Here is a 57671-nt window from a genome sequence, read left to right on the forward strand (position 1 = left end):
ATTTTCGTTTCTTCTGCAGAGAACAGTTTTACAATTTAACTAATTAGGGAAGAGATAATGTAGAAAGATTGTATAGGAATTATTTTGTGCTGTCTGGATTTTACCGTGCAGAGCAGTATTCGCGGAACGATAGAAAAAATAACTAATGAAAGGATGAGTCATTGTGGACGAAAGTACACTGAAGAAAACAAAGCTGTTCACGATTTTGAATTTGGTTCTATACTTTTTGACGCTCGGTGTCAATTACCTCGGATCTTCCGGGTTTTTCAATGGGCAGAGCCAAGGGGACATCTCCGACCAATACTTGACGCTGATTTCCCCGGCGCCTTTTACGTTTTCGATTTGGGGTGTCATTTATAGTCTGTTGCTGATTACGCTGATCTATTTGTTTATCAAACGGAAAGATGCGAGAGTCAGCAAGCTGGTCTTGTTGATCACACCATGGTTTATCGTTCTCTCGCTGTGCAATATGGGCTGGATCGTTGCATTCTCTTATGAGCGATTGGGTATTTCCACGATTTTAATAATAGGCATGTTGTTCTCCTTGCTCGTCATCATCGGGAAAATCTATACACATCGCTTTGAAGTTCCATCGACGCTGGCAGGACTCAGCTTCACCCTCTACTGTGCATGGGTGACCATCGCAACCGTCGTCAACGTCTCGTTGCTTTTGGTACAGCTGGAGTGGAACGGTTTCGGCATTTCCTATTCGGTCTGGACGTTGATTATATTGGCGGTCGCCATCGCATTTGTCCTCATTTACTTGACGCAGTACAAGAATGCTGCCTACCCGCTGCCTTTAGCATGGGCATTCTTCGGAATCTACGGTTCGTATGCGAGCGGTCGGGTCAATCCGGAATTAGCGACAGCCATCCAAGGATTCTTGATTGCCGGTATCGTGATCTTCCTGATTGCGGCGATCTGGAGATTTATCAAAAATGGAAATTCTCTTTTCCTGAAACATTCGGAGTAAGAAAGTTCTCCAAGTAAAAACAGACACAAAAGCTCTTTTAAAGAGTTTTGTGTCTGTTTTTTTGTTTCTGACAATCAATGGATATCCCGTTTCTTGAAACTCCCGCCCCTTACTTCGGCTACATCGTAGACAGCGACGAACGCGTTGCTGTCAATTTCGAAGATGATTTCCTTCATTTTGCTGTCTTCGAGCCGGTTGATGATGCATGTGATTTCTTTGTATTGTTCATTTGTATAGGCACCGTTGACGATATTGTAGGTGGCGTTGCGTCCGAGCCGGTCGTAGATGGTCTGGACGAGCAGCTCCGGCTCACGCGAAATGATTTTGTAGGTTTTGGAGCCGCTGAATCCTTCTTCGACCAAGTGGATCACTTTGGATGCGATGAAGTAAGCAATTCCCGATAGGAAAGCGCCCTGCAGGCCGAAAACGAAGGAAACGATGATAAAGACAAATACGTTAAGGAATAAAATCATATCACTCGTCCCGAAAGGCAGTTTGCGTGAAAGCAGAACGGCCAGCATGTCGATGCCATCGAGCGCACCGCCGTTGCGGAGTGCAAGACCCATGCCGAAACCGATGATGATACCCCCAATAACGGTGACCAATAAGGTATCGCCTTCAATGATGGTCGGGATATGGTGCATAATTGTTGTTGCGTAAGCTAGGGAAGCGATACCGATGATGGAGTAGATGGCAAAGCTTCTGCCGATTTGCTTATAGCCTAAATAGACGAATGGAATGTTGAGGACAGCGATCAGCAAGCCAAGCGGCAAGCCGAATAATTGGGAGCCGACGATGCTGATGCCCGTAACCCCGCCGTCTGATACATTATTTGGAATCAGGACCGCTTCAAGGCCGTATGCGGTGATAAAGGCACCGATGATAATAGGCAGTGCCCGCAACATCAATTTACCTTTATTGGCTTTTCGTTTTGTGTTTGGTGCAGTCATTCTATTCCTCTTCTCTGTCGTTTCATGGTGGTATTTTTCACTCTAACTATTAAATATAATCCTTTTATTGCTATTTTAGTAGAGTAAATTTTTAAGAGGATTGAACATGAGAGATTTTACTCCATATTCGAGGCATAAGGTTTCAAATTCGCCGTATTGACAATAATTTGACATTGTTCTATTATGACCTTGAATTTAATAAATGCTTGCTCCTTTTGTAACGCTAAACAGTCCGTGGCCAGTCCAAAATTCCAAACGTCAATTTCTTAGGAGGGATCTACCATGAAACCGTTGGTCGTCTATTACTCCCATTCAGGAAACAACGAAAAATTGGCTCTCGAACTCCGTGATAGAATCGGCTGTAACATGTACGAAATCAAGGAGAAAAAGAAACGCAAAGACATTTCCATTCTTTTCGATGTTTTGACGAAACGCAATTCGCGCCTGGCTCCGCTTGAGTTTGATGTAAGTGGCTACGGGCCGATTATTCTGTTGGCACCTATCTGGGCAGGAAAGATTGCCGCGCCGATGCGGACGTTCATCAAGATGGAAAAGGATAAACTAACGAATTATTCCTTTATCACCTTATGCAGCGGCCGGACCGGGCAAGGTGAAAAAATATTGGCCGAACTGTCCTCTCTGACACCAAAGCAGCCAACGACAGTATCAGAGCTGTGGATCAACAATCTGCTTCCTGAAGAGCAGCGCAATAAGATAAAATACGCCACCAACTTCCGGGTTGAAAAGCAGCATATGCAGCAATTCGATGAACAGATTCAATTCTTCATTGAAATGGCTTTGCATACCGAAAAAGAAGAGGCACTTCTTTGAAACAATAGACTGTAGACCATTTTCGTTCAATCGAGTGGGGCTGCAGTCTTTTTTTAAAGGTTAAACAGAGCAGCAGCGAGCTGATATATTATTATTCATTGTCTGAAATAGGAGGAGGGGATTGATGGTGGGCAGATTAAACGGCAAAGTGGCGATTATAACAGGAGGCGCAAGAGGAATGGGAGCAGCGCATGCAAAACGATTTTTGGAAGAAGGGGCGAAAGTCGTGATTACGGACATCCTGACAGAAGAAGGCGAAGCGGTGGCAAGAGATCTCAGAAACGACATCAAATTCATGGAGCATGACGTCACAAAAGCTTCGGAATGGGAAAGGGTGATCATGGAGACAGAATCCGTATTCGGGCCGGTCAATGTGTTGGTCAATAATGCGGGGATTGCTTTGCTCAAAACCATCGGCAAAATGACAGAAGCCCAGTACCGGAAAGTCATTGACGTCAATCAGGTCTCGGTATTTCTGGGGATGAAGTACGTGCATCCCTCAATGAGCAAAGCGGAGAGTGGGTCCATCATCAATATTTCTTCTATTAGCGGGCTAAGCGGAAATACCGACTCCATAGCTTACAGTGCTTCAAAATTCGCGGTAAGAGGCATGACGAAAAGTGCCGCAATCGAGTTTGGAGGAGAGGGAATCCGTGTCAATTCCGTTCATCCGGGGATTACTGAAACGCCGATGGTCAGAAAAAGCCGAGTCAGTAAGATGGCGAAAGCAATTCCGTTGCAGCGCACAGCCCAGCCGGAAGAAGTGAGCGATTTGCTTGTCTACTTAGCTTCAGATGAATCGGCCTATGTCACCGGGGCTGAATTTGTCATTGATGGGGGTTTGACTGCGGGATTCAGTTGATATACTAATGGTTTATAAGGAAAATGCCGTCTTCACTGATTTTGAAGATGGCATTTTCCCATTTAAGGGTATAGATAAGTATGAATCGTTCTAAAGAACAGAATAGAGTGGAAAGCTGTCACCCACTTACGTAAGGAGGCCAATCATGAACATCGGAATTATCGGGACAGGGAATATCGCCACGTATTTATTGGAACAGGTGAACGGCAAACAGAAAGCTCATGGAAGAATACTTGCGGTTTTTGGACGCAACCAGGAAATGGGCCACCAATTGAGTGAGCAGTTCAGCGCCGATTTCTACACGGATCTTCAAGCGTTTTTGAAGTTGCCGCTCGATATCGTCGTAGAAGCCACGACTGTGGAAGCGGCCCAGCTCTATGTGAAAGACGTCGTCACCCATAAAAAAGATCTCGTCGTCAGCAGCATAGGCGTCTTTAAAGATGCCGGCTTCCTGAATGAACTTAAAACCTTGGCTGAGTCTTCGGGGACACAAATCTACCTGCCGTCCGGTGCGATCGGCGGACTCGACGTCCTTCAATCGGCGAAAGCAGCCGGCGGATTGAAACGGGTCCAGCTTACGACAAGGAAATCACCGGCGTCGCTCGGAATGGATGCGGACAAAGAAAAGGTGATATTCGAAGGCTCTGCACGTGATGCCGTCGAGCAATTCCCGAAGAACGTCAATGTGGCGATGACGCTCGCATTGGCAGGGATCGGCATCGAAGAAACTTCGGTGCGCATCATCGTCGATCCGGCCATTGAACAGAATACCCACACCATCGAAGCGGAAGGGGATTTCGGCAAGCTGCAGCTGCAGGTTGAAAACCATCCGATGCGGAGCAATCCGAAGACGAGCCTGCTGGCTGCATTGAGTATTTTAGCTGTCCTGCAGAATAAGGATGGAGCGTTGAAAATCGGAAATTGAGACCGGCTTTTAGTTGTGAATAATAAATTTCCCGCTGTGAAAGTGGTAGTGCGTTGAAAGTTCCAGTTTTATATTTATAAGTTCACTCTAAATGACTAACCAGATTGAATGTTATTCCTGCAAAACGTCTTCCGCAGAGCCACGGCATTAGCTTTATAGGAGACGTTTTTTCTTTTGTCTTTCTTTATTTGGACTTATAATTCGATCATTCCATCATCAGTGAAATATCGGCAGCGGCTTCTTTCAGACGATGAATATAAGTATCAATTTTATCTCCATTTATTCTGAAATCAGGTCCGGCGATGGACAGGCCGCCCATTATATATTTTCCTCCCCGAAGAATTGGAGCAGAGATGCCGATAGCACTTTCGTCCACTTCGGAATTTGTCAGGGAGTATCCTTTGTTTCTGATTTCTGTAAGTTCCTGCTCTAATTTCTCACCCTCCTCTGGAGATAAAGAAGAATTGAGGAGAAATTGCCGGTGTTCTTCGGTTAAATAGGCGAGCAGGATTTTCGATGAAGCCCCTTTGAAAATATCCAGTACTTGCCCTTCCTCATAGGAATATCTTAAATTATGCTTGCTCTCCAAGTGAGCCAGAACCATGACCTTAGAGCCTTTGACAGCAGTCAAATTGATGGATTCACCTAAATCATCACTAAGTTCCTGCATGATCGATAAGGCATTTTCAACCAGGAAGTCGAAGGAATTTTCCTTGACGCGGGAAATCTCATCCACTAGCCAGCCGGGCGCATAGAGACCTTTCCCGGCTGTTTCAAGCAATCCAGCTTGAGTCAGTGCTTTGATTTGTCGGTAAAGGGAGCTTCTTGGAACGTTCGTTTCCTGTAATATCTTCTCAATATGGAGCGGCGAACCGTAGGAATGGAATAGTTGTAAAATAGTAAAGTTCATAAAACGACTCCTTAATGTCTTATTATTTGGGATATTTGATTTGTCTTAATATTCTTCATAATATAGGATTCCAAGTACTACATCAATACACAAAGGGGTTTTTCTATGAATACAAATGTAATTTTGTTTGTGACGATTGCGGTTGTTCTATTGGCTATCGTTATTTTTTCTTACTTTTTGGGACGTAAGAAGCAAGGGATAGAAAACTGGTACGTAGGGGGCAGATCACTTCCTCTGTACGTACAAATCGGTACGCAGTTTGCGACGGTGATGGGTGGAGCGGTGATTGTGGGCCTTGTCGGTACTGCTTATTCGAGCGGCTGGTCGACATTGACTTATGGTTTATTGACGATGGTTGGGTTTATTCCATTTCTGTTCATGGCAAAGTGGCTGAGAAACAGTGAGTTCGAGACACTGCCGGATATTATCAAAAAGATTTACGGGAACCATCCGGTATTATCTGTCTTAACGATTCTGAGTACCTTAATTGTTCCATTCGGTTGGATGATTACACAGCTTGTCGGTTTTGGGAAGATATTTTCGACAATCACTGGAGTCGATGCATCGCTTATGGTAACGATTTTTGCGGTCATCAGTTTAGCGTTTGTTCTGCCGGCAGGGATGACTTCTGTTGCATGGACAGATTTTATCTTTGGTTGTGCTATGGCAGTCGGAGCTGTTATCGCTTTCTTCATGGCTTTGGATATGGGTGGTGGTTTCCAGACGATCATGTCCAGTACACCAAGTGAAATTTCAGATTTCCCAAGCGGACTTGTAGGTGTAGGGATGGGAACAGTGCTGTTTTGGGTATTCGGTGTGATGCCGGGGAACTTGACCAACCAGCAGCTGTACCAGCGCATCTTCTCTGCGAATAATTCAAGGAATGCGACGATTTCCATTGGCGTGACTGCTGTGCTTTTTGCAGTAGCAACATTCTGGTCATCGACAATCGGTTTGACTGTCCGTTCACTTAATCCGTCACTGGGAAGTCCGGAGAATGCAACTGGGTGGTTTTTGACGCAGACACCGAGCTGGTTTTTGATTATGTTTGCGGTGTTTATCGTAGCGACAATCATGTCTACGCTAAGCAGTGCAGTTCAATCAGTTGTTGTGACCATTACAAAAGATATCTATACGAATTACGTTAATCCCGATGTTAAAGAAAAGAAATTGGTTTCTATATCCCGCATTGTATCGGTTGGCGTTTTGGCGTTGGCTGTGGCGTTGGCGAACTTTTATCCGCAGGCACTCGGCTGGATTATCGCATCATTCGCCTACTCGGTGTCAGCGTTACTCGTCCCGATTCTAGGCGGATTTATCCTAAGAGATAAAGAAGTCTTGGATTACCGTGCAGGAATTGCCAGTATTGTGATGGGGGTGGCTGGTTCTGCAATCGCTCATTCTCTTGGCTCAGATTTATATGTCCTGTTTGGCTTGATTGCGTCAGTAGTCGGCTTAACGGTGTCCTATTTTATCCTGGCTGCTGGGGTAGCATCCACAAAAGCGAAGGAGAGTTGAAATGAAATTTGATAAAGTGATCATTGGGAATATCGTTTTGCCTGACTTGAATTTTTTAGGCGAAATCGGAGTGAATGACGGAAAAATCGTGGAAATATCCAAAACTACAGGGGTTCTCGAAGGGCAGGATGTCTATCATTATGGAAAAGACTTTGTCTTTCCTGGTTTCATCGATGCGCATGTCCATTGCTACAGTAATCCGAATGAAGGCATTAAACGAGCTTCTTACGCGGCAGCGAAGGGCGGCATTACGACTTTCCTGGATATGCCGTATGATCTGCCGGTACCCGTGGCAAGTGTTGAAGTGCTGAAAAAGAAAATTGAAACGATCAATAGGGAAGCTATCGTGGATATCGCTTTATGGGGAACCATCCCGAAAGAAGACGGCGCAAAAGTGATCGATGAATTGGCGGATGCTGGAGTGGCAGGTTTCAAGCTCTCGACATTTGAAACGGATCCCTACCGGTTCCCGAGAATAGCGGATGCGGACATATTGGAGGCTATGAAGAAGACGGGGAATCGAGATTTGGTTATCGCTTTTCATGCTGAAAACGATGAGTTGTTGACGAGATATATTAAAGATGCGCAAGCAGAAAATCACTTGGAGCCGATTTACCACAATCTAACAAGGCCTCCGGTAACGGAAACGACTGCAGTCATTAAGCTGTTGGATATGGCTTCCTGGGCAGATGCGAAATTGCATATTGTGCACGTCAGCCATGCGAAAAGTCTTGATTATATCAATTGGTTCAAGCAACAAGGAACGAACGTCACAGCTGAAACCTGCTACAATTACCTGTTATTAACGACCGAGGATTTGAAGGAGCAGGGTCCGAAAGCAAAAATCAATCCCCCTCTCAGACAACCACAGGAAGTGAGAGAACTGGAAGCGCAATTACTGGATGACAGCATCGACTTCATCACTTCGGATCATGCGCCGTGGCAAAAAGCGGACAAATCGATTGGAGATGCAGATATCTTCAAAGCGAAGTCAGGGACTCCCGGTCTGGAAATTATGATTCCGTTATTGTTTGACCATTTAGTAGGGAATAGAGAAGTAACTGTCAGCCATTTTGCCGACTTGCTGGCGTTTGCTCCTGCTAAACGCTTCAACCTTATTAATAAAGGATCGATAGAAACAGGGAAAGACGCGGATTTTGCGATCATTAAAAATAGTGAGCCCTGGAAAGTGGATGAAAACAGTTTTCTTTCCGTTTCTGATGTTTCGCCGTATCATGGTCAGCAAGTAGACAATCGTATTGAAGCTACATTTGTCAGGGGGCAATTGGTTTATTCACACAGCACGGGTGTAAAAGAGCAGGCCACTGGCCGATTTGTAAAACCAAATGAATGAGTGGGGAGGTAATTCAAGGTGGAAGTGAACAATCAACGGTTACTGGCAATGCTGGAGGAAGTGAACCAAATCACTTCAGAAGGTGAAGGGATCACACGCCTGGCTTATACGGAGCAGGAACAAGCGGCATTGGACTGGTTCATCGAAAAATGTCAGCAGCATTCGATTCGAACGCACCGCGATGCCATCGGCAATGTATTCGGAACTGTGGGTCCCGAAAGTGAAAACGGCATTCTGATCGGATCGCATCTTGATACGGTCAAACACGGCGGGAAATACGACGGGGCACTTGGTGTCGTCGCGGGATTGGACCTGTTGATTACGCTTGCTGAAAACGGCACGCCATTAACGAGACCTGTGACGGCCGCTTCATTCCGCGGTGAAGAATCGAATATTTTGGGTGGTACATTCGGCAGCCGCGCGTTTTGCGGAACTATCCAGATTGATGATAATTTAAAAGAACGGTTGAAAAGTACGCCTTTCAGCGTTCAGCAAATCGAAGAGTCATACGGGGCAGGACGCTACAGCGATTATTTGGAACTCCACATCGAGCAGGGGAGAAATTTGGAGGCTGAAGATGCGCCTATCGGAATTGTCCATGCGATTGCCGGCATCAAGCGGCTGGACGTCACGGTCCACGGAGAAGCTGCGCATGCCGGGACCACAGGGATGAGAGATCGAAAAGACGCATTGATCAGCACAGCGAAAATCCTGCTGGAATTTGAGCATATCGTCAAGTCGTTTGATGAACCGAATGTCGGGACTGTCGGTGAACTGTATGTCCATCCGAATTTAGCGAACGTCGTACCGGGACGAGTGGACTTCACCCTTGAAGTCAGAGGGACGAACATCAACATCATGCGCGAAATAGCGGACCGGTTTACGGCTTATGCAACGACTCACCACAGAGTGAGCATCAAGCCGAATATCGAAAAGCACCCGTCCGATTTATCGGAAAAAATAGTTGCGACTGTGAAGCGGGTTTGTAAAGAAAATGGACTGGAATACCGAGTGATGATGAGCGGCGCCAACCACGACGCCAATTCACTGGCTTCTGTCATGGATTCCGGGCTTATCTTCATTCCGTGCCTGCATGGTGTCAGCCACAATCCGAAAGAATTCGCTGAACCAGCTGACATCGAGACTGGTGCGAATGTGTTATTAGCGAGTGTTTTGAAGTTGGCTGAACTGGACTAAGAAGATCTTCAGAATAAAAAAACTGCCATTCCAAAAAGGAATAGCAGTTTTTTTCGTTAAAAGAAATTCAAGTATCTGCTATCACTTCGCAATCCCAGGCGTTAAAAATACTCACATCATCGAAACGAAAATTAGAAAAGCTACACTGATTTAAAATTAAAAATAAGCTTTTTTGTAGGAAATAGGCCACATGCAGAGAACATATATATATATATAAAGAATGTGCTTTTGCTGATTTTTAAAAAAAGTGAAAGGGTGTCATTTATGAAACCGGGAACTCGCACAGAGGTGATGGAACGGCTTGGCTTTTTCATCGGCACGTGGACAGTGGAAGTGACCCATCCGCATCTTCAGCCTAATCCGATTGTCGGTGAAACAAAATTTGAATGGATGGATGAAATGTATATCATTCAGCGTACACATATAGATAAAGCAGAATTTCCGAGCAGTACGGTCATCTATGACTGGGATTCGGCTTCGGGCAATTACGTGCAGCATTATTTTGACACACGTGGCGTAACGCGTTTGTATCAGATGAGTTTTGAGGGAGGCATTTGGAATCTGTGGAGAGATGTCGCTGACTTTTCGCCACTCGATTTCTTTCAGCGTTTTACCGGAGAAATTGGTGAAAGCGGAAATGTGATAGAAAGTGTGTGGGAACAGTCAGAAGAAGGCATCGAATGGAAACATGATTTCAAGCTTCTGTTCAAAAGAAAAGAGCGAGCGCTGTAGACCGAGAACGGTCAACTATTGTAAAAGCCTTTCCACTAAAAGAAGCCAGCCGCCACACCTTTTTGGAATGGCAGCTGGCTTCATATATGTTCTTTCTAAAAAGATCAATCAATTATGATTGCCTTTCCTTGTTCACGCAAAGACTTTAGAGATGTGAGCATATGATTGATTTCTTCTTCGGAATGTCTTTCCCAGGCACCTAATTCGGCGATAACTTTGAGAGGCGATTTAGACCTGTAGGACCGTGTTGGGTTTCCGGGAAATCTTTTGTCGGTCAAGTTCGGATCATTTTCAAAATCACCTAATGGCTCTACAAGATAAATTCTTTCTTTGGAAGTGGAAGCTGCCAATTCTGCTCCCCATTTAGCAGCCTCCAATGTGGCCGTGAAATAGATGTAATTGGATTTCCTGTCCTGGTAATTGGATGCGTGCTGCGCTTCCAACAGCTCCCCAATCTGCAATTCCGCTTTCGTTCCGTGAAAGAAAGGGCCACGGTCTAAGATATCTTTTTTTTCATCCATACGGATCTGCCTCCTGTTCTGTAGCTTTTTCTACTAGTATAGGGGAGAGATTAGAGCAAGAATAGTCTGTAAATAATGTATTGGTAGCGGTATAATAGAAGTAGAGAGACGGATGCTCCACCTCATGGTGGCATCTTTTGCATAAAGATATTTTCTTCATAGCTTGTGTGGGATTGTCCGGAACAATTAAGAAGTAAATAAACCAAGCACAAACCGCCACTCCTGTTCAGGAATGGCGGTTGTTTTCATTTTGGGAGAAGTTTATCTTACTGTTGATTGATGAAGGGGGGAGAAAGCATTTGAAAATAAAGGAAGATGGTTTTATTTATATAAAGTATTTAGTGGGTCGAAATATATAGGTCGATATATGTCTATTGGTATAAGAAATTCTAATGAAACTAAGAACGCCTATTACTAAAGAATTGAATATTCTAAATATATTTACTATTTTTTATTTTATTGCTAAGCTGTTTTTGAGTAAAGTAAAAGACTTGAAAAAAGGAGGCTCGAAAGGCCCTCAAAAGAACGTATTAGCTGCAAATGATAAAAACAGAAGGAGTGGGGATTTTTGAAAAGAAAATGGGCGGGTACAGTTGGGGTATTAAGTTTGTGTACAGCATTGGCAATGCCGGTATATGCGGTGGAAAATGAAACGAAACCAGCGCAGCATCATCATGATAATGGCATTTCCGGATTTATCGATTACCAGGAACTGCAAAAAAGCCTGAAGCAAATTGCATCGATCAGTAAAGGGACGGTTCAATTGGATGTGGCCGGGCAGTCTCATGAAGGCTTGGATATCTATACTGCACGGGTCGGTACCGGAGACAAGGTGCTTCTTGTCCAAAGTGAAATCCATGGCAACGAAAAAACAGGAACGGTCGCGATTCTTAACCTATTGAAAACTTTATCCAATAATTCAAAGGAATCACGTGCTATCCGTGAAGAAGTGACAGTCGTTTTCATGCCGATGATGAATCCGGACGCTTCGGAAGCGGATAAGCGCCGCAACAGCCTAACATGGAGTGAGACGCTGGAAAGCTTCCCTCAATTGGCAGGCGCAACGCCTTCATGGAACTACTTGGACCGCGGCATCAGCCAAAACTATGATTACGGAGCCAATCCTGGGTTTGACGTGAACCGCGATTTCAATCCGGATCTTGAATATGTGCCGCAAGCACAGGACTTCCCGGGAGCTTCAAACCAACCGGGATGGTTCATCACACCGGAAGCGCAGACTTCCCGTGACGTCTACACCTCTCTGCAGGAAGAGTTCGGCAATGTGGACGTCTTCGTCGACTTGCACCACCAGGGCCTTTACTATGTCGATGGCACAGCTGATCCTGTAACGCTTTCCCTGTCGGCCCAATTTGTCCCGGATCCATCCACTCCTGAAGGCGCGAAGTATGCCGAGTACGCCGACAACTACGATTACGATTTCTCGAGACAATTGAACTTGTTGGCATACAACGAACTTCAGTCCTACGGCGAGTCGAAATTCACCAACATCTCCCTCTATTCGCAAGGGCTTGACCTTCCCGGAACAGCACTCGGAAGCTACGCTTTGAATGGCAGCGGCACCGTCTTGTTTGAAGTAAGAGGGCAGACACAGAGCCTGGGGCAAAAAGAAAAAGGACAATTGGTCAAATCGGTTGAACGCGGCCTTTCCGGAATTATTGAAGGTGTCGCAGACGGTTCCGTTGAACAGTTGGACCCGGAAGCTTACGAAGAGATTCCGCTTACGGCTTATCGTCCAGCATTTTAATCGGGTATGCTGCAGTTATCCATCACTCCAATAAATCCAAGCACTATCGGCACACTTCTAGGTGGAAGTTGACTGCAGCAGCACAACCAAATACACAGACAACCGCCACTCCTGTTCAGGAATGGCGGTTGTTTTCATTCTCCGTATTGGGTTTTTACCAGCTCCAACAAATCGGTTTTCTTCAAATACTGCTCAGGCGCCAGGAAAGTCACGGTGACGACACCTGGGTGGCGGCCGATTTCAATGGCGCCGGTGATGGTCGAGCGGTTCATGATTTCAGGTACGGTCACACCGAAGAAATCTGCAGCGCGTTCCAGACCGTTTTCTGTGGCATCGTTCAAATTCGGTCCGGAGCCGATAAACGACACGGGGTAGGAATTCTCGATTTTCGGGACGTTCCAGGCGTCGGCGATTTGCTGTGCGGATTGTTTTTCTTCCGCAGTGAAAGGTTTCGCTGTATAAGGCAGGTCATCCACATTCGGCAACAGGATCGGCCCTTGGATATTCAAGCCTTTCAAAACATGGACCTGAAGATGGGCGATGCCGGAAACGTCGGCTGTGTGTCCGGCGATTTCCCCGTCGCCTTGCATGGCGTGCATGTCGCCGAGGTAAACGCCGCCCCCGGCAACTTTCACCGGACAAATCAACACAGCACCGGCACGCACCCGGTTGACGTCCAGATGTCCGTCTGTCCGGTGGGTCTCCAATTCTTCCTGCGTGCTCTTGAAATCATGGGGGGCACCGACCAGGAACGAACCAAAGTCACCGGCATTATGGGAATCCGGTGTCGGACGTGATGGCGTCGTCCCCAATTGGCCGAGGAACGGACGCATGCGGGCCATTGTGCCGACCAGGTCGTGCGGCGCAAATGTGACCACAGGATTCTGTACAGAAGCTTCTGGTGTTTTCATAAATGTACGTCCGTCACGAGCGATGGTTTCGGCAGATTCCTGCGGCAAGGTCAAGCCGACATCGCCTTTTTCTCCAAAGAAGATGGTATAGCCGTTGGTGAAGACAAACGGAGTAGCGTCCGCTCCGCAATTCGCACAGCGTATGGCTTCCATGCCGATGCCTTTGATGACAGTTTCGGGATTCTTTGTACCGCATTCGGGACATTTGGCTGCTACGTAGCCGTCACCGTCTGCGCGGTCTTCAATCATTTTATCGTTGCCGGAAGCGGTGGCCTGTGAAGTCACCGTAACGGATTGGATCCGGATGGCGATCGCATCTCCGGGTTCCGCCCCTTCCACATAAACCGGTTTCGTCACTTCATGGCCGCCTTTGATGCTTGGGGTGATCATGGGTCCCCAGCAACCCGGAGCCGTATTGGCGATAATCGTTCCGCCGTCTTTCACGGGTCCCAGCATTTCTTTTCCGGGATCTAAAATGCCATCTACAAAATGATTTACGAATAATGTCTCAACCGCTGTTTTGTCCACAAATATCCTCCTCATTTTCTGTAATTGTCTGACTACTTGAATTATAGTCCGTTGAAAACATCTTTAATAGTTTTTAGCTCCAGGTGGATGAATCGGTATGAGGGAAGTTCTGTGATCACAACTTTTCAAAATATCCGGAAATAATAATTTTTTATAATGATTTATTTGGTTCGGTGAGTAAGGAACGAAAACCCAAAGGTACAAAGGGTTTAACCTTCTTTTTTTGTCAGAACCATTCGGTGCATGAAGATGCATTTTTCTATTTCAGCTGAAATTTTGATGAAAATCGTGTATAATTGATTGTTGACTCAGTAAAAAAAGTGACACGGAAGCGGAAAAGGACGGTTTTGGCTGACAAAATACCGCTCGTTCCCAGAATGACAAAGCTTAGGAATAGGCTGGTTCGACAAGGTTTTAACACAACTAGTTAAGTGGAAAACGGTACAGGTCAGTTAGCAGACCTGAACAGTTTAATGGGTTAAATGCGATTGCTTCATAAAAAATAAGTTGTATTGGTTTTGCATGATACATATATGTTGTCCAATAGAAGTAAACCCGCCGCAAATAATTTTAGACGGGAGCTATACATTAAGATGAAAAAAGTTTCAGGAGTATTTTTTAGTTCAGTGGCTATCATGTTGGTGCTTGTCTTGTTCGGCATCACCATGCCAGATACGCTGGAAAAAATGACCGGCAATATGCAGGCGTTCATCACCACGCATTTTGGCTGGTATTATTTATTGGTTGTTACGTTTTTTGTAGCAGTTTGTGCGTATTTCTTATTCAGTCCAGTTGGCAAGATCAGACTGGGAAAACAGGATGAAAAGCCTGAGTTTTCACGCCCAACTTGGGTTGCGATGATTTTCAGTGCCGGTGTCGGCATTGGATTGATTTTTTACGGAACAGCTGAACCACTCAGTCACTTTGCAATCAGTTCACCAACTGGCATCACCGGAACCGAAGAAGCAGCAAAAGACGCCATGCGTTACACGTTTTTCCATTGGGGTATCCACGCATGGGCCATTTATGGGATTGTCGGACTGACCGTCGCTTACTTTACGTTCAGAAAAGGGGAGCTCGGATTAATCAGCAAGACATTGCGTCCGCTATTGGGCGACCGCGTTGACGGATTCATCGGAAAAGCGATCGATGTCATAGCGGTTGTTTCAACTGTTATTGGAGTAGCGACTACACTTGGATTCGGTACGGCCCAAATCAACGGCGGCTTGACCTACCTGTTCGGCGTTCCAGCAAGTTTCTTGATGCAGCTTGTCATCGTTCTTGTGCTGACGGTTTTGTTTTTAGTTTCAGCATCAACCGGCCTAAGCAAAGGGATCAAGATTTTAAGCAACGCCAATATGGGATTGACGGCTGTCCTGTTCATTTGTGTACTGATCTTCGGACCCACTTTGTTGATCATGAATTTGTTCACGGACACTCTTGGCGCTTATGTCCAGACATTCGTCAATATGAGTTTTCGCTTGGCTCCATTTAATGAGGAAGGCCGCGAGTGGATCAATGGCTGGACCATCTTTTACTGGTCTTGGTGGATTGCCTGGTCGCCGTTTGTCGGCATTTTCATTGCCCGGGTTTCAAGAGGCAGAACCATCCGGGAATTTGTCGTTTACGTCTTGTTGATTCCTTCGCTTATCGGATTCATTTGGTTCTCGACATTCGGGACTGCGGCGATTTCAGGAGAAAACACAGGTGCTGTGGCACTTTCCTCATTACCGACAGAAGCTTCACTCTTCGGATTGCTGGAGCAGTATCCATTCAGTCTGGCTTTGTCGATTTTGACTATTATGATCATCGTCACTTTCTTCGTTACATCTGCTGATTCAGGTACGTATGTTCTTGGAATGATGACATCGAATGGTTCACTTTTCCCGAGCGTTCGGATTAAAATGATCTGGGGCTTTTTCCTTTCTACTACAGCGCTCGTCCTTCTCTATTCAGGTGGTCTGCAGGCATTGCAGAATACTATGATTATCGTGGCATTTCCGTTTTCCATGGTTATTGTTTTGATGACTTTCAGTTTGATCAAAGCGGTCAACCTGGAAGCGAGAGAAATGGGAATGGGCCTGATTAAAAAGAAAGAAACCAAAAAAGAAGTAAGAGTTCGATAAGGGAGAGGAGGGATTGAAATACTTGATCTCCCAACAGGCAAGTGTTCGAGTTAAACGGCTTGTCTGTTGTCTCTTTTCGGCCATTAATTCTTCAGTAATAAATAGAAAAGGCGGTGCCAGCGACTCAGTGAGTTGTTGGTGCCGCCTTTTTTGTGGAGAGCGTCAACTTAAGCCCCGTCCTCTTTTCCTTATGACTTGTCCTGATAGATTGCCCTTGTACCGGATGGAAGCGTGAGCAGTTCGATCAATTGGTCCAGCACTCTTTTCCTCGTTTCAAAGTCGAACGGTTCACCGCACGGACGGCCCATTTTGAAAGGCACCTGAAGTGTTCGCGGAGCGCCGACTTTGTCCGTGATTTCCGGAAACAAAGTGATCATGGCTGTTGGGATATGTGAAGCTTCTAAAGCCCGGGCATACAGCCCAAGCACGTTATGGCAGGATCCTCAGCCAGGCACCAGGAGCGCTGCGTCAATGCCTTCGTTATCGAAGAGTTCAACGACTTTCGGGATAAAGTCTTTTTCCGCTATAGCCGTGTCGAGGATTCCGCCGTTCAGTCCGACATTGATTTCGGAAACCCTTCCAATCTTCCCGTCTGCTGCTGCCTCTTTCAGCTGATGGAGCGGGAAGACGATGGACGGATCGGTTTTGGCGAACTTGGTATCGAAATAGATATGTGTGACTGTCAGCTCCTGTTCTGTAATATCTGATGGGATTATCCGAAACGAAGGATCTCCGGCAGGATTGTCCACATCAAACGGTTTGTCCGATTTCAAGTGAACACCGGCTGTCGAAACCAGGGCTACTTTACATTTGGACAAGGGATTTTGCAAAATGGCCTCGGGCAAATTTTTGTTTTCTTGCATATGGCTCATGGTGAATTTCTGGTAGGCATTCGTGAAATTGCTGGAAAACGTCCGCGACAGTTTCGATTTCAGCTTTGTCTTCATTTTCATGATCCGCCATTCCTCCAGTTCGATTAGTCTACTGGATAGTATTCGCTGGCAGATTGAAAATTCCTGTATGGAATTTTTCTTTAGGCTTACTTATTGAAATGTATGCTGATTGCCGGAATGGTGGTTTTTATTTTAAAAAGTACTAGTAGCATCGTCTAATCAAGTCTTTCAATGTGGACATTCAGACAATTCTGCTTCTATAATAAAGTATGTATAAAAATTATACAAAAACTATATAAAAAAAGTTTTTAAAGCGGTTGACCAGGGAATTATAAATGGTATGCAGATTTTTTGGTACTTTTTGAATACATGATGAAAAATTACTTTGGAGAAGAAAGGCGGTACATGCATGGTGAATCCTAAAAAATCCGTAATCGTGATCGGGGGAGGACTCGGTGGGTTATCCGCGGCTATTTCCCTTGCGCAAAAAGGGTACGCTGTTTCTTTATATGAAAAGAATGGCCATATCGGCGGGAAAGTGAATCGCCTCGAGCAGGATGGGTTCGGTTTTGACTTGGGCCCGTCGATTTTAACGATGCCGCATATTTTCGATAAATTGTTCCAGGGAAGCGGCAAGCGGATGGCGGATTACATTTCGCTTAAGCGGCTCGATCTGGAATGGCGTTCGTTCTTTCCAGACGGTACGGTGTTGGATCTGTACCATGACCTTCATTTGATGGAGCGGGCGAACCCTGCGTTGTCCCACGGGGATATGAAAGAGTATCATGCCTTATTGAAATATGCGCAGCGGATTTACAAGACGACTGAACGAAGCTATTTGAAAGAAGGTTTTGAGTCGCCGAAAGAAGCAGTTGCGCAAAACGGGATCCTTGCGACCTTGATTGGATTCGATTTGACTTCGACGATGTACAGTGCGATCTCAAAACGCATCAGCAATCCGCATCTGCGGGATATGCTGTCTTATTACGTCAAATACGTCGGTTCTTCTCCTTACAGCGCACCTGCAGTCCTCAATATGATGATCTACATGCAGCATGCGCAAGGCTGTTGGTACGTGCAGGGCGGGACGCATAAATTGGCGGAAGGCTTGGAGAAGCTGGCGCGAGAAGAAGGTGTTCAAATCCATACAGGTATGGGCGTGGTGCGGGCGCATACCAATCAGGACAAGCAGATCGCGGGCATTGAACTGGAAGATGGATCGTTCAAGAACGCCGACTATTATGTATCGAATATGGAAGTTATCCCGTTCTACAAGAAAATGGTGGAAGCGGATGAGAAGTTTGTCACGAAACTCGTGGAGAAATATGAGCCTTCAAGTTCTGGTCTCGTCCTCCATCTGGGCGTCAAGAAAACCTATCCCTTGCTGAATCACCATAACTTCTTCTTTTCGGAGAACTTGCATGAACAGATGGACAAAGTGTTTGAAAAGCACGAGCTGCCGGACGATCCGACGATTTATCTGGTCAATGTCAATAAAACCGATCCGACGCAGGCACCGCCTGGGCATGAAAATATCAAGATATTGCCGCATATTCCTTATATACAGGACAAGCCGTTTACACCCGAAGAATACCGGGAGTTTGAAGAAGTCGTGCTCGACAAGCTGGAACGCATGGGCTTGCATGGATTGCGCGAAAATATCGTGACACGGGATGTCTGGACACCGCACGATATTGAACGCACTTATGGCTCGGATCGTGGAGCCATCTACGGAACCGTTTCCGATAAAAAGAGGAACGGCGGCTTCAAACATAAAAAACAAAGCGAACTCTACGACAATCTTTATTTTGTCGGGGGCACCGTCAATCCTGGCGGCGGCATGCCGATGGTGACACTTAGTGGCCAGCAGGTGAGCGATAAGATCGTGAAACGCGATCAGGCAAAGAAGAAGTAAGACGGTACAGTTCTTCCCTAATACGCAACTCATAGTGCTGCTTTTTTTGCAAAGGAATTATATCTAGTCAGCCTTTAATTTAGTATCTAAAGTTGAAATAAAAAAACGCTACCTTTGAAATCAACCGATTTCAAAGGTAGCGTTTTTCTATTTAATAACAGAATAAGAAAACATAAATAGTAGTTTCATATCGAATTCGAAGCTAGAAAAATATGTAATTTTTAAAGATGCACATAGAACTTCAACTGTACAACATATTTTTGCCGACAGCGTAACTGGACACGGCAATAGAATGTGCTGCCAATTCCAGCAAACCTATTCTCGCCATATGGGAGGGACATGGTTGTTATCAAGTATGTAAATAGAAGGGTTAGTAAAGTGGGTTTTCAGTTAAAATATTTAAAATTTTCAATATAATTAATTTTTTTGGTGATATAATTATTACATCTTTTTTAACGGTGTGGAGGTGAAAAGCTAATTTATACATTCAAAAATTCATAAAAGGAGGTGTGAAAGATTAATCAGCAGTACACAAAAAATATGATACTTAATTAAAATAATAGATTGGGGGAAGAAAAATGAAATTCGGTCTAATTCCTAAACTAATGCTTGGGCTCGGTATCGGTATTTTAATTGGTTTGTTCGGTCCAGATTGGATGATACGTATTACCGAGACTGGAAATATGTTATTAGGCAACTTGATAAAATTCTTTATCCCATTAATTATTTTTGCATTTGTAGCGGCAAGTATTGCAGAATTTTCTTCTAAAGCGGGGAGACTATTAAGCTTTACAATTGGAATTTCTTATTTAGATACAGTTATTGCTTGTGCATTAGGAGCGGTGGCAGCCTATCTAATTATACCTAGTTTTGCTTTAAATACTTACCAAGCCGTAGAAGCTGTTGAAATCGGTGCACCGTTTGTTGTATTAGATATTCCACCAATTATGGGAATCATTTCAGCACTTGTACTAGCAATTGTAGTTGGAATGGCTTCTTCATGGGGAGAAGCGAAAGTTCTTTCTGCAGGTGTAATAGAGTTTAGAAACTTAGTGGAACGTGTCATTAGAGGATTCATTGTTCCAGTTATTCCGATTTTTATTGCATGTATATTTGCAGGTTTGGCGGCAAAAGGCGAGCTTTTTGGCACAATGGCAGTATTCGGAAAAATGCTAGTTTTAATTCTAATCATGCAAGTAATTTGGCTAGTTATAGAATATACAGCAGCAGGAGTCATTTCGAAACAAAATCCATTAACTATGTTTAAGGCAATGCTTCCAGCGTATTTCACTGCTATGGGAACTATGTCCAGCGCTGTTACTATGCCTATTTCTCTTAAACAAGCAAGAACGGTTCCATTTATCAATAAGAGAATTGCGGACTTTGTGATGCCACTTTGTGCGAATGTTCATCTTTCTGGAGCAGCCATGACATTAACCATTAGTGCAATTACAGTTTCTTTATTAACACAAGGAAGCCTTCCGGCAATCGGGCTAATTATATCGTTTATTCTTATATTAGGTGTAATCGAAGTTGGTGCAGTTGGAGTACCAGGAGGCTCTGCTTTAGCTGCTATCGGGATTTTACAGTCTACGCTTGGATTTAATGAAGCAGCTATTGGACTTATGCTTGCTTTGTTTATGATTCAAGACAGTTTTGGGACTGCAACCAATATTGCAGGAGACGGAGCTATTGCAATGATTGTGAATCGCTTCTTTGGCAAAGATGAAGAACAGATAGAGATAGCTGATGAAACTGATGTCGTTAATAATTTGGAGGAAGTAAGATCATGATAAATGGATTTTTGGATTTGAGGAGTGATACAGTAACATTGCCGAAAGTTGAAATGATGGAAGCCATTTCTAGTGCAACTCTTGGTGACGATATTATGGGAGAGGATGCTACTGTAAATCATTTACAGAAGAAAGCAGCAGACTTGCTTGGTATGGAAGATGCACTCCTCGTGATTTCAGGAACAATGGCAAATCAAATCGCTATTATGAATTTTGCGCAACGTGGTGAAGAAGTTATTGTTGGAAGTGAATCTCATATTTTTAATTTAGAAGGAGCAGCGTTGGCTGCGGTTGCACAAGTACAAGCAAGGCCAATGTCTGTAAGAAATGGCTATTTTGACCCCGAAGAAATTGAATCCTCGATTTCTGCTGGCGATATCCAACGAGCAAAAACAGCATTAATTTCTATCGAAAACACTTATAATCTAAACGCAGGACAGATTGTTTCAATTGAAAATATGAAAGAAATAAAAGATGTTGCTGTTCGAAATGGACTGCCTGTTTACCTGGACGGGGCAAGGATTTTTAATGCTGCCGTGGCTTTAGAAGTAGAACCCAAAGAATTATGTAAACATGTAGATGCAGTACAATTTTGTCTAACTAAAGGATTAGGTTGTCCTCTAGGGTCTATTCTTGCAGGTTCAAAAGATTTTATTGGCAAAGCCAAAATGAATAGACAACGACTTGGGGGCGGAATGAGACAAGCAGGCATAATAGCAGCTCCTGGTATCTATGCTTTGGATCATATGATTTCACGGTTAACAGAGGATAACCAAAAAGCTTATTATCTTGCTAAAAAACTTTTGGCAATAGACGGAGTGAATATAAACCTAAATAATGTCCAAACAAATATTGTCGCTATAGATATTTTGAAAGAAGACATGGTTGCGGATGAGTTTATTGAGCTTTTACAAAAGCAGAAAATTAAAGTAAAGAAGATTGGAAGAAAAAAAGTACGGATGATTGTTCATTATATGATTTCGAATGAAGACCTTGAATATATCTTTGAAAGTATACGAAATATCATGGAGAATAAAATTGTATCCCTGTGAACCTTAAAATTAAGACCCTCTTCGAAATCAACCGATTTTGAAGAGGGCCTTTTTGTGTTGAACAAGTACATATAAATCAGCACAATCCATAGACCTAGCAGTCCGGCTCTTCAACGAAGCGCAGGGTACTTCAACCGGATGAGGCGGTATAGATTCTGTACGATGGCTTTGCCGACCGCATAGACAGGAATGACGAGGATCATGCCGATGATTCCGGCAAAACTTCCCCCAAATATAGAGAAGGGAAATGATGGTTACTGGATGCACTTCAAGTTTATGGTCCAAGACATTCGGTGATATGAGGTTGCTCTCCAATTGCTGAATGACCAAGATGGCAACTGCGGTCCAGAACGCCAGCAGTGGCTCCTGGAAAAAAGCTACGATCAATACCGGTACAGCACCGATGAATGGTCCGAGAAACGGAATCAGGTTAGTGAACATGGAGACGAGTGCAAGAATGACGGCATATTCCAAGCCGAGCAGCATATAGGCGATCAAACTGAGTACACCGACGAATAAGCTGACGATCGCCTGCCCCTGGATATAGGCACTCAAGTTTTCATCCATATCCTGTAGGATTCTCCGTCCTTCGTCACGTGAATCCTGAGGAAGGATTTTGAGGAAACGGTCTGGCAGGCGCTCCCCGTCTTTCAGCAGGAAAAATAGCACGAACGGGACGATGACCAATTTGGCTAATATGCTGATAAAGCTGGCGAGAAAGCTAAGGATTCCAGCCCCAAGACCGGAAAAGGTGGCAGAGAAATTATCGGTCAGTGTGGATGGCTGAAGCGCCGGCATGACGCTTTGTTCTTCAATGTATTGCCACCAGTCGCTTTGCAGCGCCCGATTGATCCAGCTCTGGACGCGTCCGATAATAAAGGGGAAATTGTCGACCAATGTCATGATCTGACTCAACAATATAGGACCAAGCCAACTGCCGAGAAGGAAGATGATAAGGGTGAAGATAAAGAAAATCGACAGGATCGCCGTTACACGACCCATCCGTTTTTCCAGCAAACTGATGAGAGGACGGAAAATATAGTACAGGATGCCTCCGACGATGACAGTTGGAGCGATAGTTGAAAAAATGACACGGAACGGATAAAGAAGAAATGGCATACGGGCAGCCAGATACAGAATGATCAGAATGAGAACAACGCTGTACAGGAATAAAAACCATTTTGTTTTCGGCATGCGAAGCCCCCCGACTTCCGGCTGCCCTGTTTTGCATAAACAGCCTTTGTTTCCCTATTACCTGTAAGCATCCGCATTAAACACGGATGGGCTTCTGGGATTATCATCAATAATTAAGTCGGATTATCAGAAGAAACGTGGAACCCATAGTTGGTGAATTTACTGGTGAATCACAAACGGAAATAGGGAGTTTCATAATCTAGAGGGGATATTACATCGCTGACATAAAAAGCTGCAAAATTGAATAAGCTAACGAAAAATTTAAAAACTTTTATTCCGAAATAATAAAAATTTAAAGAAAACTTAGTTTAATCGTTGCACTAAGTATTAGAGTATTGCTACAATACTGATAACGCTTACAGATTGAGAGGAGGAAAGGGCAGTAATGATTCTGCTCTTGCTAGCCAAATGAAGAATTCTAAGCTTTTGTACATCGTTGGCATTACCTTAGTAGCAACACTGGGAGGTCTTTTGTTCGGTTATGACACGGCCGTCATCTCTGGTGCAGAAAGCTCGCTGCAGACCTATTTTACCGATAGTTTGGGGCTCAGTTCCTTTATCCACGGATTGACGGTTTCCAGTGCGTTGATCGGCTGTATCATCGGCGGAGTTTTATCAGGATATTTTTCTGCAGGTATCGGTCGCAAATATACTTTAATTATAGCTGCATTTTTATTTCTAGTTTCCGCGCTTGGCTCTGCTTATCCTGAATTTTTATTCTTCACACCAGGCGAGCCGTCTATCGCTTTGCTGACAACGTTCAACTTTTACCGGATCATCGGTGGAATCGGCGTCGGCCTGGCTTCTGCAGTCGCTCCGATGTACATCGGAGAAATTGCTCCTCCAAAATTGAGAGGGCGCCTCGTCTCGTTGAACCAATTCGCCATTATTTTCGGCATGTTGGTTGTCTACTTCGTCAACTGGGGAATCGCGAGAGGCCAGACCCTGGAATGGATCAATGATCTCGGCTGGAGATACATGTTCGCTTCTGAAACGATTCCAGCACTTCTGTTCCTCTTGTTGTTGTTTTTCGTTCCGGAAACACCGAGATATCTCGTGTCTAAGCACAAAGACGACAAAGCAATGGGCATTTTGCTGAAAACGTACGATACCACTATGGCAAAAGCCACTTTATATGAAATAAAAAATTCCTTTGATGACAAGAAAGAAAAACTCTTTGCTTACGGAAGAGGAATTATCATTGTCGGAATCCTGCTTTCGGTGTTCCAGCAATTTGTCGGTATCAACGTAGCCCTGTATTATGCACCGCGCATCTTTGAAAGCATGGGTGCTGGGCGCGATGCTTCACTCTTCCAAACCATCGTCATGGGCTTGGTCAATGTCATCTTCACGATCATCGCTATTGTCACTGTGGACAAAGTCGGCCGCAAGCCGCTACTGATCATCGGTTCCATCGGGATGACCATCGGGATGTTCGGTGTGGCAGGGCTTGCGTACTTCGAGCAGATCGGCACCGCCACGTTGGTCTTCATCATCATCTACACAGCTTCGTTCATGATGTCATGGGGTCCGGTCGTCTGGGTCTTGCTGTCTGAAATTTTCCCGAACAAAATCAGAGGGCAGGCATTGGCGATTGCCGTTGCATTCCAGTGGGCCGCCAACTATTTCGTTTCATCAACTTACCCAGCGATGATGGAAGTAAGCGGCGCGATGACTTACGGAATCTACGGCGTGATGAGCATCCTTTCCGCATTGTTTGTCTGGAAGTTCATTCCTGAAACAAAAGGCAAATCACTGGAAGAACTTGAAATCATTTTGAAGAAGTCACAAGACGCAAAAGCAGTAGTCGATCAATAACAGAAACCGAGCCGCTCTATCCAGGATGATCTGGGTGGGGCGGCTCGGTTTTTTAAAAAATATAACGAAAACAATAAATGATTCTTATGAGTTCATTTGTCTTCATTAGATAAGCAGAGTTTGCCCAGTCTATATCTCAATAAACTGGGCAAGGTTTTCAAGTGTGGAAGCTAAACCATCGTTATGATCTTCCTTCCGGATCCCTTCAGGAACATGTTCACAAACGATGGTGACCTTTGTTCCTTCCAACACAGCTTCCAAATACCAGGTTTGGATCATCTCGCCGGTAAACGCTGGATCTTCAGAATCAAACTGGCCGGCCAATACGATTTTTGTGTCGGGAACCAGTTCCAGAAATCTCCCTTGGGAGACGTCGGTATGGTCTGAGGTTTTGCCGGGATTTGAATGATCGGTTTCGTACGTCAGCGTCAGTTTATAAGCTCCGCCTTCTCGAGAATCGAACACATCGATATAAGCGGACATTCCTTTAGATGGGAGCCAGGAACGCAAAGCTTCAGGATCCATAAATGCCTGATAGATGGCTTTAGGCGTTGCTGCAATCACTCTTGAAGCAGAATCGATTCTGTTGCTGGGTGGATGCGCCATGTTCAACAACCTCCTGTATTTTGTTTGGTATAGTATACCCAATTTGGGTTAGAAATTATGCCGGATACTTGGGCCTAATTAGCCTGATCCATGCCATAAAAAAACGCCGCTAGTCAGCGGCGACTTCTTCACCATTCAGCATGAGCCGGTAGCGGACCTCCGCTTTAAGCGAATGGGCGACAGGACAATATTTTTCTCCACTCACTTCAATGGCATGCAGCACTTTATCTGCAGCAATATCACCTTCAATATGGAAGGTCACTACAATGGACAGGAACTCTTTAGGTGGGTTCCGTCGTTTTTTTCCTTCGGTGATGATCTCGAGGGAACGAATCTCTTCCATCTTCGACCGCAAAATCATGACGACATCCATGCCGACACATCCCGCAAGCGAACCGAGCAGTGCCTGCATCGGCAATAGTCCTTGTTCGTTGCCTACTCCCTGATGAGCATCCATCGTCAGTGAATGCCCGCCTTGGCCGACTGCCGAAAAAACAAAATCCCCTAGCCATTTCGTGGTGAGCATCAATTGATCTGTCTCCATCACGCATCCTCCTCCTGTTTTTCTTACAGTGTATCATCTATTGTCTGAATAGTTTATCGGAATTAAACCTTCTACTAAAAATTGGGGACCAGATCTTATATTTTATTTATTGTACAAGATGTTGTACAATGTTTTTAAGGAAGGTGATTATATGGAAGCAATCAATTATTCTTCGTTGCGAAACAATCTAAAAGGTTATATGGATAAGGTCACAGACGACTTTGAAACGATAGTGGTTACACGGAAAAACGAAAAAAATGTCGTTATGATATCCGCTGAGGAATACAATAATTTGATGGAAAACATGCATTTACTGGGTCATGAAGCAAATCGTAAGCATTTGATGGAGTCCAAAAAACAATTGGAAGAAGGCTTGTCTGCTTCACAGAGCCTTTTAGAACTTGATTGAATGAATATTATCTTTACAGAGAAGGCTTGGACAGAATACACTGATTGGCAAATCGAAGATAAAAAAACTTTGAAGCGGATTAATTCATTGATTCAAGATATTCAACGCAATGGATACGAAGGCATAGGGAAACCGGAGCCTTTGCGCTATGATCTGAACGGCTATTGGTCAAGAAGGATCAATGAAACAGATCGTCTGGTTTATCGAATTGACGAAAAGAATGTCTATATTCTGCAGTGCAAGTATCATTACAAGTAGATTCTTTATCTGTAAAATCAAAAAGTGTGAGTGGGAATAAAAAACTACAATACTCATTTTCATAGAACAGCTACCACTTTCAACGAAATCAACCGGTTTCGAAAGTGGTATTTTTTGTTTGTCCGTCTTTATTATTGCCTATACCGAAAATCGTAAAACAGAGCCTTATCAGAAAGCATCCACCTGGAGGGATTTCTTCAGGCCTTGCTTCTTCATTTCAAGAAAAAACGAACATATATTCGCGGAAAATCACAACTTTTAAAGCTAATTACCATCAATAGATGATATGATTAGATGAAAACAGATCAGGTGGAATGAGCCGGTTTGAAAATTCTTCAGCTTTAAAAGAACAGGTGATTAGATGGTTAAAGCACAAACAGCAACAATCAGAACTTCAATACGGTTGACCAAGACGGCTATGGAAAAAATGGGAGGGTTCGGAATCAGCGAACGCTCGTTTTTTGTTGCGGACAAAGCATTCAAGGTGTTCATCGAACGTTACCCGTCCAACGCGGATGGCGAGCTTTCGGTTGCGTTGATCCTGGACAGCGCGGAGAATGTCCGGCTGGCCGGCAAAGAGCTGCAAGGGGCGATCGTCCTGCACGGTGTCTTCACGAATCACAATTTGCTGATCACCAATTTGACACTCCGAAAATCCTATCAGGCGCTCGGAACCAATTGGCAGCGAGAGGAATACATGGTATTTGACCGCTCCCGTGATCCCGCTCCTGTTTCGCTGATCAATCTCGTCAACCGGATGACGCCAGCTAAGGACAGTTCGGATTATGTCAAAAAGCGGATCGGCAGCTGGGAAGGCTATTTGAAGATCCAGGAACGCGGCATGGACATCCCGGACATCAAGACGGGTTATTCCAATCTGGCGTTCAGTCATGATTTCAGCCGCATCACCTTGAAGGGCTGCCAACTGAAAGACACAGAATGGAAGTCATTGAAAAACCTGACCGTACGGCTCACCGGAATCCAGGGCGACATCGGCACAGTCATCAAAGCGGCGAACCGTACAGTGGAAGTGGAACTTCAAAGTTATATCATCAAACAGCTCCGTGAAAAAGGGCTGTCACTCGATAAAAAGGAAGTGGTCTTCAGCAATTTTGCGGCCTTGAGCCAAATCAGGCGGCTGCGGAAGGGCTTCGCCAATCTGGAAAAAGGGCTTGCGGTCAATCCGAACCTGGACCGGATCCTGTTCGAGGAAAAACCACCGGTCAAGCCGCTCCAGCCTTTAGAGAAATTATCCTTCCATAACCGGTTGAATGAATTCCAGCAAAAAGCGGTTTCCGGGGCGATGGCGGCTGAAGATCTGTACGTCATCCAGGGACCGCCGGGGACGGGGAAAACGACGGTCATTTCGGAAATCTGCCTGCAGAATGCCCGGAAAGGCTTGCGGACGCTGGTCGCTTCGCAATCCAATCTGGCAGTCGATAACGCACTCGGCCGTCTGCTTGCCAATAAAGACATCCGGATTTTGCGTGTCGGACGGACGGAGAGCATCGAAGAAGAAGGCAAGAAATTCATCGAAGAAAATGTCGGGCAGTACTGGAAAGACCATACGCTGGCAGAAATCACCGATCAATACGAAATGCGTGAAAAACGCGAACCGGAATTAAAAAACGAAATTTTGGCCAATGAACAGGCTACTTTAAAACTGCAGCCGGTCTATGAAAGTTTAGAAGCGGCAGTTGAAGAGAAAAAAGCAGCACAGAGCAAGCAACAAGCCATCCAAAAGCTGCTTGAAAAAGAGCAGATAAAACTGGCAACATGCGAACTCGAGAAAGACAAGGCTGGAGCCCAAAGCCAGGAAACGAAACAGCAGCTGCAGAAACTTAAGGATCGGATCGATCAGGATTCCACCTTTATTGACAGCAAAGGAACCGGTGATTGGTTCCAGCAACAGCAGCAGTCTATCCAGCAGCGCCTCAACGTGCTTCAGCGCGCACTTGGGCTGAACCGGCTGGAGCAGGACCTGTCGGTAAAAAGGCAGGAACTCGCTGTGATTACAGAAAGACGCGACCAAATGGCGGACATCATCGAACAGAAGGAAAAGGCCGTCCAAAACATGGATAGCATCAAGAAAATCGACGGTTTGCTTCAAGTGATAAAAGAACAGCGGGTTGAGGAAGTTCCCTCTTTGACCTATTTGATCAACCGGCTGGAAGCGAACCGCGAAAACATGGAGGAATGGGGCAAGCTCAATCAATACAACGAGCTCGTCACCGCTGCGATTGCCTATCTTGAGAAATTATTGGCGCCGACCGGCATTTCCTTCGCCGATTTCAAGCAACAGACGCTAACACAGAATGGTGCCTATACCTCTGCAGAAATCGATGAGTATTTGGAGAAGCTCCGGACGCTGTTGAAAAGCTCGCAGCGGACGGATGCGGCAGTGCTGAAAAAAGCGCTTGCCGGTTTGTACAGACGGCAAAACAATCTCTGGAGCAGAGGCGCCAAGCTTAAATCCTTGGATGTCTATGCAGCAGAATCGAAGCGGGCTTTCCAGGATTTGAAGAGGGTCTTGTGTGAACAGCTCGTCAAGCAGCAGAAGCAATACCGGTTGTGGGACGAGAAATGGCTCGAAAAGCAGGAAAAGCACGAAGAAGAGATGGCTCCGCTTGAACAGCGCTACCGGGAAATGCCCGATGCGGCTGAGCTTCCGGACGATATCGAAGCGGCGATCCGCAGGCTTAAATCAGAGCTTGCCGAACTGGAAAAACAGAAAGCTTCTTTTGATGAGGCACAACAGCGGATAGAAGAGCACCGAGCTGAACGCATCCAAAAGACTGCAGATCTTGAACAGACGGAAGCGAGAATCGCTGCTATCGACAATGAAATCAAGAAAGTGGAAGCGGCGATCGCGGATCGCGAACAAGAGTTGGCTGCCCTACACGACATCCTGTCTTCCGACGTGGAGCGGCAATTTGAGCAGGCGGCGAAAGAGCTTGCCAGTCTGTCGTTCACCAAAGAATCGCTCAAACAGGAAATGAAGAACCTGCCGTTGCTGCAGTCGGTACAGAAGAAATGGCTGGATTTATTGGCAGGGGCGAACGAACACGATTTGGACGAGATCCGGAAGTTGTATATCAAGCACGCCAATGTCATCGGAACGACCTGTGTCGCTTCGGCGCGCAAGGATTTCATCGACAACTACCCGGAATTTGATGTGGTCATCATCGATGAAGTATCAAAAGCCACGCCGCCGGAACTGTTGCTGCCGATGCTGAAGGGCAAGAAAATCATTTTGGTCGGGGACCATCATCAATTGCCGCCGCTTCTCGGCAACGATACATTGGAAGAAACACTGCAGGAAATGATCGATGAAGACAACGGTTTCGAAGAAAAGAAAGAGCTCGAAAAGCTGTTGGAAGAGTCGCTGTTTGAGAGGCTCTACAAAAATCTGCCGGCTGCCAATAAGACGATGCTCGCAATCCAGTACCGGATGCACGAAGACATCATGGAAACCATTGCGCCGTTCTATAAATTGGAAAAGGATCAGCTGCAATGCGGCATTCTGGATTCCGACCGGGAACGCGACCATCTGTTGGAATCGAGCGCTGTGAAACGCAGCAATCACCTCATGTGGCTGGATCTGCCGAATGAATCGGCTTATTTTGAAGAGCGGATGAACGGCGGGAAAAGTTTGTATAATGCAGGGGAACTCCAGGAAATCCGTTCGTTATTGGTGGACTTGAATGAAGCGGCTGGAGAAGCGAAGCAAGCTGGAAGAATCCATATGGACCAGCAGAAGAGCATCGGCGTCATCAGCTTTTACGGTGAACAGGTCAAGCGCCTTCAGCGCATGATCGACCAGGAACTGCGCCTGCCGCATCTGACTGTCCGGACTGGGACGGTCGACCGCTTCCAGGGAAGTGAACGGGACATCATCGTACTCAGCATGGTGCGCAATAACCAAAACAAGCATGGCGATATCGGCTTTGCGAAAGATTACCGGCGGTTGAACGTGGCCTTGTCACGTGCCAAGGAATTACTGGTGCTTGTCGGCAGTTCCAAGATGTTCACAGAACGCGCCAAACAGCCGGAAACGAGAAAAATGTACCGGCATGTATTAGAAGTCGTGAAAAAGAAAAATGGTTTGAAGACCTTAGAGAAGAGCAGGGGGTGAGGAATTGGACAAGCAGATGGAAGAGCTGCGGACGACTGTAGCGGGAGATCCCGATGTGGCGATCATCAATGAAAAACGGTGGAAGCTGCCGGCCGTTTTATACGACGTCAGCTTTGACCGGGTCAAACGGCTGAAGATGGATATTCTGATGAAGATGCTGCTGCTGGCTTTTCAGGAAGCCGATATCCGCCGCGCTGCCACTCTGTCCGATATGCTGTTCGTGGAGGAATTGTTCATCAGTGACTTGATCGGCAAGATGCAGCGTACGGGTTTGATCGGGCTGGAAAAGCAGGGCTATAAACTGACAGCCAAAGGCTATGACTACCTGGGCAAAGGGATTTTCGAAGAAGAGATGGCAGGAAGTGAAACGGTCATCGCCTACAGCGCCGTCCTAGACGACTACTGGCTGGCGGCAGATGACGTGTTTCCAGAGGCAGAAGATACGCTCCCGATTTACCGCTATCCCGTGAAAGGCAGCTTGAACAAGGACCGCATGTATCAGCTTCTTTCCAAAGAAGGATCGAATCTCGGGGAAGAAAGCTTTCAAACGCTCATCACCGGCATTACGGGATGCATCGAGCAGGACACGGTCCATATTCCGTGCTTCGAATTTCAACTCTACAATCAAAAGCAGGACATTTTCTATGCCCGTGTTTGGAATACGCTGAACAGCAGCTGGGATGAAACGCTGGAGAAACAGATCGAAGCGCGCGAAGTTGTGAAATGGCGGAAGGCGATGGAAGAACGGGAAGCGGCTTTGGTTTGATGATGTTTGGCTTGTACGGCTGACAATAAAAAATTCGAACCGTTAAAGATGAAGAAGAGGCACCGTTTCGAAATCGAAACGGTGCCTCTTCTTCATCAATAAATATCCTTACGGTGACCAACATCAATAATGGTGATGGTGATTTCCTCGTCTTCGATTAACGCTAAAATACGATAATCTCCAACCCGGTAACGCCATTTTCCTCTATGATCAGCAACGAGAGCTTTTCCATGTAATCGGGGATCAGAACAATCGGTTAGATTTTTTTCTATCCAACCAAGTAATAAAGATGCTTGATATCGATCCATCTTTTTCAATTTTTTTAATGCTGCATCTGAAAATCGAACCGTATACATTCGGTTATATACCCAGTTCTTTTTTTACTTCATCCAAAGAATAGGTCTTTTCCATGTCTGCCAAGATACGGTCGAAACTTTCCAGGTCAATTTCATCTTCAATCTTTTCAATTATGGCATTTCTCATTAAATCAGATACAGATGTTTTTTTCAATTTGGCATAATCACGTATAAGCTTGCTGTCACGCTCATCGACTCTCAATGAAATTGTCGCCATACTAAAACCTCCTTGACCTATTTGTAATACATTGTAATACGAAGTTGGATTTTTGTAAACTGATTATGTTTGATTCAGATATGAAAGGAGACAATCTGCCATGAAAAATGTACCCACAGCCATTCAAACGGAATCGATCAACTCTTTCCAATCGACCATCCGGAAATCCGAAAAAGCATTGGTGCAGATGAAGGGAAAAGGCGCAAGTACAAGCCTGATGGAAAAACGGCTTCAAGCATTTCACATGGGGTTGGCCGTTCTGGAAATAATTTGGCATGAAAATCCTAATTCCTACAGCAAGGAAGAAATGGCGGACGCCCGAGATGTGCTGGCAGGGTTATTGCCTTCTATAGAAAGCATGCAGATCAAAGCTAAGCCGGACAGTCCTCAGCGGACGCTTCTGGAGAGAAGGATTGCTTCGTTGGAATTGGCTATTGAAGCGATGGATTACTTTTTAAGGGATTAACCAGGGAACTTAAAGGGGCACTCATGTCGTCCTATACTACGGACACTCTGCTCCGCTCTTGGCGAATTTTTATAAGCTTATTTTATTACACTGAAATTGCTGCAGTGAGTATTCTGAAAATATCTTAAACTGTCATTTTCTAGGTTATTGGAGTAGAATAGACTCTGTTGTGCTATTATTTACGTAAAATTTACTCGAACTTAACAATTGCATTATATAAAATTCAATGTCCCAAAATCCTTGTGAATACCCATTATGAGAAGGTGCACTATAAAAATGAAAAATTTGATGACTAATGAAAAGTTGAATAAATTCATCCCGATCTTTCTGCTGGCAGTTTTTATGCTGTGGATGAAGACCTATGTATCCCAAAAAACGCAGTTTAAATTGGATGTCGAAGGACCGCTGCAGGAATTCCTGCTGTTGCTTAACCCTCTTGGCTCCGCATTGTTGCTGTTAAGCCTGTCCCTGTTCTTTAAAGGAACCCGGAAATACATATCACTTTTGCTGATCTATGTCGGGATGTCTGTCCTGTTGTATGCGAACGTGGTCTACTACCGCTTTTTCAGTGATTTCATCACGTTGCCGACCTTGTTCCAAACGCAGAATTTCGGCGATTTAGGCGGCAGCGTGGCAACGCTGATCCAGCCGACCGACATCTTTTTCTTTGTGGATGTCTTGTTGCTGGTAGCTTTGGTGGTTTCGAAACGGGTCAAAAAAGATCAACGGAATTTCAAAACCAAAGCTGCGATCCCGGTAGTGACGATTGCCTTGGCTATTTCCTTCTTTAACCTGGCTTTGGCGGAAGCCGATCGTCCGGAACTGTTGACGCGCGGATTTGACCGGAATTACATCGTCAAATATTTGGGCATGTACAACTACGCGCTTTACGACACAGTTGAAACCGTGAAATCTTCTTCCCAGCGGGTACTCGCTGACAGTGACGATGGCACGGTAGTGTTGAACTATACCAAATCCAATTACGCGAGTCCCAATGAAGCGTATTTCGGTGCGGCGGAAGGCATGAATGTCGTTTACCTGCATCTGGAATCGTTCCAGACATTCCTGATGGATTATGAATTGAACGGAGAAGAAGTCACGCCGTTCCTGAATTCATTGATCGATGATCAGGATACCTTGTATTTCGATAATTTCTTCCATCAGACGGCGCAAGGAAAAACCTCCGATGCAGAGTTCATGCTGGAGAATTCCTTGTATGGCTTGCCGAAAGGTTCTGCATTCATCACCAAAGGACAGAACACCTACCAGGCTGCTCCTGCCATTTTGAAGGATAAAGGCTATACATCTGCCGTGTTCCACGGCAATAACGGAACGTTCTGGAACCGCTCTGAAATCTATAAATCCTTTGGTTTTGACCATTTCTTCGATATTGAGTCGTATACGGATCTGACAGAAGAGGATATGGCCGAATATGGCGTTATGGATAAGCCGTTCTTCGAGCAGTCAGCTCCTCTTTTGGAGTCGTTGCCGGAACCTTTCTATACGAAATTCATCACGGTTTCACATCACTTCCCTTATAATATCGATCAGAGTTTGACGACGATCGAAAAAGGCACGACGGGCGATGCCAGTGTCGATAATTATTTCCAGACTGCCCGCTATGCGGATGAAGCGATCGAGCAGTTCTTTACGCAACTGGAAGAGTCCGGTCTGGCCGACAACACCATGATCGTCATGTACGGCGACCATTACGGAATTTCGGACAACCACAATGAAGCGATGGAGCAGGTGCTTTCAAAAGAAATCACGCCGGTTGAAAATGCCAAACTGCAGCGTGTGCCATTGTTCATCCATGTGCCGGGTGTAGAAGGCGGAACCAATCATACCTATGGCGGCCAGATTGATCTGTTGCCGACAGTGATGCATTTGCTGGGTGTTGAAACGCAAAACAACATTCAATTCGGTACCGATCTATTGTCTGAAGAACACGAAGAACTGGTCACTTTCCGAAACGGGAATTATGTCAGTCCGGAGATTTACTCGATCGGCGAATCTTTCTATGATCCGGAAACGGGATTGCCGATAGATGAAAGCCTGATGGAGCAAGCCGAGATGTTCCAACAGCACGGAAGCTACGAATTGCAGCTTTCCGATCAGCTGGTCAATGGAGATTTGCTGAGGTTCTATACACCAAGCGGATTTACCCCTATCGATCCAGCGGATTACAGCTATCAGGGGATTTTGGATGAAGCAGCTGAATAAGCGATACAAGTAAAAGTTATCCGGAGAGGCGGTTCTGCCATCTCGCAGGATAGCTTTTTTTTGCATATTTTATTCATGAAGCGGCAGTCTTCGAAGCAGATCCCGGAAAAACTTCCATCAGGAAGAAGGTGGTTTTTGATTGATGGAGAATACTACCAATAGGAAATAGAGCCACTCGAATGGAGGATGTTTGATGAGCGAAGAGAAGATGATTGGGTCTTTCGATGGAACCCAGCTGTTCACCCGCAAAGATATGGCTGATGAGCAAAAAGCGGCAGTAGTGATTGCCCACGGTTTAGCAGAGCACTTAGGGCGTTACGATGCATTGGCAGAAACCTTGCTGCGTCATAACTTTACAGTGTACCGCTACGAACAGCGCGGCCATGCCCGTTCAGAAGGGGAGCGGACTTTCTTCAAGGATTTTAATGAAATGCCGGATGACCTGAAAGCAATTATAGATTTGGCGAAAGAAGATAATAGGGAGCAACAGGTCTTTTTGATCGGCCACAGTATGGGCGGCTTTACAGCTGCAGCATTCGGCACAAAATACCCGGAAGAATCAGCGGGAATCGTGTTATCGGGCGCATTGACACGCTACAATAATGAACTTTTCGGTCCGCTGCCGATGGACTTGCCGGCAGACACCTATTTGGACAACGAGCTGGGAGAAGGAGTCTGCAGTGATCCGGAAGTCGTCAAAGCCTACGCGGAAGATCCCCTGGTGGAAAAAAAGATTTCTGTAGGCCTCATCAATGAATTCGCTCCAGGAATCGCCTGGCTGAAAGAAAACGCGGAAAGTTTCATCGATCCGGTACTGGTGCTCCATGGCAATGAAGATGGATTGGTTGCCGAAAAAGATTCACGGGATTTTTATGGGGAAATTGGCTCGAAAGATAAAACCTTAAAGATTTACGCTGGCTTAATGCATGAAATCTTCAATGAACCATCCAAATACAAAATCTATGATGAAGTGATTGAATGGCTGGAGGATCGGCTGTAGGATGCTCTGTCAAAAAAATATATTTAAGTGCGTGATGACAAAAGCATTGCCAAAACCCTTTGATGGGCATCGGCAATGCTTTTTGTCTTTTGAAAATTTAGACGGTCATACGCATTATGCTGCTTAAACTCTCACTAATCCGCGGAACCCTCTTGCTGCGTAATAAGAATCCGCACCATTGTGATACAGGAAGACGTGTCCATAGCGGGAATCGCAGAACAGAGCGCCGCCGCGGTCTCTGATGTCTTCGGGCGTCTGCACCCAACTGGAGGTTTTAACATCGAATGTACCGTGCTGCTGCAAGACGCGGTATTGTTCTTCCGTCAATAGTTCGATGCCCATGTCATTCGCCATCGCCATCGCGCTGTTTTCAGGTTTGTTTTTCTTCCGCGAATCAAGTGCCTTCTGGTCAAAGCAAACACTTCTGCGGCCACTCGGACTTTCCGCTGCGCAATCGTAGAAGACGTACTCGTTTTTTGCTTCGTCGAACTCAAGGACATCCGGCTCGCCTCCGGTCCGTTCCATTTCATGGAGCGACCAAAGCTTGTCGGGATTCGCCTCCAGCTTTTCCTGGATCTTATCCCAGTTCATCCATTCGTGCCGATCGATATGTTCCTCGAACCGGGCTTTCAAGGTGCCAAGCAATTCTTCACGCTGTTCAGCTGTCAGCTTGTTTTTCGGGCTCATACAGTTTCCTCCTCCTCGAAATGAAAGTTACTCGTGATGGCTTAAGTATAGTAAAAAAACAGAGTAAATACGATCCCTTAGCTGTTGAATAGTCTTCAAGTCTTCATTTTGCTGGAAGTCGAGGCGTTTGAAGAGGCTTTTAGCTATCTCCAGATGATTGCATAGAAGGTTTATGGGCGTTCAAATGGATTTGTGGTCGCTCAGCTGGATTTGCAGTCGTTCAAATGAATTTACAGTCGTTCAGAGAGATTTGCAATCGTTCAGCCAAAATTCCTATAAGGAACACGCAAAATTATGGGTAAACAAGAAAAAATCCGGACGACAGCTCGTCCGGATTTTCTGATCAGTTGAAGAAAATATTCGATAATTCCTTACTTGATGCGCAGCTCCGAGTCGATATCGAAGAAATGGGCTTTATTCATATCAAAAGCCATATCGATGGTTTGTCCGGCTTCCACATTAAAGCGGGCATCTACACGGGCAACAAAATCCTGCTCGTTCACTTTTGAATACAGCACGATTTCTGATCCCATCAGCTCCGCTACTTCTACATAGGCTTTCAGCTTCGTATGTGGTGAATGCTCAAGGAACAACGGCTCATCGTGGATGTCTTCCGGACGGATGCCAAGCATAATGTCCTTGCCTTCATATCCTTGATCGCGCAGCATCGTGAGCTTGCCGTCAGGTACAAGAACTTTGAATTCCTCCATTACGAATGAATCTCCGACAATTTTTCCTTGCAGGAAGTTCATGGAAGGGGAACCGATAAATCCGCCGACAAACATATTATCCGGCTTATCGTACACTTCTTTCGGCGAACCGACCTGCTGGATAAAGCCATCCTTCATGACAACCAGGCGAGTCGCCATCGTCATCGCTTCGGTTTGGTCATGCGTGACGTAGACAGTGGTTGTCTGCAGGCGACGGTGCAGCTTTTGGATTTCTGTGCGCATCTGTACGCGCAGTTTAGCATCCAAGTTGGACAAAGGCTCATCCATCAAGAATACTTCGGCATCACGGACGATAGCGCGGCCCAATGCGACACGCTGGCGTTGGCCACCGGATAGCGCTTTCGGTTTGCGGTTCAAATATTCATCAAGGCCGAGGATTTTGGAAGCATTCGCCACGCGTGTCTTGATGTCTTCTTTTTTCATCTTGCGCAATTTCAAACTGAAAGCCATATTGTCATAGACACTCATATGAGGATAAAGCGCATAGTTTTGGAACACCATAGCAATATCGCGGTCTTTCGGTGAGACATCGTTTACTCGGCGGTCTCCGATGTACAGGTCGCCTTCTGTGATATCTTCCAGACCTGCGATCATCCGTAAAGTTGTAGATTTCCCGCAACCCGAAGGTCCGACCAATACGAGAAACTCTTTGTCGCGGATTTCCAGATTGAAATCCTGTACCGATACAACACCTTTATCGTACTCTTTTCTGATATTCACTAAGTTCAAGCCTGCCATTTGAATCCCTCCAGTTTATGTAAGTGCTTTCATTGACTGATAAAAGCATACCGTTTAGTGGGAAATTTAGAAATGGCAAGTATGCACAAAATTAATGGAAGTCTTCGTGCATGTTGCCAATTCTCAATTTGCAGTGAAAAATTACTTGCCCTCATCTATTCAAGGCATCTATAAATCGTTTAAATGCTTCTTGTTCTTTCAAGACACCTGCATCTTCAAGAACTCTTACGAATTTTTTCCCGAGTTCTTTTTGCAGGAGGGCTTCCGCATCTTCCGGCAGTGAAATCTTTCCATACTGAGCTTTCAATTGTTCAGCCCATTGGAGGTGGAAAGGGGCTACCTTATGTGCATTTCCGAGCAGAAATTCCTGGATTTCAGCAAGTTCCTCTTTCAAGCGAGGCGGTAGAACTGCGAGCCCCATCACTTCAATCAAGCCGATATTTTCTTTTTTGATGTGGTGAACGTCCGCGTGCGGATGAAAAATTCCGGACGGATGTTCCTCTGTTGTCCGATTGTTTCGCAACACCAAGTCGATTTCAAACAGCCCATCGCGCTTTCTCGCAATCGGAGTGACGGTATTATGCGGTGTATCGCCAGTGAAGGCCAACACATCCGCTGAGCTATCCGAATAATTTCTCCATACCTGCAAAATGTCATCCGCCGCATTCACCAGGCTGTGGACTTCTTTCGCTTTCAAGCGAATTACAGACATCGGCCATTTGACGACGGATGCAGCAATATCAGGATAGGCGTCCAAGCTGAATCCGAACGCATCTTCCGCTCTGGTCATCGCAAATTCATAACGTCCGGCCTGGTAATGGTCATGGCTTAAAATCGATCCCCCTACAATCGGCAAATCGGCGTTCGACCCGATAAAGTAATGGGGGAACAAGTCTGTAAAAGCGAGCAGCCGCTCAAAAGAATTGCGGTCGATCTTCATGTCACGATGCTCTTCAGAAAGCAAGATGCTGTGTTCGTTGTAATAAACATACGGGGAGTACTGCAAATACCAGTTTTCTCCGGTCAGCGGAATGGTGACGACACGGTGATTGGCGCGCGCCGGATAGCCGATCCGTCCAGTATAGCCTTCGTTTTCTTTGCACAACAGGCATTTCGGATAGCTGAGTGTTTGTTTCATCTCGCGTTCTCTTCTGATTTGTTCGGGGTCTTTTTCCGGTTTCGACAGATTGATGGTAATGTCCATCTGGCCATAGGGAGTATCCGCTTTATAGGAAATGTTTTTCCGGATCCGGTTCATTTGGATATAGTTGCTGTTTTTGCTTAATCCATAAAAAAAATCGGTTGCGGCGATCGGCGACTGGGCATATTTTTCATTGAATGCGGCATTGATGGCAGAAGGGCGGGCGACAAAGCAGTTCATGATAGAGGCCGATAATATTTCCTTGTCATCAAAGATATCCAAGATGACCTCTCGTTCCACCGCATAGGCAATCAGGTTTTCCAGCAAGTTTGGAATGGTGTCATTTGCGGGTTCAATCCGTTCTTCAGGGAAGGATTCCAACCCCAAAAGATTCAGCACCTGGTTGCGGACGTAATCTGTATCTGCCGCTTCTATCAAGTCTGCTTCGAGCGCCTTAGCAAGGAGTCCTTCAAGAGTTTCATAGACCATTTTCACACGTCCTTTTCGTAGCCGTTAGGATGCGAAGAATGCCAGTTCCATGCATCTTCGATAATTTTTTCAATAGAAGTATAGGTGGGGACCCAGCCCAGTACTTGTCTTGCTTTATCCGAGCTGGCGATTAAAGTACTCGGATCGCCTGCTCTGCGTGGGCCCACTTTTACCGGTATTTCTTTTCCGGATACAGAGCGGGCAGCAGAAATCATTTCAGTTACGGAGAACCCTTGGCTGCTTCCGAGGTTGAAGACCTCGCTTTCGCCGTCTCTTCTCAAATAATCCAATGCCAGGAGGTGTGCACGTATCAGGTCTTCGACATGGACATAGTCACGGATGCACGTTCCATCTGGTGTGTCGTAATCATCGCCGAACACGGTGATTTCCTTCCGCTGTCCAAGTGCCGTCTGCAGGATGAGAGGCACGAGATGGGATTCGGGTTGGTGATCTTCGCCGATCTCTGCCGTTTCCCTTGCCCCGGCAACATTAAAATAGCGCAAGGAAACGAATTTTAAGCCATGGGCGAATCCTGTCCACTTCATCAGCTTTTCCATGGTCAGCTTAGTTTCCCCATAAGTGCTCGCCGGGTTGGTTGGCATTGTTTCGGTAATCGGAACGGATTCCGGTTCGCCATACGTTGCCGCGGTAGAAGAAAAGACGATTTTTTTTACATCATGATCAACCATGGCCTTCAACAAGACTTGGGTGCCGTATACATTATTATCGAAATATTTAAGAGGATTTTCCATCGATTCCCCAACCAGTGAGTTGGCCGCAAAATGAAGCACTTCGTCAATCGATTCCTTTTCGAATACCGAGTTCAGAAAATCAGCATCCCGAATATCGCCTTCATAAAAAACAGCTTGGGGGTGTACGGCTTTCCTATGCCCAGTCTCCAAATTATCGACAACAAAGACGTCTGCTCCCTGATCAATCAATTGATGAACAGCGTGTGATCCAATATAGCCAGCTCCACCCAACACTAAGACACTCATGGTCAAAACTCCTCTGTTAGTTCTTTGGCGCCATCCGAAATTTTGGCTTCATAAAAAGAAGGGGAGAAACCAAATTCTTTGGTATAGCTGTCGATCAGGTTTTCTTTGAAACTTTCAATTTGCGCCCGGTGGACAATCGCGATGGCGCATCCGCCGAACCCGGCACCGGTCATCCGGGCGCCGACGACACCTGGATGCCTCCAAGCCATTGCCGCAATGTGGTCGAGCTCTGCGCCAGTCACTGCGTAATCGTCACGGAGAGAAATGTGGGATGCATTCATCAATTGGCCAAACGCTTCAATATTGCCTTGTTCGAGTTCTTTGAGCGCCAGCAATGTCCGTTCGTTTTCATAGACGGCATGCTTGGCCCGTTTGCGATTTGTGTCATTTTTGATCAAGTGTTTAAACTGCTCGAAATTTTCACCTGTCAGTTCGCCAAGGCTGTTGACATGCAGCTCGTTCCGTAAGTCCGAAAGTGCTTCTTCACATTGAGCGCGGCGCTCATTGTATTTTGAACCCGCCAATGTCCGCTGTTTGTTAGAGTTGATGATGACGATTTCATGATCCACTAATTCGACAGGCGCGTAGCTATACGCCAAGGTTTGGCAATCAAGTAAAATCGCAAAATCTTTTTTGCCTTTGCCGATAGCAAATTGATCCATGATGCCGCTGTTGACGCCGATGTATTGATTTTCAACATCTTGTCCCAGCTGAATCATACGCAGGCGATCGATTTCCAAATCGAACAGGCTTTCAAGAACGACGCCTGTAACCATTTCGATGGAGGCAGAAGAAGATAGACCGGCTCCGTTCGGAATATTTCCGTAGAACAGGATATCCATTCCATGAGAGATTGAAAATCCGTTTTTGACAAAATGATGGATCATGCCTTTTGGAAAGTTTGCCCAGTCATGTTCCGAGCTGAAGGACAAGTCGGCAAGCTCGCATTCGATTATCCCTTTTTCCTGAAAGTTCATGGAGTAGAAGCGCAGTTTCTGATCCGGACGCTTACGGGCCGCAGCATACGTGCCAAAGGAAATAGCGGCAGGAAACACATGGCCGCCATTGTAATCCGTATGTTCACCAATCAGGTTAATGCGTCCAGGGGCAAAAAAGAACCGCGGGTTTTCATCGTTCTGAAAGAAATCCTTGAAAGCTTGGGACAGTTCGGTCTGTTTCATCTTATTCCTCCGATACTTTGTAAATTAATTTAATTAACATAAGTATAGAGGTTTTTGTTAAACTATTCAATAATAGAGTGAATAGTTTATTAAGCAGCAGGAGTATAAAAATGGAGGAGTTCATATGCGTCAAGGCAGCTTTCAATGGATGAAATCGGTGAATAAATCGACTATCCTCAATAAAATAAGAAAAGAAGGACCGATATCGAGAGCGCAGATTGCACGGGAGACAAGTTTGACGCCGCCGACTGTCAGCAGCAGCGTCAAAGAATTGATCGAACAGAAAATAGTCGAAGAAAGTGATTTCGGACAGTCGCAGGGCGGCCGGAAACCGACGATGCTGGTCATCAACAATCAGGCGTTCTCCATTATTGGCGTGGATGCGGGACCCGAAAGCATCGAATGCATTGTAGCGGACCTTGCCGGAAAGGTGCTGAAAAGGTCGGAAACCAAATTGCAGCTGCCGATTGCTGGCCAGGAATTTATTGACGTACTAAAGGATTGTATTGAAGAAGTTCTTGAAACAAAAGATCCGGTCATCGGCATCGGGGTTGCCATGCATGGTGTGGTGGATGTTGCTGCCGGTACTTCTTTGTATGCGCCTAACCTAGGCCTCAGCAATATCCCGATCAAAGAAGAGCTGGAGAAGGCATTTGGTCTGGAAGTGAAAGTGGAGAATGATGCACGGGCGATGGCATTGGGCGAATACTGGTTCGGCAACCATGGAGAAGTGGAAAGCATGCTGGCGGTGAATGTAGGGAGTGGTGTAGGCGCTGGTCTTATCATCGACGGAAAACTCTATCACGGTTCTTCTGACATCGCGGGGGAAATCGGCCACATGACAATCGATTTGCATGGGGAGATATGCGAATGCGGGAACCGGGGGTGCCTGCAGACCTTTGTCACTGGTCCAGCCATTGCAAGAAAAGTGGCTGACAACTCTGTTGAAACTCCACTGACGGCAGAAAAGATATTCGAAGGGGCCATAGGCGGTAATGATGAATTTGCAGCGATATTAATAGAGGCTGGAAGAGCGATGGGCGTCGGCCTGACAAACCTGATTCACATTGTGAATCCGGAAAAAATCATACTCGGAGGCGGGGTTTCGAAAGCGGAAAGGTTCATTTTGCCCGCCATCCGTGAAACAATCGAAGCCTCCGCGCTGACCCCTGCAGCAAGCCGGACGAAGGTGGAAGTCTCCAAGCTGGGAGACGACGCAACGCTGATCGGTGCCGTCACACTTTTGTTGGTGGATGTTTTTGAATAAAGAAAAGAGCTTAAAGGTTTTGATATGAACTGAAATAAAGTTAGAGACTGAAAGGATGAAGAAAAAATGAACGTGACTAAAAAGGTATTCGGATATAAAAATAATCAGCCAGTCAAATTGTATACATTGAAGAATGACCAAGGTTTTCAACTATCCTGCATGGATTACGGCTGTATCATCACCGAAATGATTGCCCCGGACCGCAACGTGGAAATGGAGAATATTGTCCTCGGTTTTGAAACGTTTGAAGAATATGAAAACAATCCGCATTTTTTCGGAGCAGTGGTCGGACGTTTTGCCGGACGGATAAAAGAAGGTGCATTTACAATTGAAGGAACCGACTATCAACTGGCTAAAAACTCCAATGGCCATAATCTGCATGGAGGTCCCAAAGGTTTTCACTCGGTACTTTGGGATTCGAAAGTGATCGAAAGCGAAGATGAAGCAATAGTCGAATTTACGTATGCAAGCCCTGATGGGGAGGAAGGCTTCCCAGGGAATCTATCCATGACTGTCCGCTACATTCTCAAGAATGACAGCAACCAACTTGTCATTTCCTATTCCGGCAAATCGGATCAGACCACTTTGCTGAATGTGACCAACCATTCTTATTTCAATTTAAGCGGAAATTTCAAACGGACAATATTGGATCACGGATTGACGATGAAAAGCGATGAATACTTGGAGTTGGATGAGGAATTGCTGCCGACCGGGAAGCTGGTTTCAGTTGAAGAGGATCCGCTTTTCGATTTTCGCAGCGGGCGAAACATAAGAGAAGCTTCGGCTACTGAACATCCACAGACAAAGCTGGCTGGCAATGGCTACGATCATCCGTTTTTGTTGAATACAAGTGAACAGCCAAGCATCGAATTAACGGATGAGGAAAGTGGGCGGAAGCTGCGTGTCGAAACAACGGAACCTGCAGTGGTATTATACACAGGAAACGGAGTAGGCGGTCCTTATTCCATTAGAGGGGTAGAAGCGCAAAACTACTTGGGGTTATGCCTTGAAACACAGAGCCCGCCGGATTCCGTGCGCCACCCGCATTTCCCATCTTCAATCTTGAGTGCTGAAGAGGAATTTAAGTCTGAAACGACGTATACTTTTGTTCTAGTGTAAAGGCGATTCGATCAATTATTTATGGAACATTGGGCAGTGAATCTTTTTGGAGAAAGAAGTGTTTTTATGATCGATCATCTGAAAAAAATATATTCTTCATTGATCATTTATGAGGAGGGTGTCCATGACCAGGACTTCAGCTATAAATGGTTCATGACACAGAACAATGAAATCATCGGCATCCATAAAAGCCAATTGAAACAGAAAGAAGAGGCTGTTTTGACTGCTTTCTTGACTCCCTATCATATCGAATTTCCTGTTTTGACCAGAGAAGAACAGAAATGGAGAAGGGCGATTGACGCAGATGGTCCTGCCGAAATGGAAAGTATGGAAGCAATCAGCCCTTACCGCTTTGTCTACTTTTCGATCAAAAAAAATCAGATCAGTCCCGGCTTATTCAAAGACGCGATACATGAATTATTTCCGGGGGAAGTTCCGATTCTATGGGAAAATGGACATGAAGGTGTTCTGATAGAATATACGACTTTAGAGAAAGACATTATTCGGTATGAAGAAATTATCGATATCCTGATGAGTGATCTTTACATAAAGATCCATTTTCTTGTAGGGCCTTTCAGAAAAGAGATGGGACATGCCGCTCGTTATCATTCATTTATGATAGCCGCAGCAAAATCGGTTTTTGCCTATTCCAATAAGACCGTGGCGAATTTCAGCGATGCAGTGCCATACTTGCTGATCGACCAAACCGGAAAAGACCAGTACCAGGGGATTCGTGAAATGGTCCTCCAGGATTATGCTGATGACAAGGAAACGTTGAGAATGATAGAAGTGTTTACGCAATGCAATTTGAACATTTCGGAGACAGCGAAAGCACTCCACCTTCATCGCAATAGCCTCCAGTATCGATTAGATCGTTTTGCAGAAAATACAGGAATCGATATCCGGAAATTCCACAATGCGATGGCCGTCTATCTTTCGTTGCTTGTGAAACCGCCAGTTTAATCTATTGATTAATGGCAAAAACCAGATCACAGGAAAATTGATGAAGCTGTTAAAAGGTGTTCGCCACTTTTAACAGCTTTTTTGTTGCGGATTCAGGCATAGAAAAACTGCAGCGCTGTGTTGGAAAAACAGTGGTGCAGTTCAAAGTCTGACGATCAATATTTATAGGATTGTCCACCGTCGATCGGAATCACGGAAGCGTTGATGAATTTAGCTGCATCCGACAGCAGGAACGCAACAAGGTTGCCGACTTCTTCCGGCTTGCCGAAGCGTTTCATCGGATTGACGCTGACGAATTCCTTGCCGGCTGCTTCCCAGTCATCGCCTGCCATTTGTTTTAAAGAACCTTCGACCATCGGTGTCATGATGGCACCCGGTGCAATGGCATTGATGCTGACACCGAATTCGCCGTATTCAATGGCGGAGTTGCGTGTCAGGCCGACAACACCATGTTTGCTGGCTGCGTAGCCGGACTGGTTGCCGACACCGCGGATACCGCCGACGGATGCGGTGTTGACGATTGAACCGTAGCCTTGTTGTTTCATGACTTTCAGGACATACTTCATCCCGTAGAAAACGCCGTTTAAATTGACGCTGACTACTTTTTCAAATTCATCAGAACCGTATTCTTCTGTCAGGTTCTGTTTGCCTTCAATGCCGGCGTTATTGAAGAAACCATCGATTCGGCCGAATGTGTCCATGGTGATCTGGACATAATTTCTGACGTCTTCTTCATTCGTCACGTTGGCTTCAATAAGCTCTATTTCAGCTTCTGGAGCGGCTTCGAGGATTTGTTTTTTAGTTTCCTCGAGCGAGTCTTTATTCATATCGACAAGCACCAGTTTGCCGCCCAGTTCAGCGATGGAAAGTGCCGCTGCACGTCCAAGGCCAGAGCCGCCGCCTGTAATGATGACCACTTTGTCTGTATAGCTGATCATGAATAATCTCTCCTTTTTTGTTATGGATGGTTTCACTGATTGTATACCCGGGTGAGATGGGTTTAATCTATAAGGACTGCACCAGAAATAGAGGAGTGATGAGAGTTGGAAAATTAGTACAAAAGGTAAATGCTAATACTATAGGCGTGTATCCTGACTTCCTTCCAAAAAATAAAGAAGAAGATTTAGAAAAGCAGGATACCAGGTAAGTCTTGGCGAAAGATACCCAATAGGAACAAACTTAAGGGGGAATCATATGTTCACTGAGGTGCGGGACGTGCTCAACAACTACAGGGATGCCGTTTACGAAAAGGATGTAGAGAAATTTCTCTCAGGGTATGCGTCGGACGTTCATATTTTCGATTGCTGGCAGGAATGGCAATTCAACGGCATTGAGCAGTGGAAGAATGTCGTGGATGAATGGTTTGGCGGGTTGGTGGAAGAAGGCGTGCTGCTTCAGGCAGAACTATATGACGAGTCGTTAAAAGAAAGTGAAGACCTTGCTCATGTTCATGGATCCGTCAGTTTCACGGCTTTTGACAAGACCGGAAAGGAATTGAGAAAGATGAAGAACCGTTTCACTTTTGTGCTGGAAAAAACAGAAGGTTCTTGGCGTATTACCCACGAACATTCTTCACTGCCGATCGGCATGGAGGATGGCAAGGCGATTTTTGACTAATGAAGTAAAGTCTTAGTCCGCAATCACGTAAGAACCAGATGAACCAAAAAAATCCACTGGAGCAACGCGTTGCTCCAGTGGATTTTCTGTTGCTATTCTTTTTCGGTCAAGAATGTAATGATCAAAAACAGCAGGAATGCCAGCAGCAATAAGCTGCCGCCCACGATGAACAAGATCATGACCAAGGTTTCGTTCCAATTGAACGGGTTCAAGTTATACAGCCACATGCCGCCGGTCAGTGTAAAGGCACCGACCATTCCAAGTACACTGTGGATAGCCACAAGCTTTTTGTATTTGATCGTATAGACCCGGTAGAAAATTCCCCAGGCAAAGACCGATAGCCAGCCGACGAGCAGGATATGGGCGTGGATCGGACGCAGGCTGTAATCCATTTCTCCGGCCATCTGTGAACCAAGAAATGTACCGAATAAGCCGAAAATGGCTGAAAAGCGTATTAAACGAAGACTCCAAGTTTTTTCCATGAGTAGACCTCCAACTTATTATTGTTTAGGGATGAGGGAAGTGCAGGATAAATTCACTGCCCTCATCTTCTTTGCTATTGACTCGGATGGTGCCGTGATGCAAGCTGACGATTTGGTGGACGATGGACAGGCCGAGCCCGGTGCTGTCTTTTTTGCGTGCTGCATCGACGCGGTAGAAACGGTCGAACAATTGCGGTAAAGCATCTTTTGGAATGCCCAGACCGCTGTCGTTGAATGCCACGGTGATGCCGGTTTCGTCCGACTGCAAAGTGATTTCTATGCTGCCGCCGGGTTTATTGTACTTGATGGCATTGGTCAGCAGGTTATCCCAGACATTGTCGAGCAGCTCGGCATCGCCGTCGAACCGGGTGGGTGCGAGTTGGTAAGACAAATTGATGTCCTCTTCCTCGAGGCGCCAGCGGTATTTCCGGACAGCACTTCTCAATTGCTCATCCAACTGGAATTCTATCACTTTCATCGGATAAGCGCCTTGGTCGAGCGATGTCAACAGCAGCAATTGGCGTGTCAGACTGGACAGCCGCTTCGCTTCCTCATCGATGATGGCCGTATATGCCAAGCGGTCTTCCTCGGCAAGGTTCGGCGACTTCAACAAGTCTGCATACCCTTGGATGTTCATCAGCGGCGACTGGAAATCGTGTGATACATTGCTGATGAAGGATTTGCGCGCCAGATCGTTATGCTGGAGCTGTGTCTGCATCAAGTTGAAGCTTTCGGACAGCTGGCCGATTTCATCATTGCGCCGAATATCAAGCGGATAGCTGTAGTTTTCGCGCGCAATGTGTTTAGTCGCTTCCGTCAACTGGACAATCGGCCGCGTCAATTGCCGCGCCATAAAGATCATACCGATGATACTGACAAGCGCAATTGCTGCCACAAAGCCGATCAGCACAGAGTGGATATCGGTCGACACGAGCTTGGTATCGGGACGGATGAACAGACCGTACCGTTCGCCGCCCTGTTCAAACGGAACGCCGACTGTATTATGCAGTTCATTGGTGAAGTGGCCGATCATGAAGATTTCACCTGTAAGATTGTCCAGCCCGGTATAGGTTTCATTTTCCGTCAAGACCCGTGTGGCAGATTCCGGAAATGTGGTGTCATCAAACGGTTCGCCGAAAAACTGTGTGTTTCCTGCACTGTCGACGAGCGCAATCTGGTAGCCGAGCTTCGCGACGGCCTGCATATAGCCGGTGAAGCTTTCATCGGAATAAGGGACGTTTTGAACGGTGCTGACGATTTCTTCTGCAATGGCTACGTTCTGCCTGATGGTTTCTTCTTTTGTGACGGTTACATAGAAGATATTGGCGATGGTGAAACCAATCAGGATGCTGATAGCCAGAATGAACAGCGTTGCCACGGTGAATTGCCGGTACAAGGTTTTCATTTTGGTGCCTCAAGCTTATAACCGATGCCGCGCAAAGTATGGATTTCAACATCAGCACCATAGCGTTTCAGGCGGTCGCGGATCCGGTTGATGTGGGTGTTCAATGTCATTTCATTGCCTTCATGTTCCTCGCCCCAGACATAGTCCATCAGCAGTCCGCGGGGAGTGGCCAGATTGACACGCGACACCAGCAGCGACAACAGTTCGAATTCTTTCAGCGGCAAGATGACGGTTTCATTGCCGATGGTCACTTCGAAGTTCCGACGGTTGATCACCAGGTTGCCGGCCTGCAAATTTTCCTGGACAGAGCGTTCGGATCGGCGGAGCACCACCGCAACACGAAACAGCAATTCCTTTGGCTCAAAAGGTTTGACCATATAATCTTCAGTACCGGAAAGAAAGCCTTTTTCCTTGTCCTCCAGCTGGCCTTTCGCAGTCAGCAGAATCACCGGAATATCCAAGTCCTGCGTCAGGATGCGGGTCAGTTGAAAACCATCCATGCCGGGCATCATGACATCCACGATGGCCAAATCAACGAGCTGGTCCTCGAGCAGCAGCAACGCCTGTTCCGCATCGTTTGCTTTGAACACGGTATAGCCTTCCTTGCCGAGATGGATTGCCACGAGTTGCTGAATATAGATATCATCGTCCACGACGAGTATTTTCATGCGGATTCCTCCCATTCAATCAGAAAGCCCGGCATAAGGAAGTCCGGGCTTTCAACTCTTTATATTATGCAGGGTTTACTTGTCTTTTTCAAAAAACAATATCAAAGCAGGAAGCAGCATGCCACGCACAAGGAAGGTATCGATCAGAATGCCGATCGAGACCATAAAGCCGAAGACGAATAAATCAGCAATCGGCATCGTCGTCAATGCCGCAAATGTCGCTGCCAGAATGATGCCCGCAGAAGAAATGACACCGCCTGTATGGCTGATCGCGACTTCAAGCGCGTCTTTGACTTTCCGTGCTTTCCGTTCTTCGATAAAGCGTGAAACCAGGATGATGTTATAGTCGATTCCGAGCGCTACCAGGAAGATGAAGGCATACACCGGTACGCGGGTACTGATGGCTTCATAGCCGAACAGCACGTCAACAAGGAAAATCCCCAGTCCCAGCGCCGACAGATAAGAAAGTAAAATCGTCGCCATCATATAGATCGGCATTTTCCATGACCGTGTCAATACGAACAGCAACACCAGGATCAACAAGGTTTCAAGTATGACAATTTTGTAGATATCGCTATTGTTGACGTCCCGCTCATCGACGAGTTTCGGTGTTATGCCGCCGAAATGCGTTTCGCCATCAATGGAAGCCTGGTCCAGCAAAGTGCTGCCGTCGGTCCGCAGCCGTTCCATAAAATCCAGTGCTTCTGTCGAATACGGATTCATTGATAAGGCAATATTGTATTTCACTGCTTCGCCATCGTCCGTTTGACCGGATAAACGAGCAGAGGCGATTTCATCATAGGCAGTCAGTTCTTCAGAAAGAATCGCTGCGGCTTCTTCTGTAATCGGCTCCTCCCCAACAACCAGAAGGGTGGAAGGCGCGATTTCGCCTTTGTCGAATTTCTGTTCAACAATTTCATAGCCGACACGGGATGGCATATCTTCCGGGAATGATTTGACTGTATCGAATTCAAACTCCAGATTCACGATATTCAATGCCGAAATGATCATCAGAGCGGCGACAAGTCCGCCGGAAATCAACGGTTTGTTGACGACGAATTTCGCAACGGGTCCCCAAATGCCATGATTCACTTCTGACGATTGACCATATTTCGGCACTTTCGGCCAAAATGCTTTACGGCCGAATAACGTGAATAAAGCCGGAATCAGCGTGATTGAAGCAATCATGATCACGAAAACAGCTGTCCCAAAAATAGGCGCAAAGTTTGCGTAGTCACGGAAGTCCGCAAAGAACAGCACCAGCATGGCTGCAAGAACAGTACCGCCGGCGAAGAACACGGGTTCACCCGTTGCCCGCATCGCGTATTTCATGGCTTCGTGTTTGCTTTCATAATGGTTCAATTCCTCGCGGAAGCGCGAGAACACGAACAGCGAGTAATCGATTACAGCCGCAAACAGCAGGATGCTCATGATCGAAGTCGTTTGGCTGGTCAGTTCCAATCCGCCAGAACCCATAAAGGCAAGTGTCTGATTGACCACCTGATAGACGATTACTGTCGCCAAAAGCGGGATGATTGCTAAAAGTGGCGAGCGGTAAATGACGATCAACAGTACAAGGATGATCAGTACAGTTGCAATCAATAAGACAAAATCCGCTTCTTCAAACAACTTCACGGTATCGCCTGCAATGCCGGCAGGCCCAGTAACGTAGAATTCCATCGAACCGGAATCAGCTGCGATGCCGCTGCCGATTTCAGAAGCTTCGTCATTGATTTCCGCAAAGTCGGCACTGCCGAGCCCCGCTTCAAGTGACATCGGAATGATCATCGTTGTATTGTCTTCAGAATAGAATCCTTCTAAAGCAGGAGGAGGCAATTGACTGATGTCGACAATCGAGTCGATGCCTTCAATGTTTGCCTCTGTAATGCCTGTCAGAATTTCTTGTACAGTTGCGGGATTGACATCGCCTTCGCTGTTATGGAAAACGAGAATGCCAGGCGTCCCTTGGTCGTTCGGGAAATACTGCTTCAGTTTCTGGTCCGCGATGATCGATTGTGCATCATCGGGCAGTGATTGGAAATTAGCGACTTTGTAGTCGTTGAGTCTTGGCCCCATGCTGAGTGCAATCATCAGGACAAGCCAGACAATGATGGTGATCCACATGCCTTTTTTTGTTGATACCCAATCCGTGATCGGGTTCAGGAATTTGTTCATTACGTTATTTCTCCTCTCTATCAAAAAACATTTCTGACTCATCATAAGGGGTGAATATAAATTGAATATCAATTTTTGGTGGCAGAGGTTTGAACAATGGGTCAGTGTGGAGAATTTTAGCCATTGCAAAGCTGGGCATCAAGAATGGCGAATTCTGGACACAAGAATACGAGGATATTGAAGTTTATGATCAGAATAACCATAACAACGAGCCTGTATAAAAGAGGAAAAGACCTTGCTGAATGCCCTCAGAGGGCAGTGGCAAGGTCTTTATTGTTCATTGTATTTTAATTGAAATGCGTTTTGTCAGCACACGTGTAGATGCAAGCAGCGCAGCAATCAGCAACAGCGATCCACCAATTGACAGGAATGGGCTGGCGTCCGCAGGATCATGTGGAATCCATGGAATAGCGGCGCTTAAACCGCTGTCTCCCAGGAAGTAGCCATTGAGGCTGAGGGCGGCAATCGCAATGCCGACGAAAGCGAAACCAATGATCCAGCCGAAGCGGTAATAACCGATACCGATGAGCATACCAATCAAGTAATAAGTGAAGGCGTTTGTAAAGAAAATACCTGCAGCTGGAAACCATTCAGATGCCGTTCCAAGTAAGGTGGCCGCTTCCGAATCGATGGGAAGAGCTGCAAAGCCGGAAATCAGGTGCTCTAAGCCGTTGACGGCAAGTGGAATCAAAGTGACAGCGAGTGCTAATGCCAAAGCAGACAGGATTGTTCCTAAATACAAATCTTTTCGGGTGATGCCCTGCTGGACATAATAAGCCATGAAGGCATAGGCTAACATGATTCCACAAATCAGCATGAAAATGGCAACAGACTGACTGGAGAAGACGAAAAACTGTGGAATGCTGGCGTCGTTTCTAACCACGATGAATATGCCGATGATATGTGCAGCTATCAAAAACGCAAAAAACCATATAGCCCATTTAAACTGTTCATAAAAGAGGTCGAAAGCAACTTTGGGATAAAGTTTTACTTGTTTCATCTTAATGCGCCTCCTCTGTTAAGTGGATGAACAGATCCTGCAACGGCACGGGACCGATTTCAAGCCCCTGCTCCCGTGCGGTGAGCTGATTCTGTTCAGTTAACGTGCCATAGACCATGACCGATTTCGTGCCGCCGAGTTTTTGTTCGTTCAGAACTTTCATACCGGAAACGAATGCGTCGACTTGATCGGCTGCTCCTGTAATGGAAGCTCCCTGTGCAGAAATGGTTTCGTACTCTTCGTTCAACAGCAGTCGCCCCTGGTCGATGATGACGACATTATCGAAGAGATAATCCATCTCCGAAACCAGATGTGTGGAAAGGATGAACGTCCGCGGATGTTCCGCCTGGTCCGCTAAAATCTCCTGATAGAAGATTTCGCGTGCCGGTGCATCCATGCCCAGGTACGCTTCATCAAAAATAGTGATTGGTGTACGGCTTGCAAGCCCGATGACCACATTCAACGCCGACTGCATTCCCTTGGAAAATTTGTGGATGGGTTTATCAAGCGGCAGCTTAAAGCGTTTCAACAAGTGATTGGCATAATCCTTATCGTAATTTGGACGGTATCTTTCCGAGAACTCGAGCATTGCGGGAACCTTTTCGTATTCGTCCGCATAGTTCTTTTCAAAAATGAACGAAATCTGTTGCATCTTCTCCGAATTTTCAAAGACGGGTTCGCCGTCGATCTCAACCTGCCCCTGCGTCGGTTCACGGAAGGCGGCCAGCAAAGACAGAAGGGAGGTCTTGCCGGCGCCATTGCGTCCGATGAGACCATGGATCTTGCCGGATTCGAGTGTCAGTGAAATGTCTTTCAATGCTTCGAACTTTCCGAATTTCAAAGTGATATTCTTCATCTCAACTTTGGCAGCCATCATTCTTCACTCCCTTTCGTGTTTTTGATCAGTTCAATGATTTCGTCCTGCGTAATGCCAAGTTTTTCAGCTTCCTGGACAAGGCTCCGGACATAATTATCGACAAATGCTTCTTTACGCTGTCCCACCAATGTCTGTTTTGCTCCTTCTGCTACAAACATTCCGATCCCTCTCTTCTTGTATAGGATTCCTTCTTCCACCAGCTGGTTGATCCCTTTTGAAACGGTCGCATGATTGATCTTATAGAAGCTGACAAGTTGATTGGTGGAAGGGGCCTGATCGCCTTCCTTCAGTTGATCGTTGACAATCTGATCTTCAATCAATTCACGGACCTGCAAAAAAATCGGCTTACTCGAATCAAACGCATTGCTCACTGCAAACACCTCCTCGTACGGTATAGGTAACATGGTTATATACTTATGTGTATAACCATATAGCCATTTTGTTTTTTTGTCAATTACTCAACTCAACTTTACTATGGATTGGTTGAGTGCCAGACAACCACACAATGGCATCGAAAACGTTGAAGAGAGGATTAGTATCGAAACAGGTGGAAACTATCATTAAAACCTATAAATAGGAGGAATCAGCAATGACAAGAAAAGGTACAGCAGGACGATCACCAGGAGAACAAGCAAGCGGTGCTCCGGACTCCGGAATCGATAAAGCCGTCAAGAAAACCAAGGAAGCTTTCGACAAAGATAACGAAGCCACTGATTATGAAGATGGTAAAGACGAAATGCAGGATGCGAAAGAATATTCTAAGGATGTATCCGATAAACGTACCGGAGACGCAAGAAGAAACGATTGAAATTGTATGCGTGCCTGGCACCCGCATAATAGAAAAAAACCGGACCAAACTTTGAAAATAAGTGGTCCGGTTTTTCTATTCTCTATTCTTTGGATTCGTAATCTTCAATTGATAGGTTTTCATGGTTAGGCAACAAGAGACAGAGTTCATCGTTTGGCAGATGAGAGAGCGGAAAGTGATAATGGATGTTTCTTTTTAACTAACTTCCACAGTTCAGTGACCATACTTTTATTGTTGTATAAAAATATATATGTGAGATAGCTGTCTAAACGTATGACTTATGCACATATTGAAATCGACTCCAATCTATTCAGACCTTGATTGGAATAGAACTGAATAAAATAGAGGGTTAGTTCCTTTGAGCTTTCAGAAATGCGGTAGCCATATGACTTGGAGGAAGGAATGCGAAGTGGAATTCATGTGCCAAGAAAATGAATAAAATTGAATAGTAGGTCCTTTCACTATCTCTCCTGTACTGAAATAGTTTGCCGACATGCGGTGGGGCCAATGATGAATACATATAATGAATAATTCTAAGATAAAGTTTCATATATTAAAAAGACACTTACCACCTGTGAATACTGGCAGAATGGATTAATACACCTTGACTAAATTCAGAATATTGGATAAATTCATGTAGAGTCATCTGATGACCTGTTGTGTTGAGAGCTAGTAAATTTGAAGCGTCCCATTAAATTCCCTTGTTTCTAGTAAAGTGGATTCAGGAATATATCAGTCGGGAGAGGAACATGATGGACATTAAACCAATTCGCACAAGAAAGATATACGAAGAAGTCACAGATTCCATTTTGGAAATGATCAAGAGCGGGCAATTTAAGACAGGTGACAAACTGGATTCTGTTGAGCAATTAGCAAAAAACTTCAATGTTGGACGCTCGGCGATACGAGAAGCTTTGAGTGGTTTGCGTGCTATGGGGTTAGTCGAAATGCGCCAAGGCGAAGGAACTTATATCACCTCATTCGATGCTTCAAAGTTTTCCCTGCCTTTGTCTTCTGCACTTCTCATGAAACGGGAGGATATCAAGGAACTTTCAGAAGTCCGTAAAATTTTGGAGGTCGGAGCGGTAGCGTCTGCTTCAATCAACCATGCCGATGAAGATCTAATGGCGATGGAAGAAGCCTTAAACGCGATGAAAGAAGCCAAAGGGCAAGGGGAAATAGGCGAGAAGGCAGACTTGGATTTCCATTTGGCCATCGCTCATGCAACACACAATAAGATGTTGATCAATTTAATGTCCAGTGTGTCTGAAATTATGGTTGAATCGATGCGGGAAACACGGCAGCTTCTTTTGTATTCAGAAGAAATGATGGCTTCTTTAGTCGAAGAGCATCAATTGATCTATCGAGCGATAAAAGCTCGAAATATAGAAGAAGCTCAAAAAAACATGCTCAATCATTTAATTGGAGTAGAAAAAGTCCTTTCACACTATATCGAGTAACGCACTTCATTTTCCAAAGGACGGACTTCTGCGCTCTAGTCATATGATGACCTGTTCTATTTATGGGCAGGAATCATATTCTCCTCTTAGAATGAAAAAACTATGGAAAGAGTGGATGATCATGAAAGTATCCTTATTTGTTACTTGCCTCTCAGAGATGTTTTATCAAAATGTCGCAAAAGATGTTGTGGAAGTTTTGGAGCGGCTCGGGTGCGATATCGATTTTCCCAAAGGACAGATCTGTTGCGGGCAGCCGGCCTACAATAGCGGATACCGGGAAGATGCACAAAAAGCGGCAAAGCAGATGATCGCCAGTTTCGAAAACTCGGAGTTTATCGTGACTCCATCCGGTTCTTGTGCTGCGATGTTCAAAGAATATCCGGAGTTGCTCAAGGATGACGAAAAATGGCATGAGCGGGCAAAAACGGTAGCGGATAAAACTTATGAGTTCACCCAATTCATCGTCAATGTGTTGAAGATTGAAGATGTAGGAGCAGTGTATCCAGCGCGCGCAACGTACCATACCTCCTGCCATATGATGCGATTATTGAAAGAAACAGAAGCTCCGTTTAAGCTGTTGGCGAATGTTGAAGGACTTGAAATGCTGCCGCTCGCGAATAATTACGATTGCTGTGGATTCGGGGGAACGTTCGCCGTTAAGATGGCGCCGATTTCAGAGCAGATGGTGGATGAAAAAGTCCGGCATGTAGAGGAGACAACAGCAACTCTTCTGATCGCGGCGGATAATGGCTGCATGATGAATATCAAAGGCCGGATTGATCGAAAAGGCAAAGCGATTGAAGTGAAGCATATTGCACAAATCCTTAATTCGCGTGTAGAAGGGAGCGTCTGACAATGGCGATGAAAATTGGAAGCAAACCATTTTTGGGTCGGGTTGATGAAGCTCTGCAAGATGACTTTATGAGAAAGGCCATGAGTTCTGCCCAAGATCGGCTGCGTGGAAAGAAAATGCTGGCGACCGTTGAAGATGAACTGGTAGGGGATTGGGAAGAGTGGCGAAGCGCAGGCGAAGAGATTCGTCGCCATACGCTGGAAAACCTGGATTTCTATTTGGACCAATTAAGTGAAAACTTTTCGAAAAGGGGCGGCCATGTGTATTTCGCCGCTACAGCGGAAGACGCCACCCGCTATATCCAGGAAGTCGCTAAACAGAAAAACGCCAAAAAAGTGACGAAAGCAAAATCCATGGTGACAGAAGAAATCGGACTCAACGAAGCGCTGGAAGAAGTCGGCTGTGAAGTGTATGAAACAGATTTAGCAGAATACATCCTGCAGATCGACGACCATGATCGGCCTTCCCATATTGTTGTTCCTTCTCTGCATAAAAATAAAGAACAAATTCGGGATACTTTTCGGGATAAAGCCAACTACACCGGTACCGAGGAACCGAAGCAGTTGGCTGCCTTTGCACGGAGCCAACTGCGTGAAACCTTCATGCAAGCGGACATCGGAGTTACAGGCTGCAACTTTGCAGTAGCGGAATCGGGAACGATTTCTCTTGTGACCAATGAAGGAAATGCCAATATGGTCACTACATTCCCGGAGACACAGATCAGCATTATGGGAATGGAGCGGCTGGTGCCGACCTGGGAAGAGCTTGATGTCATGATCAACTTACTGAGCAGAAGCGCAGTCGGACAAAAAATAACGACGTATGTCACCAACCTGACTCCCCAATTGGAGGAAGACAGTGTGGATGCACCCAAGGAATTTCATTTGGTGATTTTGGATGCAGGGCGTTCGAAGGCGCTGGGCACTGAGTTTCAATCAGCGCTCCATTGTATTCGATGTGCGGCTTGTGTCAATGTATGTCCGGTTTACCGCCATATAGGCGGCCATGCGTATGGCTCCATTTATCAAGGGCCGATCGGAGCTGTATTGTCTCCTATTCTCGGCGGCTATGAAGAGTATGGTGAACTTCCTTTCGCTTCCAGCCTCTGCGCAGCCTGCAGCGAAGCTTGTCCGGTGAAAATTCCCCTTCACGAGCAATTGATCCGGCATCGGGAAATTTATGTGAAGGAAAAAGCGAAGACCAGTGAAAAATTGGCGATGAAAGCATTCGGCATCGGTGCAAGTTCTCCTTCACTTTTCCGTCT

General features: G+C 45.7%; 54 protein-coding genes (1 of these 54 only partly in view). 30 read left to right on the forward strand and 24 right to left on the reverse strand.

What is annotated here, in order from left to right; genetic code table 11:
* Positions 1–163 precede the first annotated feature (163 nt).
* Positions 164–973, forward strand: a complete 810-nt coding sequence (locus Q0785_RS03410; RefSeq protein WP_298825473.1) for a tryptophan-rich sensory protein — start codon at positions 164–166, stop codon at positions 971–973.
* Positions 974–1047: 74 nt separating this feature from the next.
* Here the strand turns inward: Q0785_RS03410 and Q0785_RS03415 are convergent, their stop codons facing one another.
* Entirely contained in the window at positions 1048–1923 is an 876-nt protein-coding gene (locus tag Q0785_RS03415) for a YitT family protein (RefSeq protein ID WP_298825476.1), read from the reverse strand.
* Between the two features lie 282 nt (positions 1924–2205).
* Here Q0785_RS03415 and Q0785_RS03420 point away from each other — a divergent pair, with 282 nt between their 5' ends.
* The 3 genes from Q0785_RS03420 (at position 2206) to nadX (ending at position 4541) form a co-directional block, all read left to right on the forward strand.
* Complete coding sequence (locus Q0785_RS03420; protein ID WP_298825479.1) at positions 2206–2754, forward strand: hypothetical protein; 549 nt, start codon at positions 2206–2208, stop codon at positions 2752–2754.
* 127 nt (positions 2755–2881) lie between these two features.
* Positions 2882–3616 (forward strand): glucose 1-dehydrogenase, encoded by a 735-nt coding sequence (locus Q0785_RS03425; RefSeq protein WP_298826130.1) that lies wholly within the window; start codon positions 2882–2884, stop codon positions 3614–3616.
* Positions 3617–3761: 145 nt separating this feature from the next.
* Positions 3762–4541 carry an aspartate dehydrogenase gene (gene nadX / locus Q0785_RS03430; RefSeq protein WP_298825482.1) on the forward strand — a complete coding sequence of 260 codons (780 nt, stop codon included), beginning with the start codon at positions 3762–3764 and terminating at the stop codon, positions 4539–4541.
* A 205-nt stretch (positions 4542–4746) separates the two neighbouring features.
* Here the strand turns inward: nadX and Q0785_RS03435 are convergent, their stop codons facing one another.
* The gene (locus Q0785_RS03435; protein WP_298825485.1) at positions 4747–5451 is read right to left on the reverse strand and encodes an IclR family transcriptional regulator; all 705 of its coding nucleotides are present in this window, start codon (positions 5449–5451) and stop codon (positions 4747–4749) included.
* A gap of 105 nt (positions 5452–5556) precedes the next feature.
* On the opposite strand from Q0785_RS03435, the gene Q0785_RS03440 reads away from it, so the two are divergent.
* From Q0785_RS03440 to Q0785_RS03455, 4 genes are all read left to right on the forward strand, one after another.
* On the forward strand, positions 5557–6969 hold the full coding sequence (locus Q0785_RS03440) for a sodium:solute symporter family protein (protein ID WP_298825488.1): 1413 nt from the start codon (positions 5557–5559) through the stop codon (positions 6967–6969).
* Between the two features lies 1 nt (position 6970).
* Positions 6971–8323 carry an amidohydrolase family protein gene (locus Q0785_RS03445; RefSeq protein WP_298825490.1) on the forward strand — a complete coding sequence of 451 codons (1353 nt, stop codon included), beginning with the start codon at positions 6971–6973 and terminating at the stop codon, positions 8321–8323.
* Positions 8324–8341: 18 nt separating this feature from the next.
* The gene (locus Q0785_RS03450) at positions 8342–9520 is read left to right on the forward strand and encodes a Zn-dependent hydrolase (protein ID WP_298825492.1); all 1179 of its coding nucleotides are present in this window, start codon (positions 8342–8344) and stop codon (positions 9518–9520) included.
* A 264-nt stretch (positions 9521–9784) separates the two neighbouring features.
* Positions 9785–10252 (forward strand): hypothetical protein, encoded by a 468-nt coding sequence (locus Q0785_RS03455; RefSeq protein WP_298825494.1) that lies wholly within the window; start codon positions 9785–9787, stop codon positions 10250–10252.
* A gap of 104 nt (positions 10253–10356) precedes the next feature.
* On the opposite strand, the gene arr is transcribed toward Q0785_RS03455, so the two are convergent.
* The gene (arr, locus tag Q0785_RS03460; protein ID WP_298825496.1) at positions 10357–10773 is read right to left on the reverse strand and encodes an NAD(+)--rifampin ADP-ribosyltransferase; all 417 of its coding nucleotides are present in this window, start codon (positions 10771–10773) and stop codon (positions 10357–10359) included.
* A gap of 625 nt (positions 10774–11398) precedes the next feature.
* Here arr and Q0785_RS03465 point away from each other — a divergent pair.
* A complete protein-coding gene (locus Q0785_RS03465; protein ID WP_298826131.1) occupies positions 11399–12538 on the forward strand; it encodes a M14 family zinc carboxypeptidase in 1140 nt (379 codons plus the stop codon).
* 134 nt (positions 12539–12672) lie between these two features.
* Here Q0785_RS03465 and Q0785_RS03470 read toward each other — a convergent pair whose 3' ends face one another.
* Positions 12673–13977: an acetamidase/formamidase family protein gene (locus Q0785_RS03470; protein ID WP_298825500.1), complete on the reverse strand. Its 1305-nt coding sequence runs from the start codon at positions 13975–13977 to the stop codon at positions 12673–12675.
* A 593-nt stretch (positions 13978–14570) separates the two neighbouring features.
* On the opposite strand from Q0785_RS03470, the gene Q0785_RS03475 reads away from it, so the two are divergent.
* On the forward strand, positions 14571–16103 hold the full coding sequence (locus Q0785_RS03475; RefSeq protein ID WP_298825503.1) for a BCCT family transporter: 1533 nt from the start codon (positions 14571–14573) through the stop codon (positions 16101–16103).
* Positions 16104–16291: 188 nt separating this feature from the next.
* On the opposite strand, the gene Q0785_RS03480 is transcribed toward Q0785_RS03475, so the two are convergent.
* Entirely contained in the window at positions 16292–16531 is a 240-nt protein-coding gene (locus Q0785_RS03480; RefSeq protein WP_298825506.1) for a hypothetical protein, read from the reverse strand.
* A gap of 15 nt (positions 16532–16546) precedes the next feature.
* The gene (locus Q0785_RS03485) at positions 16547–17056 is read right to left on the reverse strand and encodes a glycine/sarcosine/betaine reductase selenoprotein B family protein (protein WP_298825509.1); all 510 of its coding nucleotides are present in this window, start codon (positions 17054–17056) and stop codon (positions 16547–16549) included.
* Positions 17057–17405: 349 nt separating this feature from the next.
* Here Q0785_RS03485 and crtI point away from each other — a divergent pair, with 349 nt between their 5' ends.
* From crtI to Q0785_RS03500, 3 genes are all read left to right on the forward strand, one after another.
* On the forward strand, positions 17406–18911 hold the full coding sequence (crtI, locus tag Q0785_RS03490; protein ID WP_298825512.1) for a phytoene desaturase family protein: 1506 nt from the start codon (positions 17406–17408) through the stop codon (positions 18909–18911).
* A gap of 578 nt (positions 18912–19489) precedes the next feature.
* Positions 19490–20704: a dicarboxylate/amino acid:cation symporter gene (locus tag Q0785_RS03495; RefSeq protein ID WP_298825515.1), complete on the forward strand. Its 1215-nt coding sequence runs from the start codon at positions 19490–19492 to the stop codon at positions 20702–20704.
* The gene (locus Q0785_RS03500) at positions 20701–21756 is read left to right on the forward strand and encodes a threonine aldolase family protein (protein ID WP_298825518.1); all 1056 of its coding nucleotides are present in this window, start codon (positions 20701–20703) and stop codon (positions 21754–21756) included. The genes Q0785_RS03495 and Q0785_RS03500 overlap by 4 nt, the downstream gene beginning before the upstream one ends.
* Before the next feature lie 27 nt (positions 21757–21783).
* On the opposite strand, the gene Q0785_RS03505 is transcribed toward Q0785_RS03500, so the two are convergent.
* Positions 21784–22950 carry an AI-2E family transporter gene (locus Q0785_RS03505; protein WP_298825521.1) on the reverse strand — a complete coding sequence of 389 codons (1167 nt, stop codon included), beginning with the start codon at positions 22948–22950 and terminating at the stop codon, positions 21784–21786.
* Positions 22951–23358: 408 nt separating this feature from the next.
* On the opposite strand from Q0785_RS03505, the gene xylE reads away from it, so the two are divergent.
* Positions 23359–24768 (forward strand): D-xylose transporter XylE, encoded by a 1410-nt coding sequence (gene xylE / locus Q0785_RS03510; protein WP_298825524.1) that lies wholly within the window; start codon positions 23359–23361, stop codon positions 24766–24768.
* 129 nt (positions 24769–24897) lie between these two features.
* Here xylE and Q0785_RS03515 read toward each other — a convergent pair whose 3' ends face one another.
* Positions 24898–25374, reverse strand: coding sequence for an SRPBCC domain-containing protein (locus tag Q0785_RS03515; RefSeq protein ID WP_298825527.1), 477 nt, complete (start codon positions 25372–25374; stop codon positions 24898–24900).
* A gap of 109 nt (positions 25375–25483) precedes the next feature.
* Positions 25484–25918 (reverse strand): OsmC family protein, encoded by a 435-nt coding sequence (locus Q0785_RS03520; RefSeq protein ID WP_298825529.1) that lies wholly within the window; start codon positions 25916–25918, stop codon positions 25484–25486.
* A gap of 151 nt (positions 25919–26069) precedes the next feature.
* On the opposite strand from Q0785_RS03520, the gene Q0785_RS03525 reads away from it, so the two are divergent.
* From Q0785_RS03525 to Q0785_RS03540, 4 genes are all read left to right on the forward strand, one after another.
* Positions 26070–26327, forward strand: coding sequence for a type II toxin-antitoxin system prevent-host-death family antitoxin (locus Q0785_RS03525; protein ID WP_298825531.1), 258 nt, complete (start codon positions 26070–26072; stop codon positions 26325–26327).
* Entirely contained in the window at positions 26328–26585 is a 258-nt protein-coding gene (locus Q0785_RS03530) for a Txe/YoeB family addiction module toxin (RefSeq protein WP_298825533.1), read from the forward strand. It begins immediately after the preceding gene.
* Positions 26586–26946: 361 nt separating this feature from the next.
* A complete protein-coding gene (locus tag Q0785_RS03535; protein WP_298825534.1) occupies positions 26947–30720 on the forward strand; it encodes an AAA domain-containing protein in 3774 nt (1257 codons plus the stop codon).
* 4 nt (positions 30721–30724) lie between these two features.
* On the forward strand, positions 30725–31486 hold the full coding sequence (locus Q0785_RS03540) for a hypothetical protein (RefSeq protein ID WP_298825536.1): 762 nt from the start codon (positions 30725–30727) through the stop codon (positions 31484–31486).
* Positions 31487–31581: 95 nt separating this feature from the next.
* On the opposite strand, the gene Q0785_RS03545 is transcribed toward Q0785_RS03540, so the two are convergent.
* A complete protein-coding gene (locus tag Q0785_RS03545) occupies positions 31582–31842 on the reverse strand; it encodes a type II toxin-antitoxin system RelE/ParE family toxin (RefSeq protein WP_298825539.1) in 261 nt (86 codons plus the stop codon).
* A 4-nt stretch (positions 31843–31846) separates the two neighbouring features.
* A complete protein-coding gene (gene relB / locus Q0785_RS03550) occupies positions 31847–32059 on the reverse strand; it encodes a type II toxin-antitoxin system RelB family antitoxin (RefSeq protein ID WP_298825542.1) in 213 nt (70 codons plus the stop codon).
* Positions 32060–32159: 100 nt separating this feature from the next.
* On the opposite strand from relB, the gene Q0785_RS03555 reads away from it, so the two are divergent.
* From Q0785_RS03555 to Q0785_RS03565, 3 genes are all read left to right on the forward strand, one after another.
* Entirely contained in the window at positions 32160–32525 is a 366-nt protein-coding gene (locus Q0785_RS03555; RefSeq protein WP_298825545.1) for a hypothetical protein, read from the forward strand.
* A 276-nt stretch (positions 32526–32801) separates the two neighbouring features.
* Complete coding sequence (locus Q0785_RS03560) at positions 32802–34748, forward strand: LTA synthase family protein (RefSeq protein WP_298825547.1); 1947 nt, start codon at positions 32802–32804, stop codon at positions 34746–34748.
* Positions 34749–34941: 193 nt separating this feature from the next.
* Positions 34942–35748 (forward strand): alpha/beta hydrolase, encoded by an 807-nt coding sequence (locus Q0785_RS03565; protein ID WP_298825551.1) that lies wholly within the window; start codon positions 34942–34944, stop codon positions 35746–35748.
* A gap of 123 nt (positions 35749–35871) precedes the next feature.
* Here Q0785_RS03565 and Q0785_RS03570 read toward each other — a convergent pair whose 3' ends face one another.
* The 5 genes from Q0785_RS03570 to Q0785_RS03590 all read right to left on the reverse strand — a co-directional run bounded on the left by Q0785_RS03570 (position 35872) and on the right by Q0785_RS03590 (position 41713).
* The gene (locus Q0785_RS03570; protein ID WP_298825554.1) at positions 35872–36435 is read right to left on the reverse strand and encodes a DUF4256 domain-containing protein; all 564 of its coding nucleotides are present in this window, start codon (positions 36433–36435) and stop codon (positions 35872–35874) included.
* A 371-nt stretch (positions 36436–36806) separates the two neighbouring features.
* On the reverse strand, positions 36807–37904 hold the full coding sequence (ugpC, locus tag Q0785_RS03575; protein ID WP_298825556.1) for a sn-glycerol-3-phosphate ABC transporter ATP-binding protein UgpC: 1098 nt from the start codon (positions 37902–37904) through the stop codon (positions 36807–36809).
* A gap of 151 nt (positions 37905–38055) precedes the next feature.
* The gene (galT, locus tag Q0785_RS03580; protein ID WP_298825558.1) at positions 38056–39534 is read right to left on the reverse strand and encodes a UDP-glucose--hexose-1-phosphate uridylyltransferase; all 1479 of its coding nucleotides are present in this window, start codon (positions 39532–39534) and stop codon (positions 38056–38058) included.
* A gap of 2 nt (positions 39535–39536) precedes the next feature.
* The gene (galE, locus tag Q0785_RS03585; RefSeq protein WP_298825561.1) at positions 39537–40532 is read right to left on the reverse strand and encodes a UDP-glucose 4-epimerase GalE; all 996 of its coding nucleotides are present in this window, start codon (positions 40530–40532) and stop codon (positions 39537–39539) included.
* A gap of 2 nt (positions 40533–40534) precedes the next feature.
* The gene (locus Q0785_RS03590) at positions 40535–41713 is read right to left on the reverse strand and encodes a galactokinase (RefSeq protein ID WP_298825563.1); all 1179 of its coding nucleotides are present in this window, start codon (positions 41711–41713) and stop codon (positions 40535–40537) included.
* A 124-nt stretch (positions 41714–41837) separates the two neighbouring features.
* On the opposite strand from Q0785_RS03590, the gene Q0785_RS03595 reads away from it, so the two are divergent.
* The 3 genes from Q0785_RS03595 to Q0785_RS03605 all read left to right on the forward strand — a co-directional run bounded on the left by Q0785_RS03595 (position 41838) and on the right by Q0785_RS03605 (position 45062).
* On the forward strand, positions 41838–42980 hold the full coding sequence (locus tag Q0785_RS03595) for an ROK family transcriptional regulator (RefSeq protein ID WP_298825565.1): 1143 nt from the start codon (positions 41838–41840) through the stop codon (positions 42978–42980).
* Between the two features lie 66 nt (positions 42981–43046).
* A complete protein-coding gene (locus Q0785_RS03600) occupies positions 43047–44099 on the forward strand; it encodes an aldose epimerase family protein (RefSeq protein WP_298825567.1) in 1053 nt (350 codons plus the stop codon).
* Between the two features lie 66 nt (positions 44100–44165).
* Positions 44166–45062 carry a helix-turn-helix domain-containing protein gene (locus Q0785_RS03605; RefSeq protein WP_298825569.1) on the forward strand — a complete coding sequence of 299 codons (897 nt, stop codon included), beginning with the start codon at positions 44166–44168 and terminating at the stop codon, positions 45060–45062.
* 155 nt (positions 45063–45217) lie between these two features.
* Here Q0785_RS03605 and Q0785_RS03610 read toward each other — a convergent pair whose 3' ends face one another.
* Positions 45218–46000, reverse strand: coding sequence for a glucose 1-dehydrogenase (locus Q0785_RS03610; protein ID WP_298825571.1), 783 nt, complete (start codon positions 45998–46000; stop codon positions 45218–45220).
* 256 nt (positions 46001–46256) lie between these two features.
* On the opposite strand from Q0785_RS03610, the gene Q0785_RS03615 reads away from it, so the two are divergent.
* Entirely contained in the window at positions 46257–46679 is a 423-nt protein-coding gene (locus Q0785_RS03615) for an SgcJ/EcaC family oxidoreductase (protein ID WP_298825573.1), read from the forward strand.
* Between the two features lie 92 nt (positions 46680–46771).
* Here the strand turns inward: Q0785_RS03615 and Q0785_RS03620 are convergent, their stop codons facing one another.
* From Q0785_RS03620 to Q0785_RS03635, 4 genes are all read right to left on the reverse strand, one after another.
* Entirely contained in the window at positions 46772–47161 is a 390-nt protein-coding gene (locus Q0785_RS03620) for a hypothetical protein (protein ID WP_223635531.1), read from the reverse strand.
* A gap of 25 nt (positions 47162–47186) precedes the next feature.
* Positions 47187–48566: a HAMP domain-containing sensor histidine kinase gene (locus Q0785_RS03625; RefSeq protein WP_298825583.1), complete on the reverse strand. Its 1380-nt coding sequence runs from the start codon at positions 48564–48566 to the stop codon at positions 47187–47189.
* Positions 48563–49234: a response regulator transcription factor gene (locus Q0785_RS03630; protein WP_298825586.1), complete on the reverse strand. Its 672-nt coding sequence runs from the start codon at positions 49232–49234 to the stop codon at positions 48563–48565. Before Q0785_RS03630 ends, Q0785_RS03625 begins: the two co-directional genes overlap by 4 nt.
* Positions 49235–49309: 75 nt before the next feature.
* Positions 49310–51409, reverse strand: a complete 2100-nt coding sequence (locus tag Q0785_RS03635) for an MMPL family transporter (RefSeq protein ID WP_298825589.1) — start codon at positions 51407–51409, stop codon at positions 49310–49312.
* Between the two features lie 89 nt (positions 51410–51498).
* Between Q0785_RS03635 and Q0785_RS03640 the strand changes: the two genes are divergently transcribed.
* Entirely contained in the window at positions 51499–51630 is a 132-nt protein-coding gene (locus Q0785_RS03640; RefSeq protein WP_298825592.1) for a hypothetical protein, read from the forward strand.
* Between the two features lie 56 nt (positions 51631–51686).
* Here the strand turns inward: Q0785_RS03640 and Q0785_RS03645 are convergent, their stop codons facing one another.
* The 3 genes from Q0785_RS03645 to Q0785_RS03655 are packed head-to-tail and all read right to left on the reverse strand — an operon-like array spanning position 51687 to position 53657.
* Positions 51687–52409, reverse strand: coding sequence for a hypothetical protein (locus Q0785_RS03645; RefSeq protein WP_298825595.1), 723 nt, complete (start codon positions 52407–52409; stop codon positions 51687–51689).
* Between the two features lies 1 nt (position 52410).
* On the reverse strand, positions 52411–53283 hold the full coding sequence (locus Q0785_RS03650) for an ABC transporter ATP-binding protein (RefSeq protein ID WP_298825598.1): 873 nt from the start codon (positions 53281–53283) through the stop codon (positions 52411–52413).
* The gene (locus Q0785_RS03655; RefSeq protein ID WP_298825601.1) at positions 53283–53657 is read right to left on the reverse strand and encodes a GntR family transcriptional regulator; all 375 of its coding nucleotides are present in this window, start codon (positions 53655–53657) and stop codon (positions 53283–53285) included. Before Q0785_RS03655 ends, Q0785_RS03650 begins: the two co-directional genes overlap by 1 nt.
* Positions 53658–53875: 218 nt before the next feature.
* Here Q0785_RS03655 and Q0785_RS03660 point away from each other — a divergent pair, with 218 nt between their 5' ends.
* From Q0785_RS03660 to Q0785_RS03675, 4 genes are all read left to right on the forward strand, one after another.
* Positions 53876–54094 carry a hypothetical protein gene (locus tag Q0785_RS03660; protein WP_223635543.1) on the forward strand — a complete coding sequence of 73 codons (219 nt, stop codon included), beginning with the start codon at positions 53876–53878 and terminating at the stop codon, positions 54092–54094.
* A gap of 752 nt (positions 54095–54846) precedes the next feature.
* Positions 54847–55554, forward strand: coding sequence for a FadR/GntR family transcriptional regulator (locus Q0785_RS03665; RefSeq protein ID WP_298825605.1), 708 nt, complete (start codon positions 54847–54849; stop codon positions 55552–55554).
* A 121-nt stretch (positions 55555–55675) separates the two neighbouring features.
* The gene (locus Q0785_RS03670) at positions 55676–56407 is read left to right on the forward strand and encodes a (Fe-S)-binding protein (protein WP_298825607.1); all 732 of its coding nucleotides are present in this window, start codon (positions 55676–55678) and stop codon (positions 56405–56407) included.
* 2 nt (positions 56408–56409) lie between these two features.
* Positions 56410–57671: the 5' portion of a LutB/LldF family L-lactate oxidation iron-sulfur protein gene (locus tag Q0785_RS03675; protein ID WP_298825610.1), read on the forward strand. It continues 175 nt past the right edge of the window; only the first 1262 of its 1437 coding nucleotides appear in the window; the start codon lies at positions 56410–56412; its stop codon lies off the right edge, out of view.

The sequence above is a fragment of the uncultured Planococcus sp. genome (genome assembly GCF_947501725.1).
Taxonomy (GTDB): Bacteria; Bacillota; Bacilli; order Bacillales_A; family Planococcaceae; genus Planococcus; species Planococcus donghaensis_C.

What these genes read in the sequence shown, in the direction of transcription:
- Q0785_RS03415 (WP_298825476.1), bottom strand. Translation starts at nt 1,923, where the DNA reads ATGACTGCACCAAACACAAAACGAAAAGCCAATAAAGGTAAATTGATG.
- Q0785_RS03420 (WP_298825479.1), top strand. Translation starts at nt 2,206, where the DNA reads ATGAAACCGTTGGTCGTCTATTACTCCCATTCAGGAAACAACGAAAAA.
- nadX (WP_298825482.1), top strand. Translation starts at nt 3,762, where the DNA reads ATGAACATCGGAATTATCGGGACAGGGAATATCGCCACGTATTTATTG.
- Q0785_RS03435 (WP_298825485.1), bottom strand. Translation starts at nt 5,451, where the DNA reads ATGAACTTTACTATTTTACAACTATTCCATTCCTACGGTTCGCCGCTC.
- Q0785_RS03440 (WP_298825488.1), top strand. Translation starts at nt 5,557, where the DNA reads ATGAATACAAATGTAATTTTGTTTGTGACGATTGCGGTTGTTCTATTG.
- Q0785_RS03445 (WP_298825490.1), top strand. Translation starts at nt 6,971, where the DNA reads ATGAAATTTGATAAAGTGATCATTGGGAATATCGTTTTGCCTGACTTG.
- Q0785_RS03455 (WP_298825494.1), top strand. Translation starts at nt 9,785, where the DNA reads ATGAAACCGGGAACTCGCACAGAGGTGATGGAACGGCTTGGCTTTTTC.
- arr (WP_298825496.1), bottom strand. Translation starts at nt 10,773, where the DNA reads ATGGATGAAAAAAAAGATATCTTAGACCGTGGCCCTTTCTTTCACGGA.
- Q0785_RS03465 (WP_298826131.1), top strand. Translation starts at nt 11,399, where the DNA reads ATGCCGGTATATGCGGTGGAAAATGAAACGAAACCAGCGCAGCATCAT.
- Q0785_RS03475 (WP_298825503.1), top strand. Translation starts at nt 14,571, where the DNA reads ATGAAAAAAGTTTCAGGAGTATTTTTTAGTTCAGTGGCTATCATGTTG.
- Q0785_RS03485 (WP_298825509.1), bottom strand. Translation starts at nt 17,056, where the DNA reads ATGAAAATGAAGACAAAGCTGAAATCGAAACTGTCGCGGACGTTTTCC.
- crtI (WP_298825512.1), top strand. Translation starts at nt 17,406, where the DNA reads ATGGTGAATCCTAAAAAATCCGTAATCGTGATCGGGGGAGGACTCGGT.
- Q0785_RS03495 (WP_298825515.1), top strand. Translation starts at nt 19,490, where the DNA reads ATGAAATTCGGTCTAATTCCTAAACTAATGCTTGGGCTCGGTATCGGT.
- Q0785_RS03500 (WP_298825518.1), top strand. Translation starts at nt 20,701, where the DNA reads ATGATAAATGGATTTTTGGATTTGAGGAGTGATACAGTAACATTGCCG.
- Q0785_RS03505 (WP_298825521.1), bottom strand. Translation starts at nt 22,950, where the DNA reads ATGCCGAAAACAAAATGGTTTTTATTCCTGTACAGCGTTGTTCTCATT.
- xylE (WP_298825524.1), top strand. Translation starts at nt 23,359, where the DNA reads ATGAAGAATTCTAAGCTTTTGTACATCGTTGGCATTACCTTAGTAGCA.
- Q0785_RS03515 (WP_298825527.1), bottom strand. Translation starts at nt 25,374, where the DNA reads ATGGCGCATCCACCCAGCAACAGAATCGATTCTGCTTCAAGAGTGATT.
- Q0785_RS03520 (WP_298825529.1), bottom strand. Translation starts at nt 25,918, where the DNA reads ATGGAGACAGATCAATTGATGCTCACCACGAAATGGCTAGGGGATTTT.
- Q0785_RS03525 (WP_298825531.1), top strand. Translation starts at nt 26,070, where the DNA reads ATGGAAGCAATCAATTATTCTTCGTTGCGAAACAATCTAAAAGGTTAT.
- Q0785_RS03530 (WP_298825533.1), top strand. Translation starts at nt 26,328, where the DNA reads ATGAATATTATCTTTACAGAGAAGGCTTGGACAGAATACACTGATTGG.
- Q0785_RS03535 (WP_298825534.1), top strand. Translation starts at nt 26,947, where the DNA reads ATGGTTAAAGCACAAACAGCAACAATCAGAACTTCAATACGGTTGACC.
- Q0785_RS03545 (WP_298825539.1), bottom strand. Translation starts at nt 31,842, where the DNA reads ATGTATACGGTTCGATTTTCAGATGCAGCATTAAAAAAATTGAAAAAG.
- relB (WP_298825542.1), bottom strand. Translation starts at nt 32,059, where the DNA reads ATGGCGACAATTTCATTGAGAGTCGATGAGCGTGACAGCAAGCTTATA.
- Q0785_RS03555 (WP_298825545.1), top strand. Translation starts at nt 32,160, where the DNA reads ATGAAAAATGTACCCACAGCCATTCAAACGGAATCGATCAACTCTTTC.
- Q0785_RS03560 (WP_298825547.1), top strand. Translation starts at nt 32,802, where the DNA reads ATGAAAAATTTGATGACTAATGAAAAGTTGAATAAATTCATCCCGATC.
- Q0785_RS03565 (WP_298825551.1), top strand. Translation starts at nt 34,942, where the DNA reads ATGAGCGAAGAGAAGATGATTGGGTCTTTCGATGGAACCCAGCTGTTC.
- Q0785_RS03570 (WP_298825554.1), bottom strand. Translation starts at nt 36,435, where the DNA reads ATGAGCCCGAAAAACAAGCTGACAGCTGAACAGCGTGAAGAATTGCTT.
- ugpC (WP_298825556.1), bottom strand. Translation starts at nt 37,904, where the DNA reads ATGGCAGGCTTGAACTTAGTGAATATCAGAAAAGAGTACGATAAAGGT.
- galT (WP_298825558.1), bottom strand. Translation starts at nt 39,534, where the DNA reads ATGGTCTATGAAACTCTTGAAGGACTCCTTGCTAAGGCGCTCGAAGCA.
- galE (WP_298825561.1), bottom strand. Translation starts at nt 40,532, where the DNA reads ATGAGTGTCTTAGTGTTGGGTGGAGCTGGCTATATTGGATCACACGCT.
- Q0785_RS03590 (WP_298825563.1), bottom strand. Translation starts at nt 41,713, where the DNA reads ATGAAACAGACCGAACTGTCCCAAGCTTTCAAGGATTTCTTTCAGAAC.
- Q0785_RS03595 (WP_298825565.1), top strand. Translation starts at nt 41,838, where the DNA reads ATGCGTCAAGGCAGCTTTCAATGGATGAAATCGGTGAATAAATCGACT.
- Q0785_RS03600 (WP_298825567.1), top strand. Translation starts at nt 43,047, where the DNA reads ATGAACGTGACTAAAAAGGTATTCGGATATAAAAATAATCAGCCAGTC.
- Q0785_RS03605 (WP_298825569.1), top strand. Translation starts at nt 44,166, where the DNA reads ATGATCGATCATCTGAAAAAAATATATTCTTCATTGATCATTTATGAG.
- Q0785_RS03610 (WP_298825571.1), bottom strand. Translation starts at nt 46,000, where the DNA reads ATGATCAGCTATACAGACAAAGTGGTCATCATTACAGGCGGCGGCTCT.
- Q0785_RS03615 (WP_298825573.1), top strand. Translation starts at nt 46,257, where the DNA reads ATGTTCACTGAGGTGCGGGACGTGCTCAACAACTACAGGGATGCCGTT.
- Q0785_RS03620 (WP_223635531.1), bottom strand. Translation starts at nt 47,161, where the DNA reads ATGGAAAAAACTTGGAGTCTTCGTTTAATACGCTTTTCAGCCATTTTC.
- Q0785_RS03625 (WP_298825583.1), bottom strand. Translation starts at nt 48,566, where the DNA reads ATGAAAACCTTGTACCGGCAATTCACCGTGGCAACGCTGTTCATTCTG.
- Q0785_RS03630 (WP_298825586.1), bottom strand. Translation starts at nt 49,234, where the DNA reads ATGAAAATACTCGTCGTGGACGATGATATCTATATTCAGCAACTCGTG.
- Q0785_RS03635 (WP_298825589.1), bottom strand. Translation starts at nt 51,409, where the DNA reads ATGAACAAATTCCTGAACCCGATCACGGATTGGGTATCAACAAAAAAA.
- Q0785_RS03645 (WP_298825595.1), bottom strand. Translation starts at nt 52,409, where the DNA reads ATGAAACAAGTAAAACTTTATCCCAAAGTTGCTTTCGACCTCTTTTAT.
- Q0785_RS03650 (WP_298825598.1), bottom strand. Translation starts at nt 53,283, where the DNA reads ATGGCTGCCAAAGTTGAGATGAAGAATATCACTTTGAAATTCGGAAAG.
- Q0785_RS03660 (WP_223635543.1), top strand. Translation starts at nt 53,876, where the DNA reads ATGACAAGAAAAGGTACAGCAGGACGATCACCAGGAGAACAAGCAAGC.
- Q0785_RS03665 (WP_298825605.1), top strand. Translation starts at nt 54,847, where the DNA reads ATGGACATTAAACCAATTCGCACAAGAAAGATATACGAAGAAGTCACA.
- Q0785_RS03670 (WP_298825607.1), top strand. Translation starts at nt 55,676, where the DNA reads ATGAAAGTATCCTTATTTGTTACTTGCCTCTCAGAGATGTTTTATCAA.